60 protein-coding genes and 1 riboswitch (2 of these 61 only partly in view) are annotated in these 56591 nt (G+C 38.6%); of the genes, 17 read left to right on the top strand and 43 right to left on the bottom strand.

Features of this window, described 5'->3' with window-relative positions:
- The 3 genes from ABS766_RS02975 to ABS766_RS02965 all read right to left on the bottom strand — a co-directional run.
- On the bottom strand, positions 1 to 3 hold the beginning of the coding sequence (locus tag ABS766_RS02975) for a hypothetical protein (protein WP_408083623.1). 522 nt of this gene lie to the left of the window's left edge; the window shows 3 of its 525 coding nt (coding positions 1–3); its start codon is at positions 1 to 3; its stop codon lies beyond the left edge, outside the window.
- A 55-nt stretch (positions 4 to 58) separates the two neighbouring features.
- Positions 59 to 1336, bottom strand: a complete 1278-nt coding sequence (locus ABS766_RS02970) for a DEAD/DEAH box helicase (RefSeq protein ID WP_408083622.1) — start codon at positions 1334 to 1336, stop codon at positions 59 to 61.
- A gap of 69 nt (positions 1337 to 1405) precedes the next feature.
- Positions 1406 to 2440, bottom strand: coding sequence for a formimidoylglutamase (locus ABS766_RS02965; protein ID WP_408083621.1), 1035 nt, complete (start codon positions 2438 to 2440; stop codon positions 1406 to 1408).
- Between the two features lie 102 nt (positions 2441 to 2542).
- Here ABS766_RS02965 and ABS766_RS02960 point away from each other — a divergent pair, with 102 nt between their 5' ends.
- Positions 2543 to 3415 (top strand): hypothetical protein, encoded by an 873-nt coding sequence (locus tag ABS766_RS02960; protein ID WP_408083620.1) that lies wholly within the window; start codon positions 2543 to 2545, stop codon positions 3413 to 3415.
- Between the two features lie 52 nt (positions 3416 to 3467).
- Here the strand turns inward: ABS766_RS02960 and hutI are convergent, their stop codons facing one another.
- The gene (hutI, locus tag ABS766_RS02955) at positions 3468 to 4703 is read right to left on the bottom strand and encodes an imidazolonepropionase (RefSeq protein WP_408083618.1); all 1236 of its coding nucleotides are present in this window, start codon (positions 4701 to 4703) and stop codon (positions 3468 to 3470) included.
- Between the two features lie 73 nt (positions 4704 to 4776).
- Between hutI and corA the strand changes: the two genes are divergently transcribed.
- Together corA and ABS766_RS02945 are read left to right on the top strand one after the other, a co-directional pair.
- The gene (gene corA / locus ABS766_RS02950; protein WP_408083617.1) at positions 4777 to 5865 is read left to right on the top strand and encodes a magnesium/cobalt transporter CorA; all 1089 of its coding nucleotides are present in this window, start codon (positions 4777 to 4779) and stop codon (positions 5863 to 5865) included.
- Positions 5865 to 6572 (top strand): DUF1003 domain-containing protein, encoded by a 708-nt coding sequence (locus ABS766_RS02945; protein ID WP_408083616.1) that lies wholly within the window; start codon positions 5865 to 5867, stop codon positions 6570 to 6572. Before corA ends, ABS766_RS02945 begins: the two co-directional genes overlap by 1 nt.
- Here ABS766_RS02945 and ABS766_RS02940 read toward each other — a convergent pair.
- The 4 genes from ABS766_RS02940 to fumC all read right to left on the bottom strand — a co-directional run bounded on the left by ABS766_RS02940 (position 6569) and on the right by fumC (position 10154).
- On the bottom strand, positions 6569 to 7528 hold the full coding sequence (locus ABS766_RS02940) for a hypothetical protein (protein WP_408083615.1): 960 nt from the start codon (positions 7526 to 7528) through the stop codon (positions 6569 to 6571). The two genes, ABS766_RS02945 and ABS766_RS02940, sit on opposite strands and share 4 nt — an antisense overlap.
- On the bottom strand, positions 7528 to 8019 hold the full coding sequence (locus tag ABS766_RS02935; RefSeq protein ID WP_408083614.1) for a GNAT family N-acetyltransferase: 492 nt from the start codon (positions 8017 to 8019) through the stop codon (positions 7528 to 7530). Before ABS766_RS02935 ends, ABS766_RS02940 begins: the two co-directional genes overlap by 1 nt.
- Positions 8012 to 8665: a hypothetical protein gene (locus tag ABS766_RS02930; protein WP_408083613.1), complete on the bottom strand. Its 654-nt coding sequence runs from the start codon at positions 8663 to 8665 to the stop codon at positions 8012 to 8014. The genes ABS766_RS02935 and ABS766_RS02930 overlap by 8 nt, the downstream gene beginning before the upstream one ends.
- 91 nt (positions 8666 to 8756) lie before the next feature.
- A complete protein-coding gene (fumC, locus tag ABS766_RS02925) occupies positions 8757 to 10154 on the bottom strand; it encodes a class II fumarate hydratase (RefSeq protein WP_408083612.1) in 1398 nt (465 codons plus the stop codon).
- 215 nt (positions 10155 to 10369) lie between these two features.
- On the opposite strand from fumC, the gene ABS766_RS02920 reads away from it, so the two are divergent.
- Positions 10370 to 10534, top strand: a complete 165-nt coding sequence (locus ABS766_RS02920; protein ID WP_408083611.1) for a hypothetical protein — start codon at positions 10370 to 10372, stop codon at positions 10532 to 10534.
- 55 nt (positions 10535 to 10589) lie between these two features.
- Positions 10590 to 10652: riboswitch (Fluoride riboswitch) on the top strand.
- 47 nt (positions 10653 to 10699) lie between these two features.
- Entirely contained in the window at positions 10700 to 12028 is a 1329-nt protein-coding gene (locus ABS766_RS02915; RefSeq protein ID WP_408083610.1) for a voltage-gated chloride channel family protein, read from the top strand.
- Positions 12029 to 12032: 4 nt separating this feature from the next.
- Here the strand turns inward: ABS766_RS02915 and ABS766_RS02910 are convergent, their stop codons facing one another.
- From ABS766_RS02910 to ABS766_RS02890, 5 genes are all read right to left on the bottom strand, one after another.
- Entirely contained in the window at positions 12033 to 14294 is a 2262-nt protein-coding gene (locus tag ABS766_RS02910) for an ATP-binding protein (protein WP_408083609.1), read from the bottom strand.
- A 20-nt stretch (positions 14295 to 14314) separates the two neighbouring features.
- Positions 14315 to 14905 (bottom strand): biliverdin-producing heme oxygenase, encoded by a 591-nt coding sequence (locus tag ABS766_RS02905; protein WP_408083608.1) that lies wholly within the window; start codon positions 14903 to 14905, stop codon positions 14315 to 14317.
- 3 nt (positions 14906 to 14908) lie between these two features.
- Positions 14909 to 15346: a response regulator gene (locus ABS766_RS02900; protein ID WP_408083607.1), complete on the bottom strand. Its 438-nt coding sequence runs from the start codon at positions 15344 to 15346 to the stop codon at positions 14909 to 14911.
- A 141-nt stretch (positions 15347 to 15487) separates the two neighbouring features.
- Complete coding sequence (locus tag ABS766_RS02895; protein WP_408083606.1) at positions 15488 to 15934, bottom strand: response regulator; 447 nt, start codon at positions 15932 to 15934, stop codon at positions 15488 to 15490.
- A gap of 29 nt (positions 15935 to 15963) precedes the next feature.
- Positions 15964 to 16521: a helix-turn-helix domain-containing protein gene (locus tag ABS766_RS02890; protein ID WP_408083605.1), complete on the bottom strand. Its 558-nt coding sequence runs from the start codon at positions 16519 to 16521 to the stop codon at positions 15964 to 15966.
- Between the two features lie 230 nt (positions 16522 to 16751).
- Here ABS766_RS02890 and ABS766_RS02885 point away from each other — a divergent pair, with 230 nt between their 5' ends.
- Positions 16752 to 17426: a hypothetical protein gene (locus tag ABS766_RS02885; protein WP_408083604.1), complete on the top strand. Its 675-nt coding sequence runs from the start codon at positions 16752 to 16754 to the stop codon at positions 17424 to 17426.
- Between the two features lie 38 nt (positions 17427 to 17464).
- Here the strand turns inward: ABS766_RS02885 and ABS766_RS02880 are convergent, their stop codons facing one another.
- From ABS766_RS02880 to ABS766_RS02865, 4 genes are read right to left on the bottom strand one after another with little or no spacing between them, the layout of a single operon-like run.
- Complete coding sequence (locus ABS766_RS02880; protein ID WP_408083603.1) at positions 17465 to 17848, bottom strand: DUF3037 domain-containing protein; 384 nt, start codon at positions 17846 to 17848, stop codon at positions 17465 to 17467.
- Positions 17826 to 18620 carry a HipA family kinase gene (locus ABS766_RS02875; RefSeq protein WP_408083602.1) on the bottom strand — a complete coding sequence of 265 codons (795 nt, stop codon included), beginning with the start codon at positions 18618 to 18620 and terminating at the stop codon, positions 17826 to 17828. The genes ABS766_RS02880 and ABS766_RS02875 overlap by 23 nt, the downstream gene beginning before the upstream one ends.
- Before the next feature lie 43 nt (positions 18621 to 18663).
- Positions 18664 to 19782 carry an exosortase/archaeosortase family protein gene (locus ABS766_RS02870; RefSeq protein ID WP_408083601.1) on the bottom strand — a complete coding sequence of 373 codons (1119 nt, stop codon included), beginning with the start codon at positions 19780 to 19782 and terminating at the stop codon, positions 18664 to 18666.
- A 31-nt stretch (positions 19783 to 19813) separates the two neighbouring features.
- Positions 19814 to 20338 (bottom strand): DUF7935 family protein, encoded by a 525-nt coding sequence (locus ABS766_RS02865; RefSeq protein WP_408083600.1) that lies wholly within the window; start codon positions 20336 to 20338, stop codon positions 19814 to 19816.
- Positions 20339 to 20606: 268 nt separating this feature from the next.
- Between ABS766_RS02865 and ABS766_RS02860 the strand changes: the two genes are divergently transcribed.
- Positions 20607 to 22943, top strand: coding sequence for an ATP-dependent helicase (locus ABS766_RS02860; RefSeq protein ID WP_457809841.1), 2337 nt, complete (start codon positions 20607 to 20609; stop codon positions 22941 to 22943).
- 13 nt (positions 22944 to 22956) lie between these two features.
- Here the strand turns inward: ABS766_RS02860 and ABS766_RS02855 are convergent, their stop codons facing one another.
- From ABS766_RS02855 to ABS766_RS02845, 3 genes are all read right to left on the bottom strand, one after another.
- Positions 22957 to 23556: a DUF4240 domain-containing protein gene (locus ABS766_RS02855; protein WP_408083598.1), complete on the bottom strand. Its 600-nt coding sequence runs from the start codon at positions 23554 to 23556 to the stop codon at positions 22957 to 22959.
- A gap of 194 nt (positions 23557 to 23750) precedes the next feature.
- The gene (locus tag ABS766_RS02850) at positions 23751 to 24254 is read right to left on the bottom strand and encodes a PRC-barrel domain-containing protein (RefSeq protein WP_408083597.1); all 504 of its coding nucleotides are present in this window, start codon (positions 24252 to 24254) and stop codon (positions 23751 to 23753) included.
- Positions 24255 to 24274: 20 nt separating this feature from the next.
- Positions 24275 to 24877, bottom strand: coding sequence for a hypothetical protein (locus ABS766_RS02845; protein WP_408083596.1), 603 nt, complete (start codon positions 24875 to 24877; stop codon positions 24275 to 24277).
- Between the two features lie 275 nt (positions 24878 to 25152).
- Here ABS766_RS02845 and ABS766_RS02840 point away from each other — a divergent pair, with 275 nt between their 5' ends.
- Positions 25153 to 25773, top strand: coding sequence for an L-threonylcarbamoyladenylate synthase (locus ABS766_RS02840; RefSeq protein WP_408083595.1), 621 nt, complete (start codon positions 25153 to 25155; stop codon positions 25771 to 25773).
- On the opposite strand, the gene ABS766_RS02835 is transcribed toward ABS766_RS02840, so the two are convergent.
- The 4 genes from ABS766_RS02835 to ABS766_RS02820 form a co-directional block, all read right to left on the bottom strand.
- Positions 25770 to 26507: a hypothetical protein gene (locus ABS766_RS02835; RefSeq protein WP_408083594.1), complete on the bottom strand. Its 738-nt coding sequence runs from the start codon at positions 26505 to 26507 to the stop codon at positions 25770 to 25772. The two genes, ABS766_RS02840 and ABS766_RS02835, sit on opposite strands and share 4 nt — an antisense overlap.
- An 11-nt stretch (positions 26508 to 26518) precedes the next feature.
- Entirely contained in the window at positions 26519 to 27475 is a 957-nt protein-coding gene (locus tag ABS766_RS02830; protein ID WP_408083593.1) for a D-2-hydroxyacid dehydrogenase, read from the bottom strand.
- 56 nt (positions 27476 to 27531) lie between these two features.
- Positions 27532 to 28602 (bottom strand): 3-phosphoserine/phosphohydroxythreonine transaminase, encoded by a 1071-nt coding sequence (gene serC / locus ABS766_RS02825; protein WP_408083592.1) that lies wholly within the window; start codon positions 28600 to 28602, stop codon positions 27532 to 27534.
- Positions 28603 to 28684: 82 nt separating this feature from the next.
- A complete protein-coding gene (locus tag ABS766_RS02820; protein WP_408083591.1) occupies positions 28685 to 29743 on the bottom strand; it encodes an acyl-CoA reductase in 1059 nt (352 codons plus the stop codon).
- Between the two features lie 70 nt (positions 29744 to 29813).
- Between ABS766_RS02820 and ABS766_RS02815 the strand changes: the two genes are divergently transcribed.
- Positions 29814 to 30167: a 4Fe-4S dicluster domain-containing protein gene (locus ABS766_RS02815; RefSeq protein WP_408083590.1), complete on the top strand. Its 354-nt coding sequence runs from the start codon at positions 29814 to 29816 to the stop codon at positions 30165 to 30167.
- A gap of 155 nt (positions 30168 to 30322) precedes the next feature.
- Here the strand turns inward: ABS766_RS02815 and ABS766_RS02810 are convergent, their stop codons facing one another.
- The 5 genes from ABS766_RS02810 to ABS766_RS02790 all read right to left on the bottom strand — a co-directional run bounded on the left by ABS766_RS02810 (position 30323) and on the right by ABS766_RS02790 (position 33549).
- Complete coding sequence (locus ABS766_RS02810) at positions 30323 to 30835, bottom strand: hypothetical protein (RefSeq protein WP_408083589.1); 513 nt, start codon at positions 30833 to 30835, stop codon at positions 30323 to 30325.
- Between the two features lie 95 nt (positions 30836 to 30930).
- Positions 30931 to 31437 (bottom strand): hypothetical protein, encoded by a 507-nt coding sequence (locus ABS766_RS02805; protein ID WP_408083588.1) that lies wholly within the window; start codon positions 31435 to 31437, stop codon positions 30931 to 30933.
- Between the two features lie 11 nt (positions 31438 to 31448).
- A complete protein-coding gene (locus ABS766_RS02800; protein WP_408083587.1) occupies positions 31449 to 32141 on the bottom strand; it encodes an SIR2 family NAD-dependent protein deacylase in 693 nt (230 codons plus the stop codon).
- A 98-nt stretch (positions 32142 to 32239) separates the two neighbouring features.
- Positions 32240 to 33019 carry an anti-sigma factor gene (locus ABS766_RS02795; protein WP_408083586.1) on the bottom strand — a complete coding sequence of 260 codons (780 nt, stop codon included), beginning with the start codon at positions 33017 to 33019 and terminating at the stop codon, positions 32240 to 32242.
- A complete protein-coding gene (locus ABS766_RS02790) occupies positions 33019 to 33549 on the bottom strand; it encodes an RNA polymerase sigma factor (RefSeq protein ID WP_408083585.1) in 531 nt (176 codons plus the stop codon). The genes ABS766_RS02795 and ABS766_RS02790 overlap by 1 nt, the downstream gene beginning before the upstream one ends.
- A gap of 57 nt (positions 33550 to 33606) precedes the next feature.
- Here ABS766_RS02790 and ABS766_RS02785 point away from each other — a divergent pair, with 57 nt between their 5' ends.
- On the top strand, positions 33607 to 34278 hold the full coding sequence (locus ABS766_RS02785) for a TrmH family RNA methyltransferase (RefSeq protein WP_408083584.1): 672 nt from the start codon (positions 33607 to 33609) through the stop codon (positions 34276 to 34278).
- 7 nt (positions 34279 to 34285) lie between these two features.
- Here ABS766_RS02785 and ABS766_RS02780 read toward each other — a convergent pair whose 3' ends face one another.
- The 6 genes from ABS766_RS02780 to ABS766_RS02755 form a co-directional block, all read right to left on the bottom strand.
- Positions 34286 to 35077 (bottom strand): carboxypeptidase-like regulatory domain-containing protein, encoded by a 792-nt coding sequence (locus ABS766_RS02780; protein WP_408083583.1) that lies wholly within the window; start codon positions 35075 to 35077, stop codon positions 34286 to 34288.
- Between the two features lie 95 nt (positions 35078 to 35172).
- On the bottom strand, positions 35173 to 36927 hold the full coding sequence (locus tag ABS766_RS02775; RefSeq protein ID WP_408083582.1) for a DEAD/DEAH box helicase: 1755 nt from the start codon (positions 36925 to 36927) through the stop codon (positions 35173 to 35175).
- Between the two features lie 98 nt (positions 36928 to 37025).
- Complete coding sequence (locus ABS766_RS02770; RefSeq protein WP_408083581.1) at positions 37026 to 37598, bottom strand: non-canonical purine NTP diphosphatase; 573 nt, start codon at positions 37596 to 37598, stop codon at positions 37026 to 37028.
- Positions 37595 to 38122, bottom strand: coding sequence for a hypothetical protein (locus ABS766_RS02765; RefSeq protein ID WP_408083580.1), 528 nt, complete (start codon positions 38120 to 38122; stop codon positions 37595 to 37597). The genes ABS766_RS02770 and ABS766_RS02765 overlap by 4 nt, the downstream gene beginning before the upstream one ends.
- Complete coding sequence (locus ABS766_RS02760) at positions 38119 to 38529, bottom strand: DUF2752 domain-containing protein (RefSeq protein WP_408083579.1); 411 nt, start codon at positions 38527 to 38529, stop codon at positions 38119 to 38121. Before ABS766_RS02760 ends, ABS766_RS02765 begins: the two co-directional genes overlap by 4 nt.
- Positions 38529 to 38867, bottom strand: coding sequence for a TM2 domain-containing protein (locus tag ABS766_RS02755; RefSeq protein WP_408083578.1), 339 nt, complete (start codon positions 38865 to 38867; stop codon positions 38529 to 38531). Before ABS766_RS02755 ends, ABS766_RS02760 begins: the two co-directional genes overlap by 1 nt.
- A 228-nt stretch (positions 38868 to 39095) precedes the next feature.
- On the opposite strand from ABS766_RS02755, the gene ABS766_RS02750 reads away from it, so the two are divergent.
- Positions 39096 to 40358, top strand: coding sequence for an aminotransferase class I/II-fold pyridoxal phosphate-dependent enzyme (locus ABS766_RS02750; protein WP_408083577.1), 1263 nt, complete (start codon positions 39096 to 39098; stop codon positions 40356 to 40358).
- Positions 40359 to 40448: 90 nt separating this feature from the next.
- On the opposite strand, the gene ABS766_RS02745 is transcribed toward ABS766_RS02750, so the two are convergent.
- The gene (locus ABS766_RS02745) at positions 40449 to 41567 is read right to left on the bottom strand and encodes a GTP cyclohydrolase (RefSeq protein WP_408083576.1); all 1119 of its coding nucleotides are present in this window, start codon (positions 41565 to 41567) and stop codon (positions 40449 to 40451) included.
- A gap of 5 nt (positions 41568 to 41572) precedes the next feature.
- On the bottom strand, positions 41573 to 42547 hold the full coding sequence (locus tag ABS766_RS02740) for a transporter (RefSeq protein ID WP_408083575.1): 975 nt from the start codon (positions 42545 to 42547) through the stop codon (positions 41573 to 41575).
- Positions 42548 to 42675: 128 nt separating this feature from the next.
- Between ABS766_RS02740 and ABS766_RS02735 the strand changes: the two genes are divergently transcribed.
- From ABS766_RS02735 to ABS766_RS02725, 3 genes are all read left to right on the top strand, one after another.
- The gene (locus tag ABS766_RS02735; RefSeq protein WP_408083574.1) at positions 42676 to 42927 is read left to right on the top strand and encodes a DUF4834 domain-containing protein; all 252 of its coding nucleotides are present in this window, start codon (positions 42676 to 42678) and stop codon (positions 42925 to 42927) included.
- A 119-nt stretch (positions 42928 to 43046) separates the two neighbouring features.
- Positions 43047 to 45533, top strand: a complete 2487-nt coding sequence (locus ABS766_RS02730) for a YfhO family protein (protein WP_408083573.1) — start codon at positions 43047 to 43049, stop codon at positions 45531 to 45533.
- A gap of 9 nt (positions 45534 to 45542) precedes the next feature.
- Positions 45543 to 46859, top strand: a complete 1317-nt coding sequence (locus ABS766_RS02725; RefSeq protein ID WP_408083572.1) for a glycosyltransferase family 4 protein — start codon at positions 45543 to 45545, stop codon at positions 46857 to 46859.
- 308 nt (positions 46860 to 47167) lie between these two features.
- Here ABS766_RS02725 and ABS766_RS02720 read toward each other — a convergent pair whose 3' ends face one another.
- From ABS766_RS02720 to uvrA, 5 genes are all read right to left on the bottom strand, one after another.
- Complete coding sequence (locus tag ABS766_RS02720; RefSeq protein ID WP_408083571.1) at positions 47168 to 47932, bottom strand: SDR family NAD(P)-dependent oxidoreductase; 765 nt, start codon at positions 47930 to 47932, stop codon at positions 47168 to 47170.
- A gap of 104 nt (positions 47933 to 48036) precedes the next feature.
- A complete protein-coding gene (locus tag ABS766_RS02715) occupies positions 48037 to 48972 on the bottom strand; it encodes a helix-turn-helix domain-containing protein (RefSeq protein WP_408083570.1) in 936 nt (311 codons plus the stop codon).
- Between the two features lie 222 nt (positions 48973 to 49194).
- Positions 49195 to 49857 carry a DnaJ domain-containing protein gene (locus tag ABS766_RS02710; RefSeq protein ID WP_408083569.1) on the bottom strand — a complete coding sequence of 221 codons (663 nt, stop codon included), beginning with the start codon at positions 49855 to 49857 and terminating at the stop codon, positions 49195 to 49197.
- Between the two features lie 197 nt (positions 49858 to 50054).
- Positions 50055 to 50981 (bottom strand): restriction endonuclease, encoded by a 927-nt coding sequence (locus ABS766_RS02705; RefSeq protein ID WP_408083568.1) that lies wholly within the window; start codon positions 50979 to 50981, stop codon positions 50055 to 50057.
- Positions 50982 to 51174: 193 nt separating this feature from the next.
- The gene (uvrA, locus tag ABS766_RS02700; protein WP_408083567.1) at positions 51175 to 53964 is read right to left on the bottom strand and encodes an excinuclease ABC subunit UvrA; all 2790 of its coding nucleotides are present in this window, start codon (positions 53962 to 53964) and stop codon (positions 51175 to 51177) included.
- 199 nt (positions 53965 to 54163) lie between these two features.
- On the opposite strand from uvrA, the gene ABS766_RS02695 reads away from it, so the two are divergent.
- The 3 genes from ABS766_RS02695 to ABS766_RS02685 all read left to right on the top strand — a co-directional run bounded on the left by ABS766_RS02695 (position 54164) and on the right by ABS766_RS02685 (position 56047).
- A complete protein-coding gene (locus ABS766_RS02695) occupies positions 54164 to 54988 on the top strand; it encodes a helix-turn-helix domain-containing protein (protein WP_408083566.1) in 825 nt (274 codons plus the stop codon).
- 273 nt (positions 54989 to 55261) lie between these two features.
- The gene (locus tag ABS766_RS02690; RefSeq protein WP_408083565.1) at positions 55262 to 55846 is read left to right on the top strand and encodes an RNA polymerase sigma factor; all 585 of its coding nucleotides are present in this window, start codon (positions 55262 to 55264) and stop codon (positions 55844 to 55846) included.
- A gap of 54 nt (positions 55847 to 55900) precedes the next feature.
- A complete protein-coding gene (locus ABS766_RS02685) occupies positions 55901 to 56047 on the top strand; it encodes a hypothetical protein (protein ID WP_408083564.1) in 147 nt (48 codons plus the stop codon).
- 14 nt (positions 56048 to 56061) lie between these two features.
- On the opposite strand, the gene ABS766_RS02680 is transcribed toward ABS766_RS02685, so the two are convergent.
- Positions 56062 to 56591, bottom strand: the 3' portion of a protein-coding gene (locus ABS766_RS02680; protein WP_408083563.1) for an endonuclease III domain-containing protein. Its footprint extends 136 nt past the window's final position; 530 of the gene's 666 nt are visible here — the last part of the coding sequence; the start codon falls outside the window, past its right edge — the gene reads right to left on this strand; it ends in the stop codon at positions 56062 to 56064.

Genomic DNA, 56591 nt, shown 5'->3' with positions numbered 1-56591 from the left:
CATTTAAATGATGGTTTTTCAGGCGAAAGTTACATTTTTTTCAAAATATAAGCAGTGTTTAATACCAACGGCGTTTATTTTTTTTAGAAGCCTCAGATTTTCTGGAATTAGTATTTGCTTTTTTTGTTTTTCCCGAACGGCCATTGCTATTATTTGTACCCTGAGATTTTTGTGCCGGTGCTTTTGTTTCTTCTGCCTCACCATACGGGTAAGGATGCCCGTCTATAACCTTAATTTTTATACGTATAAGCTTTTCAATGTCTTTGAGGTAAGCAATTTCGTCCCTTCCGCAAAAAGAAATGGCAAGGCCGCTGTTTCCTGCGCGCCCGGTACGCCCAATGCGGTGCACATAAGTTTCGGGTATGTTGGGTAAGTCAAAATTTATAACATACGGCAGGCTTTCAATATCAATACCGCGGGCGGCTATATCGGTAGCCACCATAACAGGCATTTCTTTATTTTTAAATGCCTCCAACACACGCTGCCGTGCATTTTGTGATTTATCGCCATGTATGGCACCCGCTTCAACACCGTTTTTTTTCAGGGCCTTAACTACATTATCTGCGCCATGCTTCGTACGGGTAAATACCAATACATTATCAAGGTTTTCATTACGTATTAAGTGGTACAGCAATTTGCGTTTATCCCCTTTATCAACATAATACAGGTGCTGTTTTACTTTCTCTGCAGTAGATGATACCGGGGCTACGGTTATATATTTAGGTTTTGTTAAAAACGTATCGGCCAGTTCACGTATCGGCACGGGCATAGTAGCCGAAAAAAGCAGGGTTTGCCTGTTATCGGGGGTAAGCTTTATAATCTTTTTTACATCGTTTATAAAACCCATATCCAGCATTTGGTCAGCTTCATCTAAAACCAGCGTATGCAAATGGTCCAGGTTGATAAAGCCTTGTTTATGCAGGTCTAATAACCTTCCCGGTGTTGCTACTAATATATCAACTCCTTTTTTTAGCTGGTCTACCTGAGAAACCTGGTTTACACCGCCAAAAATAGTAAGCTGGCGTATGTTGGTATATTTACCATAAGTATCAAAACTCTGGCCTATCTGCAGGGCAAGTTCGCGTGTTGGTGTTATAATAAGGGCACGTATGTATTTTACTTTTTTGGCAGATCCTACAATGCGATGCTGTAAATTAAGTATGGGTATGGCAAATGCCGCGGTTTTTCCTGTTCCGGTCTGTGCGCAGCCTACCAAATCATTACCTGCAAGTATTTCAGGTATAGCTTGTTCCTGTATTGGTGTAGGGGCCTCATAACCTTCTTCTGTAATTGCCTGCTGTATATTACGCAGTAAATCTAAATCTTCAAACTTCATTAAAACTATATTAAGTGCTTAGCAATAAGCGCTAAACAGCCACAAAGGTAGTGTAAATTAAATTAATGTTCAGGAGAGGCTTTTAGCCTTCATAAAATCGGTAACAAAGCAGGCAATAAGTTTGCCCACCAGGTTGGTATCGGCTACATCATCGTTATTTGGGGCACCTTCGCAAATGTGCAGGTATAACGCATTGGGTGATTTGCCAAAATAGTGTATAAACTGCCTGGCTTTTTCTACACTAAACCCGCTGGGTGTTATAGCACTGGAGGCAATGTTGGGTAAGGCATCCATATCCATTTCAATACCAAACACATCATCGGCAATAAAATATTGTGCCAGCGCCATTTCTTCGCTAAAGCTTTTTTGTTTTCTTACCGCAATCTGCTCGTAAGTATTATATTTTATCCTTTCGGCATTTTTTTTAATATTTTCCATTACCACTTTACTGGTATACCCTTCGTGCAGGCCAAAAATAAAGTAGTTTTTTAAAAACCCCTCGTTAAAGGCATAGGTAAAGCCATTGCCGCTATGGCGCCCTTCAGGTATCCTGAAGTTGGCATGGGCATCAAAATTTATAGCATTTACCGGCCTGCCCTTAGCCAGTGCAGCGCCTTTAATGTTACCATAGGCATTGTTATGCCCGCCACCAATAATAACAGGTATTTTACCGGCAAGCAATATCTGGCTTACCACGTGCGAAACATCTTTATCCAGTTTATCTACCAGTGCCGAAAGCTTTTGTCGGTCCTCTTTGTCAGCCACATTAAGCGCTTTTGCCTCCTGCATAGCATCTACACTATTTATATGGCCAAGCATGAGCAGGTTATTGGCCTTGCAGAATTTGTTGTGCTGAAGGTTTACTATGCTTTTAACGGCGGCATCCCATGAGGTATATGCTCCGGGGCGGCCAAAATTAGCTCTTACGCCTATATCTTCGGGTATACCGAAAACCACAAATGTTGCAGCACAGCTTTTAATAAACCCAATAATATCTTCGCCGTCGGGTACGGTAAGCAGGCGTTCGCCAAACTTAATTTCACCGCTACGGTGCTTTGTATATTTAGTAACATCGGCCTTTGTGAGCCTTGTGAAGTTTTCCATGCAGCTTTTATTCAGTTCAAAAATACTATTTTTCTGTAATTTTCCGTTAAAGGAGATAGGACATATTAAAAAATTAATAAATTTGGAAAAATTTATCAAAACATGGAGCAACAGAAAAACAATTCAAGCTTAAAAGCCATTATAATTGTACTGGCTATTTTACTGGTGGGGAGCCTGGCCTATATGTATAAAATGAGTACAGACAGCGAAAAAGCCGAACGTACTTTTACTACAGAAAAGACTACACTGGAAAATGAGCTTAAAGCGGCTATTGCAAATTATGATGCTGCCATTGCAGAAAATTCCGGATTGAAGGAAGAACTGGAAGCCAAACGTGCGGAAGCCGAACAGCTTTTAGCTAAAGTAGAGAAGGCAGAAGGAGATGCAGCAGCCCTTAAACGCTATAAAAATGATTATTTTAAGCTGAAAAAGCAAATGGATAAGCTTATTGCTGAAAATAATGCACTGAAACAGCAAAATTCGGCACTTACTGCTGTAAATGATAGTATTAATGGTGAGCTTACTGAAACAAGGAGTTATAATGATACCCTTATTTCGCGCAACGATAACCTGAGCAGGAAACTGGATAAAGCGGCTAAGCTTACTATTACCAACCTTGAAACAGAATCATTTAAACAAAAAAGGTCTGGCAGGCTGGTTGAAACCGAGAAAGCCAGAAGGGTAGATGTAATTAAAATTAAATTTACCATAGCGGCTAATGAAGTAGCACAGGCCGGTAATAAAACATATTATGTTCAGGTAATAGACAGCAAAAATAATGTAGTAGGTGTGAAGAAAACCGAACAGTTTGGAGAATATTCCCTTACGTACAGTTTTATAACCAATGCTGTATATGAAAATAAAACAATTCAGGTTAATGAAACTTTATCGGGCGATTTTGAAAAAGGGCTTTACCATGTAAACATTTTTGATAAAGACCAATTAGTAGCCGATACAACATTTACGCTAAAATAAATAACAGGTATTATACCATAAAGTAAAGCTCCCAATTTGGGAGCTTTACTTTTTATAGGGTTTTACCGTTTAGGATAACAGTATCAATTATGTTACTGCCAAAAGCATAAGGCAGCTGATAATATGAGGGTATGGATTTAGTAATAATAACGTTTGCCTTTTTACCCACTGTTATACTGCCGTGTGTATGGCTAAGGCCCATGGCATAAGCACCGTTAAGTGTTGCGGCGTTTATGGCTTCTTCGGCAGTCATTTTCATTTTAATGCAGGCCATGGCAACAACCAAATTCATATTGCCCGATGGCGTAGTACCCGGGTTAAAATCGGTAGCGAGGGCGAGGGGAAGGCCGGCCTGCAGTAAATGCCTTGCCGGTGTATACGGAATACTGATAAAAAAAGAGCAGCCGGGTAAGGCCACAGGCATGGTATTACTGTTTTTTAATGCTTCAATATCTCGGTCTTCTACAATTTCAAGGTGGTCTACAGTAAGGGCGTTATGTTTTACGCAGGCCGCTATGCCATCAATTGCAGTAAACTGGTTTACATGTATTTTAGGCTGTAGCCCGGCCTTATTTCCGGCTTCCATTATCCGCTCTGTTTCCGCTACCGAAAAGTAATTCGTTTCGCAAAATGCATCAATGTAATCGGCCAGTTTTTCTTCGGCAATCTGCGGTAACATCTCGTTTATAATCAGGTCAATATAACCGGAATGATTTTGTTTGTACTCAGCAGGAAAAGCATGTGCACCTAAAAATGTAGCTTTTATGGCTATGGGGTATGCTTGTTTCAGGCGCTTTATTACCCGTAGCATCTTCAGTTCCCCCGCTACACTAAGTCCATATCCTGATTTTATTTCTATGGCACCAGTACCCAGTTGCATTACTTCCTCCAAGCGTAAGCATGACTGGTTGTATAAATCATCTTCGCTGGTTTCATTCAGCTTTTTGGCAGAATTGAGTATGCCGCCGCCGCGGGCTGCAATTTCTTCATAAGAAAGCCCGTTAATACGGTCTTCAAATTCCTGAACACGGTTGCCCGCATATACCAGGTGGGTATGGCTGTCGCACCAGGCGGGTAGCACCATTTTTCCGGTGGCATCTATATGCTCATTACTGCCTATGGGCGGGCAGCTATCCATAGTGCCAAAATCTTTTATTACATCGTCCTCAATAAGCAGCCATGCATTTTTGCATGTGGGGAGTTCTGCCATTTCTTTACCGCTTACTTTTTGTATAGTACTTTCGCGTATTTGTATTAATTCTTTAATATTAGTGATTAATAGTGCCATCAATTAAACTTTTTTGTAAAAATAGGGTGCATTTAAAAAAACTCCTATATTTATTATTGAAAATACAACGTGCATGAAAAAAATTAAATACAGGAAAGTAAGGGCTGTACAAACAAATTATCTGGAATATACCGGAAAATATACCCAAGAGCCAGTGCAAATGCAGCTTTTTGTGTATAATGAAAACGGTTTTAAAGAGTACAACAACATTCCTGTTGAAAATGCGGTGAAAATTTGTAAGGATGAAAAACTGGCTACCGATATAAAATGGTTTAACATTCATGGCCTGCACGATATTAATTTAATAAAACAGATTGGCGACCTGTTTGGCCTGGAAAATTTTGTAGTTGGCGATATTTTAAATACTTCCCGGCGTACCCGTGTAGAGGAAATGGAAGATGTACTTTTTTTTAGTGTTAAATCGGTTTTGCCAGAGGAGGAGGAAGGGATAATGGCTACAGAGCAGATTAGCTTTGTGCTTAAAGATGAAATTATTATTTCGTTTCAGGAAAAGAAAAGCGATTATTTTACCCACATACGCGAGCGTATACGCACCGGGGTAGGTATGCTGCGTAAAAAACAAAACGATTACCTGCTGTATATGATGCTTGATGCCATAATGGAGAATTTTTTTGTAACTATTGAAAAGTATGAGCTAAAGATAGAGCACCTTAATAATGAAGCAAAAATCAATTATAAGGCTGATTTTTTAAATGAGGTAGAATCAACAAAAGATAATATTATTTTTTTGAAGAGGGCGATAATACCTTTAAAAGATGCCCTTTATAATATTAAAACAGAAAATGAACAGGGTAACGATGATTATGAAACCATAAATAATTCCACGCATACCTATTTTTCCCGCCTGCACCATAAATGCCTTGAACTGCTGGATCAGATAGAATATGACCTGGCATCGTTGGATAGCGCTTCTAATTTCCATTTTTCGGCACAAAGCCAGCGTATGAACCAGATAATGAAAACTCTTACCATAGTATCGGTTGTATTTATACCGCTTACTTTTATTGTGGGGGTATATGGGATGAATTTTGATAATATGCCGGAGTTGCATACCCAGAACGGTTATTATGTTACCTTAGTAGTTATGATTGTGCTCACAGCATTTATGGTATATTATTTTAAAAGAAAAGACTGGTTTTAATGATACAAAAATTTAAAAGTGATATTTCGGGAAAAGAATTCCCGATTAGGGAACGGGTTTCCGCTAAACTTATACGCCCTGCTATTTTTGATACCATACAAAATGAATACCCTCATTTTGATGATACCTGCAGCCTTGCAATGGCAGAGCTTAACCATTTCAGGGAAAAATATATTTCAGATTTTCTGGTAAAAGAAATGGGGGACTTATCGCAAATGGAAGAAAAGGTAGTAGAATCGCTCAGAAATAAAACCATATTAACCGACGAGCTGGAAGACGAACCGCAAAAGCTTACCCTTGGCCAGCGCGTGGCCGATAAAGTAGCTACTTTTGGCGGTAGCTGGACGTTTATACTCTCTTTTTTGTTTTTTTTGCTGGCATGGATAGCTATAAATGCTTTTTTACTGCTGGATAAAGGTTTTGACCCCTATCCGTTTATATTGCTTAACCTCATACTCTCCTGTATTGCTGCCATACAGGCCCCGGTTATTATGATGAGCCAGAACCGGCAGGGTGAAAAAGACCGTGAACGTGCAAAAAATGATTATATGGTTAACCTGAAATCTGAACTTGAGATACGTATGCTACACGAAAAATTAGACCACCTGATACTTAACCAGGAGCAGTCTTTAATAGAAATACAGCAGGTACAGGTGGATATGATGAAAGATATACTGGAGCGTATGGAGAAAAAAAGTAAAGATTAAAATTGTTTACTGCACCTTTTTTCTATAACATCCAATAAACGGTCTTGGAAATCTTTTATCATTATGTCTGCCCAAAATTTACCATAAAAATTTACATTACCTTTAAGTTGGTATTGGGATGATAATGTAAGTTTTATTTTTCCGTCAGGTAATGTCGTTAATTCATATTCGGCAGTTTTAAATTTAAAATAATTACCATTTAATACATGTTTATGAAAAACTGTGTTTTGTGCTGAATATGCATCTACAGAAATAGAAAAGGATATTGAATTACAGTAATTATATTTTGTGATGAGCTCTTTAAATTTTAGGCCTCCTTCAAAATACCCGGTACGAATACCCCCTATATCTTTTTTTGTTACTGTTGCTTTTAACGGACGTGGCAATCCCATGTAGTTAAATATACCGGCATTATATTCATCATCCACTATTTGTGGTACACTAACAATATTATTCCAGATTATTTGTTTTGGGGCATCTACTATTTTCTCACTGGTTACTATATTGGTTTCTGCAGGTATATTCAAATCTTTTTCAAAACAAAAAAATATAAAAGGTAATACTGCAAGGCATAATAAGGTATTGTTTTTAAGTTTTTTATTAAGATTGCGGTTTTTAATAAACGCAACAAGAAAGATTATTAAAGTAGCGAAAGCAAAAAAAGGAATAAGAAGCAGAAATATACATAAAAAATCTTCTACTCTTAATATCAGCAGTATGCCAAACAAAGCAATAATGCTTAGCCAGGGAATAAAAAGAATTTTTTTGAAAGAATTTAACTGGTTTTCCTGTACAAATAGAAGAGTAACAGCTCCTAACCCTGTGGGTACCAAAATTAAGAAACTTATTGTAGCTATTGAGGAGTCAAATAAAAAACGTGCTCCCACGCCATAGAGTACACCTACGGCAATACCAATAAATAAAAGTATCTTTTGTTTTTTTAAAACTTTTTTCATTACAAATATAATTGCATTATTACCACATCTAACCAACGGTCAAACTTGTACCCCGCTTCTTTTAAAAACCCGGCTTCTGTAAACCCGAATTTTTTGTGGAAAGCTATGCTTCCGGCATTATCAGCATCTATAAGGCCAATAAGGCTATGGATATTGTTTTTCTTTGCTATAGCGATTAGCTGTGCTAACAACAGTTTGCCTATGCCTTTGCCTTCTTGTCCCGGCGCTACATAAACCGAATGTTCCATTGTGAATTTATAACCGTCCTTTGCTTTTAGCTGTGCATAAGAGGCATACCCGCTAACTTCACCCTTATATTCAGCTACCAGCACCGGGTAATTATTTTCCTGTTTTTCCTGAAACCAGTGCTTTATAAAAGCTTCTGTTTTTGGTTCGTAATCATACACTGCAGTACTGTGCTGTATGTTGTGATTAACTATTTCCAGGATTTTAGGTAAATCCTCATCGGTAGCTATTCTGATATTAATCATTGTTTTGTGAGACTAATTCTTTTAAACCTTCCTTAATCTGGTCAGGGCCATGCTCACCATAATATGTAAATGTTTTTCCGTCGGGCATAATAACAATGGTATTGTTGTAATTGAAATGAATTGGAAAAAAAGCATATTCTATAAGCCTGTTTTTATCATAAACCCAGCCCCATTTTTTTGCCCCGCTATCTTCCGGGCTAAAATCGTGATGATATATATAATATGCTTTAACCTGTTTTTTAATAGATTTAGGGAGCCCTCTTACATAATCTTTATCTTTTTTTTTCCAATATGGTTGATCGAGGTCAGAGATCCTATTGCGTAAACCGCTATAAAATTGAATTATTATTATATCAGAATCTTCAGGCTTATTCCCCGTAAGCATACTTACATATTCTCTTATTTTCTGATTATTACCAGGTGATATACTGTCAAAAAAACTTCTTGTGTACAATTTGGCAACAAATGTGGTATCGGTTTCATAGTACCCTTCTATATTAACCGCATGATGTAACTGTTTATCAAAATCTTTTTGAGAAATAATACTGTCGTTCTCATTAAGGTAAACAATCGGTTTGTCAATAACGGTTGATGTTTGAGAAAATACCGATAAGGGCAGTAATAAAATAATTAAAAATAATTTCATGGCTTTCTTGTTGGTTACAGCTAATATACAAAACAGGCATAAAAAAACCTGCACTTTTGTGCAGGTTCCTGTAATATATAATGTAAGATTCTTATTTAAGAGTACCTACCATGTCTTCCGGTTTTACCCAGGCATCAAAATCTTCAGGAGAAACATAGCCTAAGCGTACTGCTTCTTCTTTGAGGGTAGTACCATTTTTATGGGCCGTCTGCGCAATTTCGGCAGCTTTATAGTAGCCAATTTTAGTATTAAGCGCCGTAACCAGCATTAATGAATTATCAACAAGTTGCTTAATACGGGTGTAGTTAGGCTCTATACCGCTGGCACAATGCTCTTCAAAAGATACACAGGCATCACCAATTAACCGTGCAGACTGTAAAAAGTTAGCCGCCATAACCGGCTTAAACACATTAAGCTCATAATGCCCCTGTGCGCCACCAAATGTAATGGCAACATCATTACCTATAACCTGTGCGCACACCATGGTTAAAGCTTCGCACTGGGTTGGGTTTACCTTACCCGGCATTATAGAAGACCCCGGCTCATTTTCAGGAATCATTATTTCGCCAATACCCGAACGTGGCCCTGAAGCCAGTAAGCGTATATCATTAGCTATTTTATTTAGCGATACTGCAAGTTGTTTGAGCGCACCGTGGCTTTCTACAATAGCATCGTGTGCGGCAAGGGCTTCAAATTTATTTTCGGCAGTTACAAAGGGGTGCCCTGTAAATTTGGCAATATATTCGGCAACTTTTACATCATACCCTTCAGGGGTGTTTAGGCCTGTGCCTACAGCAGTGCCGCCAAGAGCCAGTTCGCTAAGGTGGCTAAGGGTGTTTTTAAGCGCTTTAATGCCATAGGTTAGCTGCGCCACATAGCCGCTTAGTTCCTGCCCAAGGGTTAGGGGAGTGGCATCCATAAGGTGGGTACGCCCAATTTTTACTACATCCATAAATTCCTGGCTTTTTGCTTTAAGGGTATCCCTTAATTTTTCAACGCCGGGTATGGTAACCTCTACAACAGCCTTATAGGCCGCGATGTGCATGCCTGTAGGAAAAGTATCGTTGCTTGATTGCGATTTATTTACATCATCATTGGCTTTTAGAACGGGTTCGCCTTCGCCAATTTTTTTTCCGGCAAGTACCTGGGCACGGTTGGCAACAACTTCATTTACATTCATGTTGCTTTGAGTACCAGACCCTGTTTGCCATATTACCAGCGGAAACTGGTCATCTAATTTACCCTCAAGTATTTCATCGCATACCTGTGCTATGGCATCGCGTTTTTCTACAGAAAGTACACCCAGGTCGTGGTTAGCATAGGCCGCTGCTTTTTTTAGGTAAGCAAAGCCTTCAACAATTTCTTTTGGCATTGTGGCCGCAGGCCCTATTTTAAAATTGTTGCGAGAACGCTCGGTTTGTGCACCCCAAAATTTATCAGCAGGCACTTTTACTTCACCCATGGTGTCTTTTTCTATCCTGTATTCCATTTTTGTTTAAATTGAATTATGGTTGAAATTATTTTACTATTACAGCTTAAGTGCCTGTAAGTGTGCAGGCATTACTAAAAGCCAGCCAAAATTACGCATAAATGCGAGGGATATAAAAAGATTTGGATAATTATTTTGAGCAATTTTCGGGCAGGATGTGTTGGCAAAGTAAAATTTTACAGTATATTTGAAGCTGAATTGAAAAAATTTCAAACATGTTTGAATTTGACCAGTACTTAGGTTTCTTAGCTTTTTTAACTATTGCAACTATCGGCTTCTGGCTAATGATGTTCCTTGTGAGCTTTGTTGGTTATTGGTTAGGCGGCGCTACAATAGAACTTATTAAAGAAAAAAGAAACGAGAGGAGAAACGGGGAGTAACCTGTTTTTCTACCCATAAAAAAACTGCCTCAGGCAGTTTTTTTATGCTGAATATTACCTAAATGGCAATGATGTCTGCCCTGAACCGCCCTATAAGGCTGATGACGTCTGGTTTATACGGCAATAGCTGTAAACAGATGTATTAATTGAGTTTAAGGTTTACTTATGGACAGATTGAAATTTAAAAAACGCATTGTTGCCATAGAGCAAATTCCCCTTTTGGCTTATCTTTTAAAATGGCTGGTTATCTCTTTGGTAATTGGTGTTTTATGTGGTTCTGCCTCTGCATTTTTCCTGATATCTTTAGAGTGGGCAACAAACTGGCGCGAGGCCCACATCTGGATAATTGCCCTGCTGCCGCTGGGAGGCCTTTTAATAGGGCTTATGTACCATTACTATGGTAACAGTGTGGTAAAAGGCAACAATTTACTTTTGGAAGAATTTCACAGTCCCAAACAAATAATACCTTTTAAAATGGCACCGCTGGTACTGGCGGGAACTGTATTGACACACTTTTTTGGCGGTTCTGCCGGGCGTGAGGGTACAGCAGTGCAAATGGGTGGCGCTATTGCTGACCAGTTTACTAAATTTTTGAGCCTGCGCCCACGGGACAGGAAAGTTATACTTACTATTGGTATTAGTGCAGGGTTTGCTTCTGTATTTGGTACACCACTTGCCGGCGCTGTATTTGCTTTAGAAGTTTTAATTATTGGGCGTATGCGTTATGAATCTATACTGCCTTCTTTTATGGCGGCTATAATAGCCGACCAAACATGCCGCATGTGGAATGTGCACCATACACATTATGTTATACCTGATGTACCCGAGATGACCCTTATAAACTTTTTATGTGCTATTGGGGCAGGTATATTATTTGGCCTTGCGGCTATGCTTTTTTCTAAACTGGTGCATTACTTTGGTGCGCTGTTTAAAAATAAAATAAACTATCCGCCATTGCGGCCTGTATTGGGTGGTGCAATTATAGCCCTTGCTGTGTGGAGTATGGATACCACACGTTATATAGGATTGGGGGTGCCTGTTATACAGGAAGCTTTTTTATATAATGTAAACAGCTATGATTTTTTATTAAAAATACTTTTTACCACATTTACACTGGGGGCTGGTTTTAAAGGGGGAGAAGTAACCCCGTTATTTTATATTGGGGCAACCCTTGGCAATGTATTAATATGGTTTTTACCGCTACCTATGCCATTACTAGCCGGTATGGGCTTTGTGGCTGTTTTTGCAGGGGCTACCAATACACCACTTGCCTGTACTTTAATGGGTATTGAACTTTTTGGTGCCGGGTGTGGGGTTTTTGTTGGTATAGCCTGCGTGGTGGCCTATTTATTTTCGGGGCATACCGGTATATATTCTTCTCAAATAGTGGGTAGTGCCAAGCACCTTATATATGGCAGGCAGCAAAACAAAACCCTTACTATGATTACTGCTTTACGAAATAGAGATAAAGCCGGTAACGGTTACAAAAAATAATTACCTATACCCTTTTTACAGGAAAGTAAAGGCTCATAACTGTACCTTTACCCGGTGTGCTGTTGGCTGTAATATATCCGTTATGGTTTTGCATAATCTTTTTGCATAATGCCAGGCCAACGCCAGAACCTTTATATTCTGTAATGGAGTGTAAGCGCGTAAAAATATTAAAAATAGACTCGGCATACTTTTGGTCAAAGCCAATACCATTATCTGAAATATTGATTACGTTGTAAAGGGTATCTGTTTCATTATTAAAAGTGAGAGGAGCATCCGGAGATGAAATGTTAATTTTTGGTTGCACCCCAGGAGCAATATATTTTATAGAATTGGAAATAAGGTTTGAAAACAATTGCTTTAATAAAAACGGAATGCCATGCACATCAGGCAGTTGTTCAGTAATTATTTCGGTATGATCTGTAAGAGAGTCATCCATTCCCTGTGTAATTTCTTCTATAAGCAGGTTAAGGTTCACTTTTTCAAATGAATCATCTGTATGCCTGAGACGGGTATATTTAAGTATATCAATAAGCAATGTTTGCATCCTGGCTGCAGAGGCATTCATACGCTGAATGGTATCCTGAACACTTTCGGGTATTTCTTCATCGCGGGTAAGTATGCGTGAAGAGAGTAACTGTATTTTACGCAAAGGTTCCTGCAGGTCATGCGTGCTAATCCAGTTAATGTTTTCCAGTTCAGAATTAGTTTGTTTTAAAAGTTCACTCAGTTTTCGGTATTTTTCTTCTTCCTGTGTAATAAGTATAAGGTTTATCTGGCGTTGCATACTGTAAGCAAAAGCGGCAGCAGTATCAGTTTCAGGTTTTAGCCAGGGTTTGCTCATACAGTCTACAATCTCTCTCCACAATTTAAAAGAATTTCGGGGAGACATCCCTTTTTCATCTTTTATAATAGATTTTGTGGGGTCGCCTGCCCAATTTATCTCAGTTAATGTTTCGGGCCTGTACCAGATAATACAATTGTTGTTTTCAATACTAAGAGAATGGTAAATTATTCCCGATGCCATTTTACAGTCTTTATATTCAGGAATATAATCTACAAGCTTATTAGTTACAAAACTACCGTGCCTGCTATATTCTGCCAGCCATTTGGTAATAAAAAGTATTTCGTCATCATGGGGGCATAAACCGTTTTTATAAATTTCGCCGTTAAAAAACACCGATACCCCAAAAGCATTACAAAGTTTAAGTAGGTCAGGTTTTTTAACCAGTTCCTTAAACGTATCAGGTTTGGCAGATAACGTTTCTATATTCAGCGCTTCAAAAGCAAGGTTGGTTTTACGGGCTATTTCATACTCTTCGTTTGACTGGCGCAGGTCTATTTGAGAGGTAATAAAGTGCCCCTGCAACTGTGCCGCCAGCTTAATTTCCGGGCTAAGGTTTTTTGGGGAATAATGGTGGCAGGCAATAAGGCCCCAAAGTTTATTTTTATAAATAAGGGAAATAGTTAATGTAGCGCCAACCCCCATATTTTGAAGATACTGTACGTGTATGGGTGATACACTCCTGAGTGTTGACAGGCTTAAATCAAGGGTTTTATCCTGGTCATCATCGAGTGTGTATATGGGTACCGGGGTGTAATCAATATCTGTAATAAGGCGCAGAAGGTTTTGTGTATACAATTTACGCGCCTGTGCCGGTATATCGGTGTGTGGGTAGTGCAGGCCCAGGAAAGGCTCCAGGTCATCCCGAACGCTTTCGGCAAATACTTCCCCATTATAATCTTTATCAAAACGGTACACCATTACACGGTCATATCCGGTAATTTCGCGTGTTCCTTTGGCAACAAGCTGGCAAAGTTCCTTGAAGGATTGTGTGCCTGATAGGTATGATAAAAACTGTTTGGTATGATTATATACATCACTAACCGCTTTTTGCTCTATACTTACCGGCTCTGCTTCTAAAATATAATTAGTACCGCTTAAATGTACGGTGCACAAAAAATCTACACCTTCAAGAGTGATGTTTAAAAGGCTTGAAGACAGCATTTTGCCGTCATCAATATAATCCGTAAGGGTTTGTAGAGCAGTTTCACCAAAAATTTCGCTAAAACTTTTCCCTAAAAGCTGGCTATAAAAAAGGTTTATGTATTCTGCTGAATTAGCACTACAAAAATCTATTACAAAATTATCTTTTTTAATGCCTAATAAAAAACCATGAGGCTGTATACTGCCTGGTATGTGTATGGGTTCCTGTTCGCAATTGGTAAGATTAACTATATCGCGGTTTACAATATCTCTTATCTTCATACGGTCCTTTTCAGGTTTTGCTAACTATGTGTAGCTAAATGTTTTTTAATGGCATCAAAGGCATAATAGGCTCCTTTTATGATTTCTTCGCCGTCATTATTTTCTTTTTCATATTCAGAAAGCTTATTTATAAAAGCTTTCCAGTAGGTGCCGGTTTTATCTCCATATCCCGAAAAATATGTAGCGCCGTTACTACTGTTGTAGCCTAATGTTTTCTCAATATTTTTTAAAATTACCCTTCCGCCCAATGATGATCCTTCAATAACATACAATACGCCCATTGCAAAGCCTGTAGAAAACGTATTGCCATTACTCACGGGTTTACTGTTAGTAGTATATGTTGCACCCAAAAAACGCAAATCTGCCTGTATCAACAACGTTTTATTGCGCTGCTCAAGATCCGGAATTACAGTATTTAGTATAGGAAAAATATTTTCTTCTGCATCTTTAACTATATCATGCATGAGTGTAAGATACTTTATATAGGTATCTTTATCAATATCAGGGCTTATAATTGCTTTTGATATGGGTAATGCCTCAAGTTGCTGATGTGGCAGGGCAGTAGATTCTTTTAGTTTTTTTGAGAATTCTGCAATATGTATATCATTCATATCCTAACTACTGTAAAGAAAATTATCTTTGGTGGGTATAAAATCAGGCCAGTTAATTCTCAGAACATCTTCTATTGATTTTTTTAGCTGATTAAACATACCGGGTTTAGGTACATATAAATTAGCGCCCAGTTTTCGGCTTTCTTCTATAGTTAAGTCATCTTTAGAAGTGGAAAACATTATAACAGGCAGGTATTTGTTATTAATAGTAGTACGCACTTTTTTTAATGTTTCCAAACCATTCATACCGGGCATATTTATATCCAGAAAAACTATATATGGGTGTGGTGGCGGGTTTTGTAATGCGTGAAGCAACTGCTCCCCATTATTTTGTGCTACTACTATATATTTTTTTGAATCTATTATCTGAACAACTTCCCTGAAAAACTCTACATCTTCCTGGTCATCATCTGTATAAAATATCGTTAATTCCTTTGCCATGACCAAAATTATTTGAAGTTAAAACATAACCAAAACAACAAATATAACCAATTTAAAGGCAAACAGATAAGTTCACATTAATTTTAACTGTTAAAAAAAAGTAAATAATAACGAATGAAAATTATTTAAATGCCTCATAAATTATAAGCTTAATATAAAGCTGTCTTTATTTAGCCCATCCATTATATATTGCCAGTTAATATGTACTACATCGCTGAGAATTTTTTTCAGCATATTAAAATCGTTGGGCTTTTTGATGTATACGTTCGCACCCGAAACAAAAGTATCTTCTATATCCTGTTCTGAAGATGAAGTTGAATATATGGCAACCGAAATACGTTTAAGCCTGTCATTATCCCTGATTTCCCTAAGGCAGTCCATGCCAGATTTACGGGGCATATTAAGATCTAGAAAAATAATATCCGGTAATGGGTTTTCGGGTTTGTTAAGATAATTCATCAATTGTTCACCATCGTTAAACATTGATATATCATATTTTATCTTGACTTCTTCAAATGCTTCCTTAAAAAAAAGGCGGTCATCTTCATCGTCATCAGCAAGCATAATATGTAAAGAGGTAGGACGCATTTGTTTACTGTAGTTAAGTTCTGTTTATATTATTTGGTTTCTATGTAACGTTTTTGTTTCATGATTTTCTGGAATGCAGTTGGGGTAACGCCGGTAATGTTTTTAAATTGCTGCGATAAATAGGCAACACTGCTGTAGTTCATCATGAAAGAAATTTCGGTAAGCGACAAATTTTCGGTAAGCAGCAACTGTTTTACCCGTTCAATTTTGTGCAAAATAATGAAATTTTCAATTGAAATAAAAGTGACTTCAGAAAATACCTGAGATAAAGTACGATAGTTTTCCCCAAGTTTTTCTGAAAGATAAGATGATACTTTGAGTGACTGCATCCCTTTATCTGAATAGAGCATTTCTATAATAACATTTTTAATTTTTTGTACTAATATACTTTTTTGGTTATCAACTATTTCAATTCCAAACCCCTTTAGCGACTCAATTAATTTGTTATATGTTTCCATGGGTATATTTTCCCTGAATTTTACATACCCCGGCTCTGTTACCGTACAATTTATGTTAAACTTATCAAGCTGTTGCTGAAGGAGTACTTTACACATCATGTCTATGTTGTATTTTATGTAAAGTTCCATTCTTTCTTTATTCCTGTTTCACAATTAGTAAAATTAGTAAAATTTATGTAAGATGATATAGTGTGTGTTTAATTTGTATAATGTTGTAAGATAAACACTATTTTTTTATGAACAAGGTTTAATGCCAGTGTTTTATAACATAATATTAACTGAATCAAACTATAAAAAACAATGGGTTTAGAAAACAGGTGAGGTATTATTTTAATATTTTTACTTACAAAAAGTCTAATATGCCTATCTATCAGAGTCCGCCCGACGGTGGTATACTATATGCCGAGACCAATCTTGAGCATTTTTTTCCGGAGCCTTTAAATATGATTACTTCTTTTCTGTTTTTAGGTGTTGCATTATACTGGACATTTAAGTTGTGGGGCAAAGGCAAGGAGCACACTTTTCTTTCAGTTGCACTTGTGTTGCTTTATGTTGGAGGTATTGGCGGTACTATTTACCATGGCCTGCGGCGATGGAATATTTTTATTATGATGGACTGGCTGCCTATAATGTTATTGTGTGTTGCAGCGGGGGTATATTTTATTTGGAGGCTTACCCGCTGGTATTATGCTGTAGTATTAGTGTTGTTTTATGCCTGCTTTATGTTTATTGGCCGCACTTACATAGCTAACGCCACAAATGTACACCTTTTTATTAATATAAATTATGCAGTGTTGGCTGCTATTGTACTGGTGCCTGTTGTGGCCTACCTTATTAAAACCCGTTTTAAAAACGGCATGTGGGTTGGGTTTGCTTTACTGGCTTTTATTTTTGCGCTTACCTTTCGGGTGTCAGATATGTGGGGGTGGCTGCAATGGGGCACGCATTTTTTATGGCATACTTTTGGGGCAGTAGCGGCTTTTTGCATGTTTGAGTATCTGTACCTTATAAACAAAACCAAAACTGTGGTGTAGCTCCAGAGGTTTAAAATTCTTAACCAGCAATTATAATATTATAATACCATTTCCTCAAAAAGTTGCTGTGCTGCCTCCGCAGGATTGGTACAAAAGCCGGGGTGGGGCCTTGATGTTTGTATAACCGAGCTGCGCACCGCTGTTAGCCAACGGAAACGCTCGGGTACTTCGAGCAGGGCAATAGGCCCACTATTTCTTGCCCCTTCTGCAATACGCTGAAACGATTCCAAGTTTTGTTGTATCTGTTTTGTATCAGCCTCGTTGTAAAGTGTTTTTATTTTGGTTTCGTTTACGGTATACAGCATTTTTATAAACCTGAGCCTTTTGCAAAACAGCACTATGCCTACGTTTATAAATTCTTCCCGCTCCACACGGGGAACCACACGTACTATTGCATATTCATATAAGTGCCTCTCTTGCATGTTGTGCCTGTTTTATAAAAATATCACTATTAGCTAAACGGGTTGTCAAAAAAGTAAAGTATACTTGTTTTATCTCTTCTGGCGTTTGTTCTGCCCCGTCCCATTGCAGCCATTCATCCGGTATAAGGTTTACAATGCCCCTTAATGTATCTTCGGTTAACAATGCCCTGTACTCTTGGTCAATTTCTTGTAAAAGCGATGCCTGTGGCAGCAACACATGGTCTTTAATAAGGGCAAAGGGACTTTTGGCATGACCTTCAGGATCTGTAAATGAGTGGTGAAAATAAAGGCATGCCCCGTGGTCTATCAGCCACAATTCTTTATGCCATATCAACATATTAGTATTGCGGAATGTTCTGTCAACATTTGTTATGTAAGCATCAAGCCATACAATTTTAGAGGCAAGCTCAGGTGCTACGGTAGTAACAACAGGGTCAAAATTTATGGCGCCCTGCAAATAATGCAGTGCCAGGTTTAGCCCCTGGCTGGCCTGCAGCAGATCTTGTATTTCCTCATCGGCTTCGGTGCGGCCAAAGGCCTCGTCAAGATTAGCAAAAACCAGTTCCGGTACAGGCAACCCAAGGGTGCGTGCAATTTCGCCACCTAGCAGTTCGGCTATAAGGGCTTTGGTACCATGGCCGGCACCTTTAAATTTTAAAACATAATTAAAGCCATCATCTGCCGCAGCCAGTGCGGGTAAAGACCCGCCTTCGCGCAAGGGGGTTATATAGCGCATCACATCTACCGTGCGCAATTGAGGTGTTTTTGCCATAGGAGTTACACTTGCAATGGTAAAAGTAATGAATTTGGCACATTTATTTATTTACTAGCTTCAATCTCTTTTTCAGGAGCCAGTCTAATAACCACATTACCAGCCAATAAATAACCACTAAGAAAGGATAAAAAATAAATATTAAAAAGATATAACCGTGATAGTGGCTGGCATAGGCCTCTCCAATAAAATAATCTATCACAGAGTACATTACAAGATATAGATAAAGGCAGATAAACGGCAAAATAACGCTGCCAGCAATCACCACAGTCGAATATTTTTTGCTGATATGCCTGCGCCTGTATTTTTTGATAAAGATGATATGCAGGGTAACTAGTATAACAGAAAGCGCAAACGCCATTAACCCGGGGCCTATTGTAATGAGGGACTCTGCTACTACCGATATTTTAGGTTTATCTTCTATTATTATATACGCAGCAGGCAGGGTATCAAACTTCCATACGGCTGTAGTTTTCAGGTTACCGCTTTCAGGCACGCCTAAATTGGTTGTTATTGCCTTATGAGCAGCTGTATTATCAAGTGTAACTTCCAACCCGCCATATGAGCGCCAGTATTTGGCAGGAGAGAGTGCATAGCGGAAACTGTACGTATTAAGCCAGTGGTCCCTCACAATCCAGTGATCAGCAGTATAGTTCACTTCAATTATATGGCTGCCTTTGGGAATATCAACATAAAAAAACTGAAGTTCATTAAACAATACGTTTGTATTAAATTCCCCGTCCTCAAGTTCTGCTTCAAAAACGCCGTCATAATTCTGCCATGGTTTACGCTGATAAAACTGCATAAATTCATAATAAGGCACCCCCCCATGCGGGTTGTAATTTTGTGGCACTTGTTGTAACGCTACATTTTTACCATCTATCTTTACTTCAAATCCGTTTCTCAGCCCGGCAGCATAAAAAAGAAGGGGAATCTGTAATCCGCTTTTTTTAGCTTCAATATAATATTCGACTACAAACTTTGCAGTTTTAAATCCCCTATCCGGGATAATATGTATTTTTTCATAAGTAATATCAACATAGTTACCAATAAAAGGAGAGGAAGAAAAACTACCTTCAAGAACCGGCGAAGCCATGTTAGCATCTGTAGCAAAAGGTATAAGCAATAACAGCAATAATATATTTTTTCTAAACTTAGCCATTGCCGTATGCTTTAAAACAACGCTTATACTATTATTCCCAAAGGCCAGCTACTTCATTTTTAAGGTAGGCTACGGCTATACTGCTGGGGCTTTGCTTTTCAAAAAGATCGGTAAGCATTACCTCCCGCAATTTATTTGCGGTATCTACCTTATCGCTCATATTGGTTTTGCGTATAATTTGTATGGTAGTGTTTTTTGCGGTTGTAATAATATCCCAGCTTTCGGCAGATATATAAATTTGCTGTGTAAGGTTATGCTCATATTCCTGCTCTATCTGGCCTATAACATAATTTTCATAATCGTGTTTGTTAGATGACTGAGGGGTAATGCGTATTAATAGTTTGGCCGGGTCTATACGCTCCAGAAACAATACCAGCCTTTCATACGCCTGAAGGCGTATTGGCAAAGCCGCCTTTTGGGCTTCTTTGTGTATTGCATAGCGCCTGCGGCCTGCTTCATTATCCACGTGCATTTTAAAAAAGTGATATGATACCAGCCCGGTAATTAGGGCAGGCAATATGTAAAAGATAATTTGCAGAAAATCGCTGAATTCCATAATAAAGGTATAAGTTAAGTTTTTAATAGTAACGCAGGGCTGCTGCACATAATTGTAAAAGGCTAAAATAATAATTATGTTTATAAGTAAAACCGGTTTATGGCTAAAAATACCCCAATAGTATCTAAAAATAATAAGTAATATTAAAATTTATTTATAAAATGCAGCTATTGGTTTTATAACCTTGTATCCTATAAATCTCAATACAGTTAAAGGAAGCGTATCTCACATAAAATAATTATTTTTGCTGTAAAGTTGTATGATGGAAATTGAAAAGTATATAAGCCAGCTTAATGATGCCCAGCGCGCCCCCGTATTGCAGAAAGACGGGCCGATGATAGTGATAGCCGGTGCAGGGTCTGGCAAAACAAGGGTGTTAACCATGCGGATTGCCTACCTGATGAGCCAGGGGGTAGATGCGTTTAATATATTATCGCTTACGTTTACCAATAAAGCAGCCCGTGAGATGAAACAGCGTATTGCAGGCATTGTGGGTAACAGCGAAGCCAAAAACCTGTGGATGGGTACATTTCACTCGGTATTTGCCAAAATATTGCGTTTTGAAGCCGATAAGCTGGGGTTCCCTTCCAACTTTACCATTTACGACACTCAGGACAGTGTGCGGCTTATAAGTGCCATTATTAAGGAAATGCAGCTTGATAAAGATGTTTATAAGCCAAAGCAGGTGCTTAACCGTATATCATCTTATAAAAACAGCCTGATTACGGTACGTGCCTACTTTAATGATCAGGAATTGCAGGAAGCCGATGCCATGTCTAAAAAGCCACGCATGGGCGATATTTACCAGAATTATGTAGACCGTTGCTTTAAGGCCGGGGCTATGGATTTTGATGACCTGCTATTGCGTACCAACGAGCTGCTGAACCGTTTTCCTGAAGTATTGGCTAAATACCAGGAGCGTTTTAAATATATACTGGTAGATGAGTACCAGGATACCAACCATAGCCAGTACCTTATTGTACGGGCACTGAGTGACCGTTACCAGAATATTTGCGTGGTGGGTGATGATGCTCAGAGTATTTATGCTTTTCGTGGAGCGAATATTAGCAATATACTTAACTTTCAAAAAGATTACGATGATGTGCAGATGTACCGCCTGGAGCAGAATTACCGCTCTACCAAAAATATAGTAGAGGCAGCAAACTCCATTATTGAAAAAAATAAAACAAGGCTGGAAAAGGTAGTTTGGACGGCTAATGACGAAGGACATAAAATAAAGGTGCACCGCAGCCTTACCGATAGTGAAGAGGGGCGTTTTGTAGCCAGTACTATTTTTGAAGAAAAAATGCATAACCAGTTGCTCAACGGGCAGTTTGCCGTGTTGTACCGTACCAATGCCCAAAGCCGTGCTATAGAAGATGCTTTGCGCAAACGTGATATACCGTACCGTATATATGGTGGTCTCTCTTTTTACCAGCGTAAAGAGATTAAAGATGTTCTGGCTTACCTCCGCCTGGTGATAAACCCAAAAGATGAAGAAGCGCTGATGCGGGTCATTAACTATCCGGCCAGGGGGATAGGGGGTACTACCGTAGAAAAGCTTACCGTTGCGGCAAACCATTATGGGCGGTCTGCCTTTGAGGTAATGGAAAACCTTGACCGCATAGACCTGAAGCTTAACAGTGGCACCAAAAATAAGTTACAGGATTTTGTTACCATGATAAAAAGTTTTCAGGTACTTAACGAAACCCATGATGCTTTTTACCTTGCGGAACACGTTACCAAAAAAACCGGATTGGTGCAGGAACTGAAAAAAGATGCCACACCTGAAGGCATTGCGCGTATTGAAAATATTGAAGAGTTGCTTAACGGTATAAAAGATTTTACCGAAGGGCAGATAGAGGTTGACGGCGCACGGGGTGCATTATCAGAATTTCTGGAAGATGTGGCACTGGCTACTGACCTGGATAAAGAAACCGGCGACGATGACCGTGTGGCGCTAATGACCATTCACCTGGCAAAAGGGCTGGAGTTTCCGTATGTATTTGTAGTGGGTATGGAAGAGGATTTGTTTCCCAGCGCTATGAGCATGAACACCCGCAGCGAACTTGAAGAGGAGCGGAGGCTGTTTTATGTGGCGCTTACCCGTGCCGAAAAGCAGGCGTACCTAACCTATGCACAGTCACGCTACCGTTGGGGTAAGCTGGTAGACAGTGAGCCATCTCGTTTCATTGAAGAAATAGAAGGCACTTTTTTAGAACATCTTACACCGGCTGATAGCGGCTATCGTTACAAGCCTATGATTAACGCCGATATTTTTGGTGATGTAGACAAATCTAAACTACGCCAAACCAAGCCGGTAAGTGGCACACCACCCAAATGGGTTACCGATAATGAGCCAAAACCGGACCTGAACATCCGCAGGCTGAAACCGCTTACAGGCAAAGCCCCGCAAAGCAGTACACCTGCTATGCCCGACAGCAAGCTGGCACAGGGCAATGTAGTAATGCATGAGCGTTTTGGCAGGGGTAAAGTGCTTAATATTGAAGGTATTGGTGCCGACAAAAAAGCAGAGATACATTTTGAGGTTGGCGGGGTTAAAAAGCTGCTGTTGCGGTTTGCAAAGCTTGATGTGATTGGGTAATAAAATAATTAGTTTAAATATACTCAGGAAATTTAGCAGCAACATTAGGAAATTTTTCCTTTAAAACATCGCTGTCTTCTTCCCATTTTTCACCTTTAATTTCAAAATTTTCTTTAAAGGCGTTTGGAATATCCTGACCGGTAATTTCATTAAATGCATCGTTAGGTATATAACCAAAGCCTTCCCAATCTTCATCAATTTCCTCCCTATTTAGTTCAGCAAGTGTTTCAGGGTTTTTAATAGTTTTATAGTAAAAATCCTTTCCCTGTGCAATAACCCATTCGCGGAAATCATTAAAGCTATCATCCCCACAGCCTCCATTAATTATGTAAATAGCACCCCATAAATCCCAATGGTAAGATTCTCCACGAAAATATCTAAACCTGTTATTAAATAAAATAATTTCTTCAGGACTTAATTTTAGTAATTCAGTTTTTAATAGCCCTTGTTGTTTTTGATAATCATTATCAGCCTTATCCTTAGTGCTTTGTATAATTAACCAAAAGGTATCTTCGTCCATAAGGGCTTCAGTATTATCAAAGTGCCTTGCAGGAGTCAGACTGTCATGTTGTACTTTTTTATCTTTTGCGAAAAGTTTTCTGAATAGGTTCATAATTTATGGTTTAGTTTGTAACTTTTAACAAAAGTAAATTATTTCAAAAAAAATCATCCACGCCCCTGCGTTATTTTTTAGCACTTTCGTGAATGATTTTAGACTTTTTTTTCCAAAACTCTTCTACATAAAAATTATAAAAGCCAAAGAGAAAATTATCCCTTTGGCTCTAACTGTAATAGAGTAATTAAAAATTACCTGTTATGCTTAAAGTATCTTCTGTCGTAAAAATCGTCCTCATCAACAACAGTATAATCTTCTTCAGGGTAGTAAACTGAAAGCAGTTTCACTTCATACTCCCTTTCAATTTCGTTGTTTTTACCAAACCTGTCGGTATTGGCAAAAGTTTCGTAGCGTATAACATTACTTACAACCTTTTTATTATCTTCATCTAATGATACAGAACCTATTGGTAAAATGAGATGATCTTCACCCTCTTTATTAATAAATTCGTGCGCACCTTTATTTGATGGTATGGCATACGCCTCATGTCCTTCTTTAATCAAGTCTTCATTAACTTCAACATCAAGGTAAACAACCCTTTCGGTAGTTTTGTTCACAATTAAGTTATCTATTTTTCCAATAGTTTTATTGTCAGCATCAATTAAGTTCCAGCCTCTTACATCTGGATAGTCAGAAGCTACTTTATAATCAGATAACTCATCAAGGCGGTATAAATTTCTTTCCTTACGTTCCATGTTTTAAATATTTTAGTGGTTTATTGATTGATTTTTTCTAAAAGGTCAGCCGCCTTGTCAAAAAATGATTTTACTTCACTTTTCTGGTCAAGTGTTAGTTTTTGAGAGTCTATAGAAGCTGCGGCATCTTTAACGGCAGTGCCTTCACTGTCAAACTCCGAATTGGCTTTTTCCTGTATATTTTTTAGTGTAACGGATAAAGTCTCAGCTGCTTTTTTAATATTATCTGCATGAGAGGTTTCGTAAGGGTCGTTTGTTATTTTTTCGGCATATTGCTTAACCTGCCCCATATCGTTAGTAATATCATAATCTATAGCATCAGCTGCAGATTGGGTTGCGGCAATCAATTTCATGAAAGCTTCGTTGGTAAACTCATGGTCAAGTCCCATTTCATTCCGGTTTTCGGATATAAAGTTTACATAGGTAGCAATTTCAATATTGTTACTAATATTATCAGCATCGTTTGTGTAATCATTATCTGATACCACAGTGGTTTGCTGCACTTCCTGATCATTGTTTTTGTCATCCCTGAAAAATATAAAGTATACAATTGCCGCTATTACAAGCACAAGTAATATCCAGGGCCATACCGGTTTTTTCTTTTCAATTTTAATTTCAGCCATAATTTTTGTTTTTAGTTATAAATTGTATTCGAAGTTACCAATTTAATAATGAGATTGGTTTTCAATTAACACTACTTAACAGGCAAAGACTCAAAAGCTTAAAATTGACATAATTTTTGCATATAAGTAAAAAATGTAATCAATAATTGATACTATAAATTCAATGAGTATTCATAGAAGCTTTCAAAAGTTTTGAAAGCCAATTTTGATATAAATATGTTTGTGCTATAAATAGCATTTATTAATTTTAACAATTACTACCCAAAACAAAAATTATGGCCCAGTTTATAAAAATATATCCCGAAAACCCTAACGAGCGAGAAATTGCCAAAGTGATAAAAATACTGCGTGACGGCGGCCTTATTATTTATCCTACCGATACTGTATATGGCCTGGGCTGTGATATTACAAACAGTAAAGCCCTGGAGCGTGTGGCTAAAATAAAAGGTATAAAACTGGATAAGGCAAATTTTTCTTTTATTTGTTACGACCTGAGTAACCTTTCTGATTATGTGAAACAGATTGATACCCCTACGTTTAAGATTTTAAAAAATTCACTACCCGGGCCTTATACGTTTATTTTGCCGGGTAATAATAACCTGCCTAAAGAGTTTAAAAAGAAAAATACGGTTGGTATACGCGTGCCGGATAATAATATAGCCCGTGAAATTGTAAAGCAATTGGGCAACCCGATAATTTCTACCTCTATTCATGATGAGGATGAGGTACTGGAATATTCAACCGATCCGGAACTTATTTTTGAGAAATGGCAGAATTTGGTTGATGCGGTAATAGATGGGGGATATGGCGACAACGTGGCTTCAACGATTATAGACCTTTCAGGGGCGGAACCGGAACTGGTGCGTGAAGGCAAAGGTGACCCGGATATTTTTTAAAGCCTGATTACTATAAATACCAGTTGTAGCACTATATTTATAAGCAACAGCAGCCATAACCATTTTAGGTTATTAGCATTAAATATATTTTGATATATAAAATCATCTGCTTTTGTATATAAAAGTTCTGTGGCCTTTTCTTTATTACCGCGTAAAATGGTATCGGTAACTTCAGTATTTATGAATTTTACAAAAGGAATCCTCTTAATAACAAACCAAAATATCTTTCTTACAAAGCATGGCAGTATACTAAGCTTATCATTGTAAATGGTATAAATATTCAGCGCCTGTGCGTTAAAAGAAGCAGCCGCTTTTCTTTTATTCAGCTCATCGGCAACTTTATTTATAATGCTGCTGCATAATTTTTTAAAAAGCGGCCTGATACCCTGGTATATGATCTCGACCGCTTTTACTATTGCATAACTATATACTTTCTTTATAATTATAAGAGAAAACACTATTCCTGTTACCAGCACAAGCCCCAAGGATATCAGGCCTTTTTGAAACACCGTGACAGCCGTAACTATTAATGCGGTAACCAGGAACAAAACGTTTAAAGCAATTACCAATATGGATATACCAAAAAAAGCCTTAGCCCCCTTACTACCCAGTTTACCCGAAGCTTTTAATAGCTGTAACGGGCTGTTAAAGTTAGCAAGAAGCTTTTGTGCTTTTTCATCTAATACAAATTCCTTTTCATCACCGTTACCTGTGGTATCTCCTATAGTTTGCATAGCACTAAAGATTAGTTCTTAAGCAAACTAGTAATCTGTTCTGCCAGCTCTGTACCAATGCGGTCCTGTGCTTCGTTAGTGGCAGCGCCAATATGCGGCGTTAATGAAATTTTTGGGTGCATAAGTACCTGTACTGCAGGGGTTGGCTCATTTTCAAAAACATCAAGGCCTGCAAAGGCAACTTTTCCGCTGTCTAAAGCTTCCAGTAAAGCTACTTCATCAAGCACCCCCCCACGCGAAGCATTTACAATGCCTATACCGTTTTTCATAGCCTCAAATTCCGGCTTGCCTATTACATAACCATTATCCTGTGCGGGCACATGCAGGGTTATAAAATCAGCCTCCTTAAGTATCTTTTCCATTGGCTCTGTAGGTATATCTACATTAATAAACTGGCCGTTGTAAAAATCAACCCTTATACCTACTTCGCCTTCGTATTTATCAGAAGCAATTACGCGCATACCCAATCCAAGCGCAATACGCGCTACAGAGCGGCCAATACGGCCAAAACCTATTATACCCAGTGTTTTACCCCTAAGCTCGGTACCTGCACCGTAATTTTTTTTAAGCGTATTAAAATTTAAATCACCTTCAAGGGGCATTAAACGGTTAGCATCGTGCAAAAAACGCACCCCGGTAAACAGGTGTGCAAAAACCAGCTCGGCAACAGAATCTGACGACGAAGCCGGGGTATTAATTACATGCATGCCTTTTTGGCGCGCATACTCCACATCAATATTATCCATACCTACACCGCCACGGCCAATAATTTTAAGCCCCGGGCAGGCATCAATAATATCTTTGCGTACTTTGGTTGCGCTGCGTACCAACAGTACCGAAATATCATTACTATTTATATAATTAGCCACCTGCTCCTGGGCTACTTTTGTAGTTATTACTTCAAATCCGGCATCTTCAAGCTCTATAATACCACTTTTAGAAATGCCATCGTTGGCTAATATTTTCATCCTTTATTATTTAAAGATTTATGATTTAATGAGTGCAGTAATTTTGTACGGCTGGCTTATGCCTGTTTTTCCAATTCTTTCATAACATCAACCAATACCTGAACGCTTTCTACAGGCATGGCATTGTAAACAGATGCCCTGTAACCACCAACCGACCTGTGGCCGTTAAGGCCGCTAATTCCGGCTACCTTCCACATTTTATCAAATGTTTCGGTATGCGCTTCGTTATTCAGTAAAAAGGTAATATTCATTTTAGAACGGTCTTCTGTTTTTGCAGAGCCTTTAAACAGCGGGTTACGGTCTATCTCACCATATAATAGGGCTGCTTTTTGGTTATTTTTAGCATCAATAGCCTTAATACCACCTTGGTTTTTTAACCATTGCAGGGTAAGGTATGAGGCATATACAGGAAACACTGCAGGGGTGTTGTACATGCTTTCTTTAGCTATATGCTGCTGGTAATCTAATAATGAAGGGATGTTTCTGCCTGTTTTGCCCAGCAACTCTTCTTTAATAACTACCAGTGCCGTACCGGCAGGCCCCATATTTTTTTGTGCCCCGGCATAGATGATACCGAATTTTGAAAAGTCAAGTTCCCTTGAAAAAATATCTGAACTCATATCGCACACCACAGGTACATTGGTTTCAGGAAAATCATGCATTTGCGTACCGAAAATAGTGTTGTTGCTTGTGCAGTGAAAATAATCAGCATCAGCAGGTATGGTATATCCTTCTGGGATGTAAGTATAGTTTTCATCTTTAGAAGAAGCCACAACATCAACAGTACCAAATTTTTTGGCTTCTTTTATAGCGCCTGAGGCCCATGTGCCTGAATCTAAATAGGCGGCTTTTCCGTTTTCCTGCATAAGGTTGTAGGGAACACGTATAAACTCAAGGCTTGCCCCACCCGAAATAAAGAGTGCCTGGTAACCTTTGCCGGTTAACCCTAAAAGCTCCAGTGCCAGTGCACGGGCTTCGTCCATAACGGCTACAAAATCTTTACTGCGGTGCGAAATTTCCAGTATGGAAAGCCCGGAGCCGTTAAAATCTAAAATTGCCTGTGCTGATTTTTCAAAAACTTCCTGTGGCAGGATAGAAGGCCCTGCGCTAAAATTATGTTTTTTCATGAAACGTGGTATCTGGGTTTAGAGTTTACAAATTTCCTAATTCTGTAGGTAAAAACCATGAAAAATATTATAAATAATGCGACTATAATGTTGATAAAAATGCAATGGTATCTACATTATCTGCATAATCTGATAATGCGGGTTTCTGGGTTTGCCCAAATGCTACTGTGTTTCCAATTTCTTTCCGGCTTACAACACACTGTATTAGTTCATTTTCTGCCTGTAAACGCTGCTTTACAGTTTCCAGATCAGTATAATATTCATAAAAAACACTCGAAATAGGGGAGGCATAGCCTGTATCCTCCTTAAGAGTAAGAAAACCGTTATCCAGTATTTTAAAATTACTCATAAGAAACACCGCCTTATTATAATCGTAATTATTGGCATATTTTTCATATTCAATTACATCGGCATACGCAAATATGGCTTCAAAAAAATCTTTAAAGTCATATCCTTCAGGCACAAATAATTTAGAAACATTACGGCACCCGAGCCCATAGTAACGAAAAATATCTTCGCCAAGCGCGGTTAGTTCTTCTTTAGTTTCATTACCCGAAAGTACCGCTACACTGTTACGGTTTTTGCGTATAATGTTGGGCTTTTGCTTAAAGTAATATTCAAAATACCGGGCTGTATTGTTGCTGCCGGTTGCTATAACTGCATCAAAGCCTTCTAATTTACCGTCTGTAAAAGTAATGCGTTTAGCAAACCCCGGTTGTACTGAAATAAGGTAATTTGCCAGAAACGGTAACAGATAATTATCATTAGAAGACAATTTTACCAATACATTGTGCCCCGTAATTAAAACCGATAAAAAATCATGAAAGCCCACCAGGGGTATATTACCGGCCAGTACCAAGGCTACTGTTTTTGGCTCTACTGTTTCAATGTTATAGGGCGCCAGCCATGCATCAAGATTTCGATCAGTTAGCGCTTCGGCCCACTGTTCCACCGCAAAATATACCTGATCTGGAGTAAACCAGCCATTGTGAGATTGCGATTGTGTTATAAGTTCGCTAAAACGGGTAAAATATTCACTATTATTGAGTACATTTTCATCCTGAAACGTATGCCCATTTTTAAACTGGTGTAAAAATTTTCCTAATTGAGTAAGTGCTTTTTTTGTTTCTGTTAACGTCATTGTACTTGCTTATGAATGTAATTGGGTGTAATTTTGTTGCAAATTTACATATTAATACGAAGATAAAGCTATGGCTATCATAATAACAGATGAATGTATAAACTGCGGGGCCTGTGAGCCTGAATGCCCAAATACCGCAATTTATGAGGGAGCAGACGACTGGCGTTATAAAGACGGTACCAGCCTGCATGGTAAAATTGTATTACCCAGCGGTGAAGAAGTTGATGCAGATACCCCGCAAACCCCTATTAGCGACGATGTATATTATATAGTTCCCGGTAAATGTACTGAATGTAAAGGTTTTCATGATGAACCGCAGTGTGCTGCCGTTTGCCCTGTAGACTGCTGTGTGCCTGACGACAATCACGTTGAAAGTGAAGAGGTGCTTTTGAGCCGCCAGGCGTTTTTGCATGGTGGGGAATAAAAATAATACAGCATTTTTATGATGATATCAGGAGTTATTTATTAACTCCTTTTTTTATTTATAAGAGAAACATTATAAGAATACTGAAAAATAAAAAATCCTGAAGACTTATTACTTCAGGATTTTTTTCATAGCAGCTTTTTTATTCTCCAACTTTAATCATCCAGTTTTTTATATGTTTCTACCATTACATTGCCTGATTTGTCGTTATATGTTTCAATAACAAAGTTTCCTTCATCATCAAAATCACCAACAGAGGTGGCTTCTTTGGTTACATAAATATATTTTCCACTTGGAGTTTTGCGTATAATGGCATAGTCTTTATCATCTGAACTAGATACTTTATAACCTGTTTTTTGGGCTATAAAACTGTACTTTTTACCATTCATGCCATAATACTTCGGTATACCATCAGTTTCTATAACAGTGGTTTTGGTAACTTTTACAGGGGTAGGTTTTATATCCTTATTCAGCTTATTACTGTTGGCATCCTGTAATTCTATATCCTGGTTGGCCTCTGTTTTTTCAACCTTAGTTATTGTTTTAGGTTTTCCAGTACCATCATTAACGGTTACCTTGGTAGTGGTTGTTTCGTCAACAACATTTTTATTTTGTGCATAAAGCGAAACGCTTAACCCAAACAATATCATTAATGCAATACGTTTCATAATTTTCTTCTTTTAGGTTACTGGAACAAAGGTAGTTTTGTAATGTTAAACCCTGTTTTAAGAAAAATATAAAGTAGTGCTAAAGTTGTCGAATATCATTTTGAATTTAAAATACTGTTATGCGCTTTTCTAACAGCTTTATTATAATTAGATTGATAATTTCTAACTACTTCTAGATCTCCTTTAAAACCCTTAAAAATATCATCAATTTGAGATATTAGAGTTGATTGTATTTTTATCACATCATTGCCATTTTCAGCAAATTGTGTATAATTGCGAATATTCCAATCAATTACAGACACCTTAAATTTAATAATTTCAATATCATTTAAAATCTCATCCTTTTTGTTTTTATCAGATTGCATCTGTAGATAGTAGAAATTACTTATTACAAGAGATATATTATCATTAAAATCTGTTGCATGCTTTAAAAATGTTTCAGCCCATTTTACTTGCCATTCTTTTTCCTTTAATGCACTAAGTTTAGAGTTTTCTATTTTTTTATTAATTGCTACCCCAAAAATAAATACTAGTAAGGGGGTAACACAAGAGATGATTAATCCAATTATCTCTAATGTTGTATCTAAAGTTATTCGTAGCATAATATTGAAATTTAAATTTTAATAAACTTTTCCCTCAAAACCTTCATTCCTTGGCTGGCTGTCATTGCTATTACTTCTACTTTGTTACCCAGATAAGGCAGGGTAGCAGGCTTAGGGTCTATATAAAACATTTTAGCACCGGGTTTGGCATAATCTACCAGGCCTGCCGCAGGATATACCTGCATACTGGTACCAATTACAATAATATAATCGGCTGCTTCCACATGGGGTATGGCCTGCATAATAGCAGGCACAGCCTCTCCAAACCAAACAATGTGCGGGCGTAATTGTTTGCCGGTTTGCGGGTGTAGGGTGCCTAATACAATATCTTCTTTCCAGTCTATAATGGCGGTTTCGCTTTGGGTGCACCTGGCTTTCATCAATTCGCCGTGAAGGTGAATTACATTAGTACTGCCTGCACGTTCGTGCAGGTCGTCTACATTTTGAGTAATAACGATAACCTCAAAATGGTTTTCCAGTGCTGCAATAATTTTATGGGCAGCATTAGGTTCAACTTCAAAAAGCTGCTGGCGGCGTTTATTATAAAAATCCAGCACCAGGGCAGGATTAGCACGGAAACCTTCCGGCGAGGCTACATCCATAACATCGTGGCCTTCCCAAAGTCCGCCTGCATCCCGAAAGGTTGCTACGCCACTTTCGGCACTTACGCCTGCCCCGGATAATACTGCAATTTTTTGTTTCATACCCAAATGTAATAAATATGCTATAATGTGAATGATTTTAATGTGCGCACAATAAAAAGGGAAGCAAAATGCTTCCCTTAGAAATAGTTTAAACGTTATTACACTTTACCCAGTGTATACAGTTGGTCCAGCGTAGGGGTGGGGCTTCCGCCTGTTGGCTCCAGAGTTATACCAAATGCTTGTGGGCCCTCATAATATTCCATTTTAAATACACCGCTATGCGCTGTTTTATTATCTATAATACCTATACTTGTTGGGGTAAACGGATCCAGCTGTAAAGCCCATACCTGATATACTTTTCCTTCCGGTGGTTCCGGAAGTCCGGCCACATCCACATAAATTTCGTTTTGGGCTTTGTTTATGTATACACTTGCATAGGCCTGTGGTGCCGCATCCTGCCCCTGTAACGGTATTTTTGTATTTAACGTATCGCGTAATATGCCCAACGCTTCATTTTTTTCTGTATTCTCTTTTTCGGCATTAACCAGCAATTGTTCAAATTTAGAACGTTGTGCTGTAACGGTTTGTATTTCGTCCTGTGCCTCATTATATTGGTAATACTGGTAAGCAATACCAAACATAAGTACTACTGAAGCCACCCAGCCAAGGTATGATGCCGTATTTCTTCTGGGTTGTAGTTGTACCACCTTTTGCCTTTCGAGTAACTTTTCTCGTATTGCCTCGTAGTTAGCTGATGATAAATTTGGAGAAATGCTATATGACAGATTTATGACTGCTTTTTCTATTGAAAGGATTTCTTCTGCTATGGCAGTATGCTGCTGAGATAGGCTATAAATTTCTGTATTTTCAGCTTCGCTCAAAAGCCCGAAAACATAAAGCTCTAATATGCCTGATTCTATATATTCTTCTATATTCATTATACTTCTAATATCGTTCTAAGTTCTTTAATACAATTACGGTTTTGTGTTTTTACCGTACCAAGTGGAATTTCAAGCTCTTCTGAGGCTTCCTGCTGGGTATACCCTTTAAAAAATAGCAGGTCTATCAGTTTAATGCATTTAGGTTTCAGTTTTTGTATAAAAGTTTTGATACCTATTGCATCTATTTTGCTGGTTACACTAGTGTTGTAATCAAGTAGATGTACGAAATTATCAGAAGATAGGTTTTTTCGGCTGTTATTATGGCTCTTAGAACGTAGCCTGTCTATAGTGGCGTTTCGTGCTATATTGAGTATCCACGTAAAAAAACGGCCTTTACTTTCGTTGTAGCTGTCCAGGTTTTTCCATATTTTTACAAATACTTCCTGTAGTACGTCTTCACTTTCCTCTTTATCGTTTAACATGTTGAATATTACCCCATAAAGGTTTTTGGAGTACATATCATAAAGAGCGGTAAAGGCTTTGGTGTCTTTTTTATAAATTTGCTCCAGTAATTCTTCCTGTGTCATGCATGGTAAGTTTGCTTACCCGAATATACAATTTTTTTAATAAGCCACTACATATATATGCGAAATACATTTGACGAACACTACCTTACCTACCTTGAAAATTTTATAACAGAGAGCCGTCGCGATAATTTTTTACGCATACTTGCACAGCGTACCAAGCACTTTACGGTTGCCATACAGGATGTGTACCAGCTGCATAATACAAGCGCCGTTTTGCGTACCTGTGAGGTTTTTGGAGTACAGGAACTTAACGTGATTGAAGAAAAATACGGTAAAAAAATAGATAAGGAAATTGCCCTTGGCGCCCAAAAGTGGGTAGATGTGTACCGCTTTAATGATACGCCCGGATGTATAGATAGCCTGAAACAAAAGGGGTACCGCATTATTGCCACATCGCCGCATAACGAATCGTGCCTGTTGGATGATTTTGATATATCGCAGCCTGCGGCTATTTTTTTTGGGACAGAGAAGAAAGGGCTAACGCAGGAGGTGCTTGATAATGCCGACGGTTATTTAAAAATACCGATGGCGGGTTTTACTGAAAGCCTTAATATATCATCTTCGGCAGCTATTGTAATACAAAACTTAACTAACAGGTTGCGCAATTCTGATCTTGCATGGCAGCTTAGCGATAAAGAAATATTGGAAAAACGTATTGACTGGGCACAAAAATCTATTAAGGATATTGATTTTATTACCCGGAAATATCTTGAAGAAGCTGTATCCTGACGTTATGTTAATTATGGTTTACCGCTTTGTAATTTTCATAACAGCCGCTTATGGCGTCCATAATCTGCAAATCGTTAGCGGTGGAAATAAAATCAGCCGAATAGCTGCATTCTTCTAATATTTTAGCAATTTCCTCTTTGGTAATGCCAAGCAATGCAGCAAGTGTTTCACGATCATATTTTGAGGCAAGCGCATTGCGTACCGCATCATCTTTTTTCATTTCGCGCAGCCTGCGCATTTCGGCCGGTTTTTTACCAAATATATTGTGCAGCATATCAGCAGGGTTCATTACAGAGCTTACTATCTTTTTAAAAGCGTTTGGTGAGTGTTCTCCGCCTTCATAACCTATGCCAAGGCCTGAAATATCATACCGGTAATTTTCTTTTACAGGGGCCAGTTTAGAGTCAATTTGCAAATATCCTGTTAAATGGTATTTGTCAATTACAACTTCATCCAGGGTATAGGCACGCTCTGTAAGCGGAATTTTTGTAGTGGTGGCATTGTTAATCCAGTCATTGGTTACCTTTACTTTTAAAGACTGATACCCAATAAACGAAATATGCAGTGTATCATTAACCGATGCTTCTATGGTAAAATTACCTTTGGTATCTGTAACGGTTCCCTTTACTTTATTAATATTTATAACGCTTACTCCCACTACCGGCAATAGTGTAATATCTGACACTATTGTGCCTGATATTGTTTGCTGGCTGCCTTCCTGCTGTTTACCGGATTGTTTTTCCTGGCTGTAGGCAGTTAGGGTAAAAAGGGATAATAAAAAAACTACAAAATATCTCATCGGTTTATTTTATGTTGTAAAAGTAATAAACAAACGCGATATTTTGTAGTTAGTATGTGGTATATTAAAAATTTTTAACGGCTAAGTACAGCCTGTTAACCTCTTTTAGGCTTTTTTTCCCTGAAAGGGGCATCACTACGGCGTGGCGGTTTTCTGTCGCGGGTATTTCTTCCGGCAAAGTCGCTACGCCTGTCATTTTTTGAATTGCTGCGGCCGTTGTGGTCCCTGCGGCGGTCTCTGGTGTTGTCATTTTTAGACACTTCAACATTAATACGGCGGCCTTCAAGGTGCATGCTGTTAAGCACACTCATCACTTCTTCTGCATGGGCTGCATCGGTGTTAAAGAAAGAGAATCCTTCTTTTACATCCACTTTAAAAATATCATCTCGGCCCAGGCCAAGGGTATCACGTAAAAAGTCTTTCAGGGTCATCCAGTCAAAATCATCACGCGAGCCTATATTTATAAAAAAGCGTACGGCACCACCGGCAGATGAAAAATCTTCGGCACTGCGGTCGTTTCCAGATCTGCTGCTGGAAATATCTTTATTCTTTTTATAGTAATTAAGAAAACGGTTAAACTCCACAGAAACCATTTTTTTAATCAGTTCTTCTTTGCTAAGGTCTTTCATTACCTCATATATAGCCGGAAGATACGAGTCTATTTCGTGGTCTACTTCTACATCATGAATTTTGTTAGCAAGGTGTAGTAACTGTATTTCACAAATTTCCATACCAGATGGTATGCTCTTTTCCTCAAACTTTTGCTTAATAGTCCTTTCTATGGCAGAAATTTTGCGCATTTCGCTCTTAGTAGTAATCACTATAGAGGTACCCAGTTTACCGGCACGGCCTGTACGGCCACTACGGTGGTTATAGGTTTCTATATCATCAGGCAGCTGGTAGTTTATTACATGCGTTATATTGTCTACATCTATACCGCGTGCAGCAACATCGGTTGCCACAAGCATTTGTATCTGCCTGCTACGGAACGATTTCATTACGCTGTCGCGCTGTGCCTGGCTTAGGTCGCCATGCAGGGCTGCAGCATTATATCCGTTATCAATAAGTTTTTCGGCAACTGCCTGGGTATCGCGCTTAGTACGGCAAAACACTACCGAAAATATATCGGGGTTGGCATCGGCAAGGCGTTTTAAAGCTTCATAACGGTCGCGTGCATTCACAAGGTAAAACTCATGCGATACAGTTGAAGAACCGGAGTTTTTGTGGCCTACTGTTATTTCAAGCGGCTTGCGCATAAACTCCCTTGCTATACGGGCAACTTCCTGCGGCATGGTAGCACTAAACAACCATGTACTTTTATCTTCGGGGGTGTTAGAGAGTATAGATACTATATCATCATAAAAGCCCATGTTAAGCATTTCATCAGCTTCATCAAGAATGCAGTAATCTATTTGGGTAATGTTAACAAGCCCACGGTTTATCATATCCTGCATACGGCCGGGCGTTGCCACAATAATCTGTGCGCCGCGTTTTACATCGCGTGCCTGGTCATTAATACTCGCGCCGCCGTAAACGGCAACGGTATTAAGGCCGTGTATGTATTTTGAATATAATTTTATCTCGTTTGTAATCTGCAGGCAAAGTTCGCGTGTGGGAGAAAGGATAAGCGCCTGCGTGCTCCTGTTCTCCGGGTCTATTTTCTGGATTAGCGGGAAACCGAAAGCTGCAGTTTTTCCTGTTCCGGTTTGCGCCAGTGCAACTATATCAGTATCTTTTTCAAGTAATAAGGGAATTGCTTTTTCCTGTACTTCAGATGGGGTTTCAAATCCAAGGTCATTAATCGCTTTCAAAAGCGCTTCATTAAGCCCTAATTGTTCAAATTTGTTCATATATGCTTTAAATAAGCCGCAAAGGTACGTTTTATTAAGCATATTAGCTAATGCGCTACGCAGAATTATTTTTACCCTAATTACTGAATGTCAATATGTTATTTGTTGAGGAAATCTATAAGCTTTTTTACCGCCCTGCCACGGTGGCTCATTGCTGTTTTTTCCTGTAAAGAAATTTGCGCAAAAGTAAGGTTTTTGCCTTCCGGCTTAAATACAGGGTCATAACCAAAACCTTTATCGCCTGTTTTCTCTTCTGTAATTATTCCGTTTACTATACCTGTAAACAGATATTGACTACCGTTTAGGTTAAGCGCTATAACTGTTTTAAAATTGGCAGACCTGTCTTTTGCGGTTTTTAATTCGGCCAGCAGTTTATCCATATTGGCGTTGGCATCTTTAGCCTCTCCTGCATATCGTGCGCTGTATACCCCGGGTGCGCCATTTAGTGCAGTAACCTCCAGCCCGGTATCATCGGCAAAGCAGTTATAGCCGTAGTTTTTGGTTACATAATCGGCTTTTAAAATAGCATTTCCTTCAATAGTAGTGGCAGTTTCGGGTATCTCCTCAAAACAGCCTATGTCTTCAAGGCTTAAAAGTTCTATATCACCTGGTAACTGGTGCTTTATTTCTTCTATTTTGTTCTTATTGTTTGAGGCAAAAACTAATTTCATACGGTATATGGGTCGCGGTTTTGTTTACTGCAAAGTAAATCGGTAATTCCCGAAATTACAAACCAACGCACTTTTTTGCCTTTGCGTACCCCGGCTGCTGTTGAAATTACAGCAATAAACTCAAAAATGTTTAAAAATAATACAAAAGCCAGGTAGGCCCAATATAGTGCTGACGGTGTTGTTAGTGCACCTTCCGGTATTGAAATATTAGTGTAATACCGCTTTGGCAGGCCAAAAGGGTTACCGTTTAATATTACCCTTGATGAAATTATGTTGATTGTCCATAACAGGGCTATGCTGTTAAATGGTATTACAATGCATTGGGCTAACAGTGCCTGTAGTGAGTGCCAGCGTACAAAATATGATGCTTTTCTTTTTGCCAGGTAATAAATAAGGGCAGCAATAATATTAATAACGGGCAGGGGAACCCCCGCAATAACGGTTACAACTGCCATGAGATAAGCATTGCCAGCCTCTTCATACTCATAAAGTTGTTGTGCTTTATTAGGGGAATTGTCTGTCATAAGCCTTTATGTATATTCCACAACCAGTTGGCTGCCGTTGCTATAACAAAAAATGCGATTACCCATTTTGTTTTTAAAACTTCTTCAGTTTTGTGATACGCTTTGTGATAGGTGTTTTTGTTAGTAAACAGGTCATAACCTAACCATAGTGGGGCTATAAGCATAAAAAGGGCAATAAATATGCCCAGGGGATTTATTAAAACAGCTTTAATTACATGACCCTGAGCCAGTGTTAGTACTGCACGTGTGCTGCCGCAGCCGGGGCAGGGCAGGCCTGTAGTGTTTTTAAACAGGCATAAGGTGGTTGTACTGTGGGTATGGTTATTAAATAAAAAAGCCCAACACAAATAGCCATAACCTGCCACAAGTAAAAGCCCCGTGAGCAGGTATAGCCTTTTTTTTGTCATTAGCCTAAAAGCATTTGCATTTTTTCCATGTTCTTTTCGCGGGCAGCATCCTGTATCAGGAACCAGTCTACAATGGCCCAGATGCCACAGCCGCCTGCTGTTAAAAGCTTACCCACACCAAGGCCGGTATCGCCAATGTAAAAGCGGTCAATACCTAAACCACCTGCAAAAATAGAAATTAACAATGTGGTATCCGGTGCTTTTAACTCAATGCTTTGTACGGCAAACCACTTAGATTCGTCAAGAATTAAAAGGCGGTCGCGAAGGTATTGAAGATGTGCAGGCTTAAAATACTTGCTGTTTACCATAAGGTAATTTTCAACTTTAGATTGTTCCATTATAATGTATGTTTATTGGTTTTGCGTAAATATAATAAAAAAGTTATTCTGTAATAATAAAAATAAGGATATAGTAATAATTTATGATAAATTATGTTTAGGAGTTACAGTTTTTAAATGCCTAACTTAACCTGTGCTTAATGAATTGTAAATATATTATGAGAGTTGCAATTTAATAACTAATTTTGGTGCGTTTTTTTAAACAAACAATAATATATATTTGAATGTATGGTTAAAGATTTATTCGAAAGGATTCAAAAAAATAAAGGCCCGTTAGGTAAATGGGCTTCCCAAGCCGAAGGCTATTACGTATTTCCTAAGCTTGAAGGCGACCTGAGCAACAGGATGATGTTTCATGGTAAGGAGGTAATTAACTGGAGTATAAATGATTATCTTGGGCTTGGCAATCATCCGGAGGTGCGTAAAGCGGATGCTGAAGCGGCTGCTGAATTTGGTGCGGCATACCCTATGGGGGCACGTATGATGAGCGGTCACACCAGCTGGCATGAAAAACTGGAGCAGGAATTAGCCTCTTTTGTAAAGAAAGAATCGGCCTACCTTTTAAATTTTGGTTATCAGGGTATGGTAAGCACCATAGACGCCCTGGTATCTAAAAATGATATTATTGTATATGATGTAGATTCTCATGCCTGTATTATAGATGGCGTACGCCTGCATATGGGTAAGCGTTTTACTTACATGCATAACGACGTGGAGAGCCTTGAGAAAAATCTTGAAAGGGCTACTAACATGGCCGAGCAAACCGGCGGCGGTATTTTGGTAATTACCGAAGGTGTGTTTGGTATGCGCGGGCAGCAGGGTAAAATTAAAGAGATAGTTGCCCTTAAAGAAAAATACAACTTCAGGCTGCTGGTAGATGATGCCCATGGCTTTGGTACGCTTGGCGCTACTGGCGCAGGTGCAGGTGAGGAACAGGGATGCCAGGATGGTATAGATGTATACTTTTCTACCTTTGCAAAATCTATGGCTGGTATAGGTGCATTTCTTGCCGCGGATAAAGACGTTATAGACTTTTTAAAGTATAACCTTCGCTCTCAGATGTTTGCTAAGGCACTGCCTATGATATTTGTGAAAGGAGCCCTTAAACGCCTTGAAATGCTGCGTACTATGCCAGAGCTTAAAGCAAAGTTGTGGGAGAACGTAAACGCGTTGCAAAACGGCTTAAAACAAAAAGGATTTAACATAGGCGATACTAATACCTGCGTTACACCAGTATATCTTGAAGGTAGCATACCAGAGGCTATGGCACTGGTAAATGACCTGAGGGAAAATTATAATATATTCCTGTCTATCGTAGTATATCCGGTAATACCTAAGGGTATTATATTATTAAGGATGATACCTACAGCTTCTCACAACATGGATGATATTGAACAGACACTGAATGCCTATGAGGCCATACGCGAAAAGCTTGAAAACGGTACTTATAAGCAATTAGCAGAACGTAATACCGTAGATGTTTCTGAATAACTGAAATTCAGTTCTATATAACAAAACAAGCTGCCAAAAGGCAGCCTGTTTTGTTATAACTATATAATTTTTATTTATACTTCTTTTAAGTTATAAATCTTTGCGATATGTCCTGCGGCGCTTATGGATTCTTGCATTAAAGGCTTTCCATAAATTATGCACAGCATGGTTTTCTTCCAACTCAGGTGTACGGATGCACATCTCTACCTTATTTTTTGTAAAAGATTCATAATTTTCTTCAAATATAATAGCAGTAAGCCCTTTATTCTGGTATTTTTCATCAATACCAATAAGGTAAAAGGCCACACTTTTACTGCGTTTTTTTGCCCGTAACAGGTGTATGAACCCAAAGGGGAACAACCTGCCGTTTGCTTTTTTTAGCGCATCGGCAAAATCAGGCATCACAATGCTAAAAGCAACCATTTTGCCTTCTTTATCAACAATAAACTTAATATATTCCGGGTTTATGAGGCCAATGTATTTCTTTTTGAAATAATCACGCTGGGCATCGGTAACAGCCACAAAAGAAGAAAGTTTTTCATATGTTTTATTAAACAATGCAAACATTTCATCTACATAAGGCATTACATCTTTAGTTTTGGTAAGGCGCAGCGGGGTTAGCCCATAGCGCTTTTTAACCATTTCACTAGCGCGCCTAAAATCATCAGGGTTAATATTAGAAAACGGAAATTCGCTTTCAATCCATTCTTTTTCCATAACATAGCCCAGTTGCTCTAAATGTTCTTTATAATACTCGGGGCTATACCAGCTTATGGCAGTACCTTTTTCTTTAAAGCCTTCGGTAAGTACACCCACCTTGTCCAGATTGTTAAAGCCCATAGGGCCCTCGGTATATTCAAGGTTGTGCTGCCGGCCATATTCATATACTTTTTCCAGCAAGGCTTTGGTTACCTCAATGTCATCTATTACATCAAACCAGCCAAAGCGTATTTTGCGTATTTGCTGTTCTTTTATCTCCTGCCAGTTTATTATAGCGGCAATTTTTCCTACGGGCTTATTGTTTTTATAAGCCATATAAAATTTTGCTTCTGCATTTTCAAACGCCGGATTTTTTGTTTTATCAAAGGTTTCCAGCTCATCGCTTATAAGAGGGGGTATCCAGTAAGGGTTATCTTTAAATAATGTAAAAGAAAATTTAATAAACTCCTTAAGTTCTTTTTTTGTTGTAACTTCTTTTATCGAGATCATAAAAATTAATTTCCGTCCGGGTCAGTATCAAATTCACGCTTTGCTTCGCGCTTTTTCTTCTTTCTGTCACGTTCTTTTTTTTCTTTCGCCTTGTCTTCTTCCAACAGGTCTTCACGGTTGCCTTTACCGGGCAGCAAAATGTCATTGTAATCGGCATCAAAACGCCATGAAAAGCCAATGCCGCCATATAGTATAGAAGGTGTGTTTTTAAAGTTGGTACTAATAGAGGCATCAATCTGCATAGTATCGCTAAGCAGGTGTGCAGCCCCAATACGGGTAATGCCATCGGCATAATAATCACTGCTATAGCCCTGTACTTCAAAAAAGCCAGACCATTTTTCATTAAACCCACGGGTTAATGTAGTAATGAATCCGTAGCTGGGATAATCAGTAGTAATTTTATCGGCTATAATATTGTTTACCCAAACCCATTTGCCAAAATGATTTTGTAATAAAATCATGGCCTTGGGGCTAAAACCGTCTTCCGGAAAGCTGTATGGCGTTTTTCCCTGTAGGTTTACCCCGGCATAAACGGCAACGGCGGGTATAATACTATGCCATTTAAATTTATGGTTGGCTTTCCAGCTTTTAAGGTTTACTTCGGGCTTATAATTTTTATCAGGGTCAAACACCAGGTATTTGGCGCCAATTACGGCCTGCCTGAAATCATTACGGGTATAGGTATATAAAGCATCACTATACTGGTCTACCTCATACTGAATATTGGTTACAATTTCTAATTCCTCAAAAAATACACCATAGCGCAGGCTCAGGTCAAATACCCCGCCATAGCTTTCATAATTAAGTATGTTATGCTTTTCCATACGGGCGTTAACGCCTGTCTCTATCTGAAAAACAGTTTTACCTACCGCAAATGCCATCATAGACTGGCCGGGGCGGTTGCTGTTAATCTGGTCTGTATATTGTGCATGGGAAACCACTGAAAAAAGGACTGCCGTAAAAAGTAAAATCTTCTTCATAAAATACTGTTTGGCTCGTTTATTGTAATACTGTAAACAATTCCAAAAGTACTATATTTATTATTATTTTGGATGTTTTAATTTATATTTAAGTAGTATTTTACGTATTTTTGACAAAATTTTGTGACATGGATTTAGCTTATTTTTCATCCTTTATAAGAACCGTTTTAATTATAATAGTAGCTTTTTATGCATTGAGGTTTATAATGAAACTGCTTGCACCTGTAATTGTGCAGCAGGTAGTTAAGAAAGCCGAACAACATATGTATGAAAGCCATACCAAACAGGATGATTACCGGCAGCCCCGGCAAAAAGCCGCTGAAAAACCACAGGAAAAGAAAAAAGTAGGCGAGTATATAGATTTTGAAGAGATAGAATAACATTATAAATAAAACCTGTTAGTGCGCTGACAGGTTTTTATTTTTTAAGGCCACAGCCTGCTTTATTTTTTAGGAAAATAAGTATCTTCACACCGTTTTTACAGACTTATTTTCTTCACATGAAAAATTTAAACAGGTTTTACCCTCACTTTCTGGCCATCATTGGTTTTGTAATTGTATCATTGGTTTATTTTTATCCGGTACTGCAAAAAAAACAGATATACCAGTCAGATATTGTACAATACACGGGTATGGCCCGCGAACAAAATGATTTTCGCCAGCAAACCGGCGATGAGCCTTACTGGGCCAATAATGCCTTTGGCGGTATGCCAACCTACCAATTGGGTGCAAAATATCCCCACAATTACATTAAACAGTTAGACAGTGTGCTGCGCTTTTTGCCCCGCCCTGCTGATTATGTTTTTATATATTTCCTTGGCTTTTATATTCTTTTATGCGCTTTGCGTATAGATCCACTAAAAGCTTTTTTTGGCGCACTTGCCTTTGGATTAAGTACTTACCTTATTATAATACTGGGTGTTGGGCATAATGCCAAGGCTCATGCCATTGCCTATATGCCTATGGTTGTGGCAGGTGTGTTGTTGGTTTTCAGGCGGCGCTATGTTATTGGGGGGCTGCTCACTATGCTGGCAACGGCTTTAGAAATTAATGCCAACCACTTCCAGATGACATATTACCTGCTGTTGCTATTGCTGGTTATAGGGATATGGTTTACAGTGAAATTTATAAAGAATAAAGAGTATAAGCACCTGTTTGCTTCTATAGTCATATTGCTATTTGGCGCCATATTGTCAGTAGGGGCTAATGCTTCTAACCTTATGGCAACGGCAGAATATACCAAATTCAGCATACGCAGTAAAAGTGACCTTACCATTAAACCCGATGGCAGTACCGACACTAATACTGCTGCTATGGACTATGACTATATTACTGAATATAGTTATGGTGTGACCGAAAGCCTTGACCTTATTGTGCCACGTATGTTTGGTGGCGGAAACAGGGAAGATGTTGGCGAAAACAGTGTGATGTATGATTTTTTACTGGCCCAGGGAGCATCTGCCGCTGATGCTAAAAACTTTGCTGCCAATGTACCCACCTATTGGGGAGACCAGCCCATTGTAGAAGCCCCGGCTTATATTGGGGCTATAGTATTTTTTCTGGCGGTACTGGCGCTGTTTATTGACAGGCGTAAAGTAAAATATGCTTTTCTTATTGGGGCTATAGTTTCTTTATTGCTCTCCTGGGGTAAAAACTTTCCGGTACTCACTAACTTTTTTATAGATTTTGTGCCCCTGTATGATAAATTCAGGGCGGTTTCATCTATACAGGTTATACTGGAATTGTGTATGCCTGTGCTGGCTTTTATGGGATTACAGTCGTTTTTTACCACCGATAAAAAAGACCAATGGCAGGCATTATGGAAATCGGCTTCGGTGTGCCTGGGGCTGTTGGCGCTGATTTTTGTTTTTAAAGGCAGTTTTGACTTTGCCGGAATGAATGACCAGATGTATATGCAAATGTACGGGCAATTAGGTCCTGCGTTTGTAGAGGCACTACAGGAACAACGCATGGAAATGTATACGGCTGATGTACTCCGTTCGTTTTTGTTTATTGCCTTTGCTACGGGGTGCCTTTATGCGGCATATAAAGAAAAATTATCTGCCACCGTAACCGTGGTGCTTATTGGCAGTGCTTTGGTAATTGACTTATTTGCTTTTGATAAAAACTATGTAAATACAGCCGATTTTGTAAGTGCCCGCACAATGGAGCAGCCTTTTACCGCTTCGCAGGCTGATAATTATATTTTGCAGGACACCAGCTATTACCGTGTGTATGATGTGGGCGGAAGGTTAAACGGCCGTGCTTCGTACTTTTATAATTCTGTTGGTGGCTACAGTGCTGTGCGCCCGCAAAAAATGGATGAACTATTTACCTATAGGGTTGAGCCGGAGCTGCAGGGGCTTATTAGTACTATTGACCAGCAAAATATGGCATTAGGCAAGAGCCTTCCGGTGCTTGATATGCTTAATATAAAATACATGCTTTTGCAGGCAGGCGGTGACCAGACTGTACCCATTGCCAACCCGCATGCCAATGGCGCTGCCTGGTTTGTAAAAAATGTAGAAAAAGTAACCACTGCCAATCAAGAAATTGAGGCGTTAAAAACACTTGATACTAAAAACACGGCACTGGTAAATACAGCGGCCAATAAAGGTATTTCACTTTCTGCTGATTATGCTGCTGACAGTACTGCCACAATACAATTGCTTACCCATAAGCCCAATTATCTTAAATACCGGTCTGAAAATAAAGGTAAAAGGCTCGCTGTGTTTTCTGAGGTGTATTACCCCAAAGGCTGGCAGGCGTATATTGACGGTAAACCTGCCACGCATTTTGTGGCAGACTATACCTTACGGGCTATGGAGGTACCTGCGGGAACACATACCATAGAGTTTAAATTTGATCCACAGGTTATAAAAACCGGCGGCACCATTTCTCTTATAAGCTGTATACTAATGCTTTTACTTATTGCCGGGGGGCTGTATTACTATTTCCGTATACAGAAAGCCCCGCAGGCAGCCTAAACTATTTATATGCAAACTACAGGCGAACCATCTGCTAAGCTGAAGGTTTTAATAATTACATATTACTGGCCACCAGCCGGGGGGCCGGGAGTACAGCGATGGCTTAAATTTGTGAAATATTTACCCGGTTACGGTGTGGAACCTGTGGTGTACATTCCACAAAATCCCTCATATCCGTTGCAGGATGAACGCCTGATAGAAGAAATTCCCGATGGCGTTACTATTATTAAACAAAAAATTACAGAGCCTTATGCGTGGGCCTCGGTACTTTCTAAAGGCAGCGCGAAAAAAATAAGCAGTGGCATAATACCTGACAAGAAAAAACAAAGCATTGTACAAAGGCTTATGCTGTGGGTTAGGGGTAATGTTTTTATACCTGATGCACGGGTGCTGTGGGTTAAGCCATCTATACGCTATTTAACCGATTACCTTAAAAACAACCCTGTAGATGTGGTAATAACCACAGGGCCGCCACACAGCCTGCACCTTATTGGCCTGGGACTAAAAAAGAGAAATAATATAAAATGGATTGCCGATTTTAGAGATCCATGGACAAGTATTGGTTACCATAAAGAACTTAAACTTTCTAACCGGGCGGCAAAAAAACATAAATTTCTTGAAAAACATGTGCTTACCTCGGCAGATCATATTGTAGTTACCAGCCCAACCACAAAAAAAGAATTTGAGGGACTGACAAATGTGCAGGTGTCAGTTATTACAAACGGATATGACACCGAAAAAATTTCGCATCAACCCCTTGATGAAAAATTTTCTATAGCCCACATAGGCTCATTACTGTCAGAACGTAACCCACAGGTGTTATGGCAGGTGTTGGCAGAACTGACAAAACAGCAGCCAGATTTTGGCAAATTTCTTGAAATTAAGCTTATAGGGGCTGTCAGCAAGGAAGTATTGCATGCTATGCATGAGCACGGGCTTGGCAGTTATATTACTACTATGGGATATGTGCCCCATGCCGAAGCGATTACCCAACAAAGAAAGTCGCAACTATTACTTTTAATTGAAATAGACCGCGAAGAAACCAAAGGAATTATACCCGGAAAACTATTTGAATATATGGTTTCTGAAAGGCCATTACTGGCTATTGGCCCCAAGGGAGCAGATATAGAATCTATAATAAAATCTACCAATACCGGGGTTTTTGCTACTTATCAGCAAAAAGCATTAATAAAGCAGGCCATTCTACAGTATTTTGAGCACTATAAAAAGGGTGAGTTATTTTCTCATGCTATTGGTTTACAGCAATATTCGCGTAAAAAACTTACCGAAAGCCTTGCCGACTTAATTAAACAGTGTAGTACATAACAACTATAAATATAGTTAGGGTAGGTATAAAAAGTAAGCCCCGCTATCTTGAGAAGATAACGGGACTTAACAAACCAACCAACCAATTATTAATAAACCTCAAAAAGAATTTTGAGATTCTCTTTAAATATATCAATTAACGTGCCAAACATTTTATATTGATATATTATATATTTTGTCAAAATTTTCTGTAAATATAAATAATTATTTTTGAATTTAATACCAGTTAATAAATAAATATTTTCTGCTTTTTAAAATCGCTGTAATAATCATATATACGCATATATCAGTAAGTTGGTTTTAAAATATTACAACATCATACCTCCTGATACTTCTATACGCTGCCCGTTAACCCAACGCCCTTCTTCGCTACATAAAAAGGCCAAAACGCCACCAATATCTTCGGGTAATCCTACACGGCCCAAGGCTGTTGCGCCGGCAACCTGTTTGTTAACTTCAGCATTATCCCTTACATGGCCATTGCCAAAATCAGTTTCAATAGCACCGGGGGCAACTACGTTGGCAGCTATACCGCGTGGGCCGAGTTCTTTTGCCAGATAGCGCGTCAACACCTCTACAGCGCCCTTGGTTGCGCCGTATGCTGATGACCCGGGAAAAGAAAAACGTGCCAAGCCAGATGAGATATTGATAATACGGCCGCCGTCATTCATAAAATTTAATGCTTTTTGGGTAAGAAAAAATACACCTTTATAATGAATATCTATTATATCATCAAACTGCTGCTCTGTAGTTTCCATAAAAGGGGCATACAGTGCCGTACCGGCATTATTTATAAGGAAGTCAAAATTTTTGCTGCCTGTTTCTTCTTTAAGGTGCGATGTTACTTTTTCTAAAAAGCCATCAAATTCTGCCACATTTGCAGTGTTGAGTTGTAGGGCAAGTGCTTTTTGGCCTATGGCTTCTATCTCTGCCACTACTTCGTCGGCTTTTTGTTTGTTACTGTTATAGGTAAATACTATATCTATACCTTTTTTAGCTATGTTAAGGGCCATATCCCTGCCAAGTCCGCGGCTTCCGCCTGTTACTAATGCAATTTTGTTTTTTGCTGCCATCTTTATTATTTTTTAGTTATTAATTTTGATATAACAAAGGTAAGTCAGCAGGGCAGGGCAGTGTTTGCAAAGTTCAATCGGTTATTTGTAAAATTCAAATATTATCATGACCTGAAAGTAAGCGGCGCAAGTTCAGTTTGTTTTTTAAAAAAGTTTGAAAAATGTGCCACTTCATCAAAACCCAGGCTGTAGGCAATTTGCGAAATATTCCAATCGGTTTGTTTAAGTAGTATTTTAGCCTCCTGTACCATGCGGCGGCTGATAAACTCTGTGGTTGTTTTGCCTGTTTTCTCCTTTAAAACTTTATTAAGGTGGTTTACATGTATGGCAAGCCTTTCTGCAAACTCTTTAGCAGACCGCAATTTTAGTTTCTGGTTTGGCGATTCTATAGGGAACTGCCGCTCCAGCAACTCTATAAATAGGGAAATAATACGCTCTGAAGCATTTTGTGAAGAGTGCAAAGTTGAGGCCGGCTGTAACTTTTGCCCGTGGTGTATAAGTTCCAGCACGTAGTTGCGGAGCAGATCATACTTATATTCATAATCAGAATTAATTTCTTTTTTCATCTTATTGAAAATGAAGTGTAAGTCATCTGCCTCTTCATCCGATAGTTCAAATACCGGATACCCCCCAGATCTAAAAATTGGTAATTCATCAAGCACAACACCGCTTTTATTTTTCAGCAAAAAATCATCTGTAAAAACACAAAAAGCGCCTGCCTGGTTTTCGTCCTGAGGCACCCAATGGTAAGGCACTTTAGGTGTAGCAAATAACAAAGCATTTTTTTCTACCTGTATAATTTTATCAGCGTATTCGGCCCTGTTTTTACCGCGTATCAGGCTTATTTTATAGTAGGCCCTTCGGTTATATGGCATAGTATTTTTGAGCTTAACCTCTTTCATGGTTTCGGCAATATCAAATATATTAAAGTGGCCTATATCCTTATTTATGCCGGGAGGTAGGAGTGTGGCAATATCTTTTCCCGTAAATTCGGCAGCCTCTTTATAAAACTCATCGAGTGATTTATTTTGTATGTCCATAGCAACAAAAATTTGTAAAAATCAAAGATATTAAATAATTTGACAGTTACGGTCATAAATTCTATGATATAAAAAACCCAGGTTTTAGTATTGTTGGAGGTGTGAAATATCCTGTCCTGTAATTGTGAAATACCTTAAAAAAATAAAATGTTGAAAAGGATTTTTTATGGGTTAATGTATTGGTTATAAATGCATAACGTAAAAATAGCTTTTCTTTTACTCTTACACAGCCAATGCAACAATTATTGCCAAAATGAGAAAGAAAAACAGTATTGTGTATATAGTTATGTGAGGTTTTTCTTCTTTTTGAGGTTCTGGGTCGATGTGGGTTTGGCTTTTGTGCTCTTCCAGAACGGCTATACGCTTTATGTAGCGGGTATTGCCATCGGCCAGTTTAATGAGCTTGGCATGGATGACGGGTTTATGCTCATTGTTAAGGAAAATTCCTGCAACCAAAACCTCGTCCATAATAAGGTTATTGGTGGCTACATCTCCGGTATATATCAGAAAATCAATAGTTTCATCTGAAAGCGTATTGCTTATAACTGTAAAAAGAGCATTGCGGTCTATATTTCCCCCGGCATTAAAAATACGTTCCTTAATATTTTTAAAGAGCAGCAGGTAAGAGGTAGGTGAGGTTTGCCCTTCCCGGTTTCGGTAGGTATAACTTTTGCGGTACCCTTGTGCATAATCATATTCATTACGTTTTATACTGTTATTCAGTACTATATATGATTCTGATATCTCTTTAAAACGCTCTTCGCTGGCGGCATCACCAGCATTTTTATCGGGGTGGTATTTCAGTGCCAGCAACCTATACGCTTTTTTAATATCCTCCTGAGATGCACCCGGTTTTACCCCCAATATTTTATAGTAGTCTTTCATTTAGAAAAGACAAGTTACTAAAATTTTTTAGAAAATTTATATACAATTAGGCCTGTATTTCCTGCTGTGAGGCTTCTTTTTCCGTAACAATTAATGTAGAATATCATGAAGGACACCCAGAAAATTAGCAGTATGATTAGCATGGCTTGGTGTTTAAACAATAACTACTTATATCTAAGTTTTATCAATACATAATTCTATTGATCAGCCATAGAATCCCAAAAATCCGTATCCATTTTTTTTATTTCGATAGTTTGTTCTACCTGCATTCCTAAACCGTAATCATAAATATAAGCAGCTAATTCTTTTCCGTCAATCAGTACCACAGTTGTATTTCCATAAAGATTTTCAACATATTCTAAAGCTCCTTTCGAAAAATATGATGTAGTAATAAATACTCCTTTATTTGATTGTGCAACAGCCAAAGCGCCAACAAAACGTTGTATTTCTTCACGGCTAACCGCAATATCTAGACGATAGCGTTTTGCCTGAATGTTAATTCTTCCAAATCCTAATATATCTTCCTTTATAATACCATCTATCCCACCATCGTTTGACTGTTTGGTTACCAAACCAGAGTTCTTAACCTCTCCACCATAGCCCATTTTTTGCAACAGCAATACCACTAATTTTTCAAATGCTGCCGGAGTTTTGCCTAAAATAGTACTAAGTATCTCATCATAAATAGAGCTTCTTATATTATTAAACGATGTGTAAAGTTTTTCTTGTGGTGTTGACCTTTCGTTTATATCAAGTATTTTAATTTCAGGATTTTTATTTACCTTCTTTATCTTATCTCTTTTGGCAACTTCATGGTCAACAAATTGATTAATGTATTCAGGGGTTTTATTTTTTAGCATTTCCAGGCCCTTTGAGTTTATTGTATAAAGACCTCTTCCAGGTTTATCTAAAAGTGAAGCCATATTTAAATAGCTCAACGCCCATGAAATTCTATCGTAAAAAATATGTCCGTTTCCCGAAGGATACATTTCGTTTACTTCTTCATCTGTTAATTTGAATTCCTGAGCCAAAGGATCAAGAAAATCTTTCAGTTTCATAGTGCGACCGTCAGCAAGCAATTTTAAAGCTGACATTCTTAACTCATCATATTTAGGTATTGACATTTATAAGGTTTGATAGGTTTAACGTTTAAATGATTTATACATTAATCATAAAAATATAAAATATTTTTTATGCTTAAGAAAAATACACATCTCCTAACCCCTGTAAAGAGGGGAACAGCACATACTTATTTTCGTAATGCATGTAATAACTTGAATTTGAAACCTTTAACTTTAAACCCTAAACTTGAAACAATTACAACTTCTCCCTCAAATACTCCCCCGTAATACTTTTAGGGTTTTTAGCTACTTCTTCCGGGGTGCCAAAGGCTACTAAATGCCCGCCGTTTTCACCACCTTCGGGGCCTATATCTATAATATAGTCTGCACATTTAATCAGGTCAAGGTTATGTTCTATAACAATTATAGAATGCCCTTTGTCTATCAGCGCATCAAAGCTTGCCAGTAATTTTTTAATATCGTGAAAGTGCAGCCCTGTGGTGGGTTCATCAAACACAAAAAGGGCTTTGTCTTTAGTAACACCCTTTACAAGAAATGACGCCAGTTTAATACGCTGCACCTCGCCACCCGAAAGGGTAGAGGAGCTTTGCCCCAACTGCACATAACCTAAGCCTACATCCTGTAACGGTTGTAGCTTAGTCATGATCTTGGTTTGTTTATACTCACTGAAAAATGCCACGGCATCATCAATGGTCATGGTCAGTATGTCGTCTATGTTTTTACCTTCAAAGGTTACCTCCAGTATTTCCTTTTTAAAGCGTTTGCCATGGCAGGTTTCGCACTCCAAATGCACATCTGCCATAAACTGCATTTCTATGGTAACCTCGCCTTCACCTTTACAGGTTTCGCAGCGGCCGCCATCTACGTTAAACGAAAAATGCTTGGCCTGGTAGCCGTGTATTTTAGACAGTTTTTGTTTTGAGAATAAATCTCGGATGTCATCATACGCCTTAATGTAAGTAACCGGATTGGAGCGTGAGCTGCGCCCAATAGGGTTCTGGTCTACATATTCAATATGCTTAACATGCTTGTAATTGCCCCGTAGCTCAGTAAACTGCCCGGCTTTTTCACCCACGCCTTCCAACTCTTTCTGCAGGGCAGGGAAGAGTATTTTTTTAACCAATGTACTTTTTCCACTACCCGAAACCCCGGTGATTACCGTAAGGCAATCTAACGGAAAAGTAACATCTATATTTTTAAGGTTGTTTTCGCGGGCACCCACCGCCTCTACATGGTGCTTAAACTTGCGGCGTTTTTTAGGTACACTTATTTCAAGGTCGCCATTAAGGTATTTTGCAGTTAGCGAATCGCTTTTAAGGATTTCGTCAAAAGTACCCTGCGCAACTAACTCCCCACCATGCGTACCCGCTTCGGGGCCAATATCTATTATCATGTCGGCCTGCTTCATAATATCTTCATCGTGTTCAACCACTATAACAGTATTACCAAGGTCTCGCAGGCCTTCCAGCACTTTTATAAGGCGCTCAGTATCCTTTGGGTGCAGCCCTATTGATGGCTCATCCAGAATGTACATACTGCCCACAAGGCTGCTGCCCAGCGAAGTAGCCAGGTTAATGCGCTGGCTCTCACCGCCTGATAGTGTGTTAGAACGGCGGTTGAGTGTTAGGTAATCCAAACCTACTTCCTGCAAAAAGCTCAGGCGGTTGTTTATCTCTACCAAAAGCCTTTTGGCAATCTTTGCATCATAATCATTAAGTTGCATTTCTGCAAAAAATGTGATCAGGTGTTTAATAGGCTGGTCTACCAGGTCAGTAATCGTCCTGTCGGCTATTTTTACGTAATTAGCTTCCGGGCGCAGGCGTTTGCCTTTACACTCCGGGCATTTGGTTTTACCGCGGTAACGGCTCAGCATTACACGGTTTTGTATCTTATAGTTTTTTTCTTCAAGCTCCGCAAAAAAGTCGTTCAGCCCTGTAAAATATTTATTGCCGGTCCAAATCAAATGCCGGTCTTTTTCACTCAGTTCATAATACGGTTTATGGATGGGAAAATCAAATTTATGTCCGTTATTAACCAGTTGGTCGCGGTACCAGCCCATGCTCTCACCACGCCAGGGGTAAATGGCATTTTCATAAACCGAAAGCCCCGTGTTGGGTACTACCAAATCTTCGTCTATGCCAATAATGCTGCCGTAACCTTCGCAGGCAGGGCAGGCACCATAGGGGTTATTAAAACTAAAAAGGTGTACGTTGGGTTCTAAAAACGTCATCCCGTCAATTTCAAAATTATTGCTGAACGGCAGGCGGTTGCCCGTACTTACCTCCTGTAAAAAAGATTCGCCTTTACCTTCGTAAAAAGCGGTTTGTACAGCATCGGCAAGGCGGTTATAAAATTCTTCCTCATCCTTAACCACAATACGGTCTACCACCAATAGCACCTCTTTATTGGTAAAATCTACACCGCTAAGCTCATCCAGGCGCAGGGTTTCGTTATCCACCAAAATACGGGCAAAGCCCTGTTGCAGCAGTACACCCAGTTTTTCTTCTATGCTACGGCCTTTTTCAGTATGCACAGGGGCGAGCAGTAGCCAGCGGCTACCCTGTTCAAAACCTTTAACGGTATTTACTACATCGGTAACGGTATCTTTTTTTACCTCACGTCCCGAAACAGGGGAGTAGGTGCGCCCCACACGGGCAAACAGCAGTTTAAGGTAGTCGTATATTTCGGTACTGGTGCCCACGGTACTGCGGGCATTGGTAGTATTTACCTTTTGCTCTATGGCAATAGCCGGGGCAATACCCTTAATGTATTCTACCTTTGGTTTATCAAGCCTGCCCAAAAACTGGCGGGCGTAGCTGGATAAACTTTCTACATAACGGCGCTGGCCTTCGGCATACAGGGTATCAAACGCCAGGCTGGACTTGCCTGAACCGGAAAGCCCTGTAACCACTACGAGTTTGTTACGCGGAATGGCAACATCTATATTTTTAAGGTTGTGTAGTTGTGCACCTTTTATAAGTATGTTTTTCTTTGGTTCGAGGGTAGAAAAGTCGGTTTTAATCATAGCAAAAAAATAATGTGCAAAGATACGGTTTTACAGGGAGAATTTTGTTAAGGGAATTAGAATGAAGATTTGTATATGCAGTACTATAAACAATATATTCCCTAATGTTAATTGATTTTTATAAATGCCTTACAACGGTAGTTTTATAGCCTAATATGTTTATATTTAAATCTGAAATACTAAATACAAATTAAAGTGTATGGAAATAGAGTTGAAATATCCTCAAAATGAATTGCTTAAAAAGTATATTAGTTGTTACTATGGCTCTAAAATAGATAACGATAATTATATTGCTTTCCCAAATCACTATTTTCCTACGTGTATTATTAAAAATGCTTCTTTTACAAGTGATGATTATCAGGTATGTATAAAAAAAGAGCCTTCAAAAGGTTTATCATTTTTCGGTACTAATATTTACAAAAAACCTGTTGAAATTAATTTTGAAGGTAAGTTTGAAGCATTTAACATCATATTTGAGCCATATGGCCTGGCACAATTTACTGATAAAGGAATTAATTTTAAAAACAATTTTTCATTAGACTTTACTTCACTCTTACAACCGTTTTTTACTGAGCATCCTTCTTTTGATTCTTATTCCCTCCAAGAAAAAATAAGTACTATAGAAGTGTATTTACTATTTGTTATCAATATAAAAAACCATACTGATGCGGTAAAAAGCAAAATAGATGATTTAGTTATCAATGGTATTACAGAACAACCATTAGCCCAGGAAATTTCCGATAAAACGTTTTACAGGGCTTTTAAAAATATATGCGGAGAATCTCCCGGTACCATATATAATATCATCAGACTGAGAAAAGCGATGGACTATATTGGGCACCGTACAGAAAGTGAAAGGCTAACGGATATTACCTATGCTTTAGATTTTTTTGACCAAGCCCATTTTACTAATTTTTTTAAAAAGCTAACTCAAAAATCACCCAAAAATTTTCCGGTTAATTTAACCTATTTACCCAATGAGATGAATGAGAGTATCTTCTTTGAATTCATAAAAAATGTCTGATACAATTTCCTTTTATAATTTATCTGAAACAATATATGATTTTATAAAAATCATGTCGTGTTATATATTTATATAACTTCTTAACAAATAATATTGCCTGAAATTTGTTAAAATTTTGTCTCAGTATTGTTTTTTAAGATTTAATTATATTATATTTGGCATATCATTAATTCTTAATTAACATTTGCCTATACAAAACAATTACTTTTAGAGCTCCATTAAAACCGGAGGTTTATTGACCAAAAATATCAAAAAACGCTAAAAAGTATTGCTATGGCTAATGTTGTAATCCCAGACGCTGTCTTGGTTAAAAGTTACGTAGGTGGAGATGAAAATGCTCTTGCCACGTTAATCAGGAGGCACCAATCCAAAATTTATGGTTTTATTTATTCAAAAGTAACCGATAGGGATATTGCGGATGATATCTTTCAGGATACTTTTATCAAAGTAATAAAAACCTTAAAAGGAAATTCGTATAACGAAGAAGGCAAGTTTTTACCTTGGGTAATGCGTATTTCGCACAATTTAATTGTTGACCATTTCAGGAAAAACAAAAAAATGCCCATGTTCAGGGAAACAGAAGAGTTTTCTATCTTCTCTATCATGTCAGACAACAGCCCAAATATTGAGAGCATGATTATTACCGAACAGGTAGAAAACGACCTGCAACGTATTATTGAAGAGCTGCCCGATGACCAGCGTGAAGTGCTGCAAATGCGTATATACCAGGATTTAAGCTTTAAAGAAATTGCAGATCTTACTGGCGTAAGCATTAATACTGCCTTAGGGCGTATGCGATATGCATTAATGAATATGAGAAAGGTCATTGAAAAAAATAAAATAATTTTGACAAATTAGGCAATAAGGTGTTTTGTTTTGCGTTCTACTGTGGTAATTTAAACCCAAACGTAAATGGCAAAACTTTACTCTCCAAAAAAAGCAGCAGCAGCGCCTAATATGCAGCCAAAAAAAGAAACAGTAGATTTTTTACTTAATTATTCTAAAGCACTTAAAATAGTTAAAACGGCTCACGGCACTTTTGAAAATGTTGCTAACTAAATAGAAACCTTCCGTTATTTTTTTCGGGAGGTTTTTTTATAGTATTCATCCAGTACAGACTTTCTGCCAATGGTGGCGGTAATAATATCTTTATCAAGATTCCAGCCTCGTGCGGGAGAGTACTCTCTGCCATACCATATAATTTGTAAGTGAAGGTTATTCCATTTATCTTCCGGAAAAAGTTTTTTGGCATCTTTTTCGGTTTGTACTACATTTTTACCATTGCTCAGGCCCCAGCGGTACATAAGCCTGTGAATGTGCGTATCTACCGGAAATGCCGCCACGCCAAAAGCCTGGCTCATAACCACACTGGCTGTTTTATGCCCCACACCGGGTAACGATTCCAAATCCTCAAAAGTTGCGGGTACTTCGCCGTTATATTTGTCAAGTAATATTTCAGAAAGACCGTGTATCGCCTTTGCCTTAGCAGGGGAGAGCCCTACAGGTTTAATAATTTCCCGTATTTCATCAATGCTCAGTTTTACCATCATTTTAGGGTTATCAGCCCGTTCAAATAACAGCGGGGTAATTTGGTTTACCCGTA

Origin of the sequence: Flavobacterium rhizosphaerae (assembly GCF_046000445.1) — a bacterium.
Classification (GTDB): domain Bacteria; phylum Bacteroidota; class Bacteroidia; order Flavobacteriales; family Flavobacteriaceae; genus Flavobacterium; species Flavobacterium rhizosphaerae.
The sequence above is the reverse complement of the archived record's forward strand: the minus strand, read 5'-3'. Positions and strand labels throughout refer to the sequence as shown.

What these genes read in the sequence shown, in the direction of transcription:
- ABS766_RS02970 (WP_408083622.1), bottom strand. Translation starts at nt 1,336, where the DNA reads ATGAAGTTTGAAGATTTAGATTTACTGCGTAATATACAGCAGGCAATT.
- ABS766_RS02965 (WP_408083621.1), bottom strand. Translation starts at nt 2,440, where the DNA reads ATGGAAAACTTCACAAGGCTCACAAAGGCCGATGTTACTAAATATACA.
- ABS766_RS02960 (WP_408083620.1), top strand. Translation starts at nt 2,543, where the DNA reads ATGGAGCAACAGAAAAACAATTCAAGCTTAAAAGCCATTATAATTGTA.
- hutI (WP_408083618.1), bottom strand. Translation starts at nt 4,703, where the DNA reads ATGGCACTATTAATCACTAATATTAAAGAATTAATACAAATACGCGAA.
- corA (WP_408083617.1), top strand. Translation starts at nt 4,777, where the DNA reads ATGAAAAAAATTAAATACAGGAAAGTAAGGGCTGTACAAACAAATTAT.
- ABS766_RS02945 (WP_408083616.1), top strand. Translation starts at nt 5,865, where the DNA reads ATGATACAAAAATTTAAAAGTGATATTTCGGGAAAAGAATTCCCGATT.
- ABS766_RS02940 (WP_408083615.1), bottom strand. Translation starts at nt 7,528, where the DNA reads ATGAAAAAAGTTTTAAAAAAACAAAAGATACTTTTATTTATTGGTATT.
- ABS766_RS02935 (WP_408083614.1), bottom strand. Translation starts at nt 8,019, where the DNA reads ATGATTAATATCAGAATAGCTACCGATGAGGATTTACCTAAAATCCTG.
- ABS766_RS02930 (WP_408083613.1), bottom strand. Translation starts at nt 8,665, where the DNA reads ATGAAATTATTTTTAATTATTTTATTACTGCCCTTATCGGTATTTTCT.
- fumC (WP_408083612.1), bottom strand. Translation starts at nt 10,154, where the DNA reads ATGGAATACAGGATAGAAAAAGACACCATGGGTGAAGTAAAAGTGCCT.
- ABS766_RS02920 (WP_408083611.1), top strand. Translation starts at nt 10,370, where the DNA reads ATGTTTGAATTTGACCAGTACTTAGGTTTCTTAGCTTTTTTAACTATT.
- ABS766_RS02915 (WP_408083610.1), top strand. Translation starts at nt 10,700, where the DNA reads ATGGACAGATTGAAATTTAAAAAACGCATTGTTGCCATAGAGCAAATT.
- ABS766_RS02910 (WP_408083609.1), bottom strand. Translation starts at nt 14,294, where the DNA reads ATGAAGATAAGAGATATTGTAAACCGCGATATAGTTAATCTTACCAAT.
- ABS766_RS02905 (WP_408083608.1), bottom strand. Translation starts at nt 14,905, where the DNA reads ATGAATGATATACATATTGCAGAATTCTCAAAAAAACTAAAAGAATCT.
- ABS766_RS02900 (WP_408083607.1), bottom strand. Translation starts at nt 15,346, where the DNA reads ATGGCAAAGGAATTAACGATATTTTATACAGATGATGACCAGGAAGAT.
- ABS766_RS02895 (WP_408083606.1), bottom strand. Translation starts at nt 15,934, where the DNA reads ATGCGTCCTACCTCTTTACATATTATGCTTGCTGATGACGATGAAGAT.
- ABS766_RS02890 (WP_408083605.1), bottom strand. Translation starts at nt 16,521, where the DNA reads ATGGAACTTTACATAAAATACAACATAGACATGATGTGTAAAGTACTC.
- ABS766_RS02885 (WP_408083604.1), top strand. Translation starts at nt 16,752, where the DNA reads ATGCCTATCTATCAGAGTCCGCCCGACGGTGGTATACTATATGCCGAG.
- ABS766_RS02880 (WP_408083603.1), bottom strand. Translation starts at nt 17,848, where the DNA reads ATGCAAGAGAGGCACTTATATGAATATGCAATAGTACGTGTGGTTCCC.
- ABS766_RS02875 (WP_408083602.1), bottom strand. Translation starts at nt 18,620, where the DNA reads ATGGCAAAAACACCTCAATTGCGCACGGTAGATGTGATGCGCTATATA.
- ABS766_RS02870 (WP_408083601.1), bottom strand. Translation starts at nt 19,782, where the DNA reads ATGGCTAAGTTTAGAAAAAATATATTATTGCTGTTATTGCTTATACCT.
- ABS766_RS02865 (WP_408083600.1), bottom strand. Translation starts at nt 20,338, where the DNA reads ATGGAATTCAGCGATTTTCTGCAAATTATCTTTTACATATTGCCTGCC.
- ABS766_RS02855 (WP_408083598.1), bottom strand. Translation starts at nt 23,556, where the DNA reads ATGAACCTATTCAGAAAACTTTTCGCAAAAGATAAAAAAGTACAACAT.
- ABS766_RS02850 (WP_408083597.1), bottom strand. Translation starts at nt 24,254, where the DNA reads ATGGAACGTAAGGAAAGAAATTTATACCGCCTTGATGAGTTATCTGAT.
- ABS766_RS02845 (WP_408083596.1), bottom strand. Translation starts at nt 24,877, where the DNA reads ATGGCTGAAATTAAAATTGAAAAGAAAAAACCGGTATGGCCCTGGATA.
- ABS766_RS02840 (WP_408083595.1), top strand. Translation starts at nt 25,153, where the DNA reads ATGGCCCAGTTTATAAAAATATATCCCGAAAACCCTAACGAGCGAGAA.
- ABS766_RS02835 (WP_408083594.1), bottom strand. Translation starts at nt 26,507, where the DNA reads ATGCAAACTATAGGAGATACCACAGGTAACGGTGATGAAAAGGAATTT.
- ABS766_RS02830 (WP_408083593.1), bottom strand. Translation starts at nt 27,475, where the DNA reads ATGAAAATATTAGCCAACGATGGCATTTCTAAAAGTGGTATTATAGAG.
- serC (WP_408083592.1), bottom strand. Translation starts at nt 28,602, where the DNA reads ATGAAAAAACATAATTTTAGCGCAGGGCCTTCTATCCTGCCACAGGAA.
- ABS766_RS02820 (WP_408083591.1), bottom strand. Translation starts at nt 29,743, where the DNA reads ATGACGTTAACAGAAACAAAAAAAGCACTTACTCAATTAGGAAAATTT.
- ABS766_RS02815 (WP_408083590.1), top strand. Translation starts at nt 29,814, where the DNA reads ATGGCTATCATAATAACAGATGAATGTATAAACTGCGGGGCCTGTGAG.
- ABS766_RS02810 (WP_408083589.1), bottom strand. Translation starts at nt 30,835, where the DNA reads ATGAAACGTATTGCATTAATGATATTGTTTGGGTTAAGCGTTTCGCTT.
- ABS766_RS02805 (WP_408083588.1), bottom strand. Translation starts at nt 31,437, where the DNA reads ATGCTACGAATAACTTTAGATACAACATTAGAGATAATTGGATTAATC.
- ABS766_RS02800 (WP_408083587.1), bottom strand. Translation starts at nt 32,141, where the DNA reads ATGAAACAAAAAATTGCAGTATTATCCGGGGCAGGCGTAAGTGCCGAA.
- ABS766_RS02795 (WP_408083586.1), bottom strand. Translation starts at nt 33,019, where the DNA reads ATGAATATAGAAGAATATATAGAATCAGGCATATTAGAGCTTTATGTT.
- ABS766_RS02790 (WP_408083585.1), bottom strand. Translation starts at nt 33,549, where the DNA reads ATGACACAGGAAGAATTACTGGAGCAAATTTATAAAAAAGACACCAAA.
- ABS766_RS02785 (WP_408083584.1), top strand. Translation starts at nt 33,607, where the DNA reads ATGCGAAATACATTTGACGAACACTACCTTACCTACCTTGAAAATTTT.
- ABS766_RS02780 (WP_408083583.1), bottom strand. Translation starts at nt 35,077, where the DNA reads ATGAGATATTTTGTAGTTTTTTTATTATCCCTTTTTACCCTAACTGCC.
- ABS766_RS02775 (WP_408083582.1), bottom strand. Translation starts at nt 36,927, where the DNA reads ATGAACAAATTTGAACAATTAGGGCTTAATGAAGCGCTTTTGAAAGCG.
- ABS766_RS02770 (WP_408083581.1), bottom strand. Translation starts at nt 37,598, where the DNA reads ATGAAATTAGTTTTTGCCTCAAACAATAAGAACAAAATAGAAGAAATA.
- ABS766_RS02765 (WP_408083580.1), bottom strand. Translation starts at nt 38,122, where the DNA reads ATGACAGACAATTCCCCTAATAAAGCACAACAACTTTATGAGTATGAA.
- ABS766_RS02760 (WP_408083579.1), bottom strand. Translation starts at nt 38,529, where the DNA reads ATGACAAAAAAAAGGCTATACCTGCTCACGGGGCTTTTACTTGTGGCA.
- ABS766_RS02755 (WP_408083578.1), bottom strand. Translation starts at nt 38,867, where the DNA reads ATGGAACAATCTAAAGTTGAAAATTACCTTATGGTAAACAGCAAGTAT.
- ABS766_RS02750 (WP_408083577.1), top strand. Translation starts at nt 39,096, where the DNA reads ATGGTTAAAGATTTATTCGAAAGGATTCAAAAAAATAAAGGCCCGTTA.
- ABS766_RS02745 (WP_408083576.1), bottom strand. Translation starts at nt 41,567, where the DNA reads ATGATCTCGATAAAAGAAGTTACAACAAAAAAAGAACTTAAGGAGTTT.
- ABS766_RS02740 (WP_408083575.1), bottom strand. Translation starts at nt 42,547, where the DNA reads ATGAAGAAGATTTTACTTTTTACGGCAGTCCTTTTTTCAGTGGTTTCC.
- ABS766_RS02735 (WP_408083574.1), top strand. Translation starts at nt 42,676, where the DNA reads ATGGATTTAGCTTATTTTTCATCCTTTATAAGAACCGTTTTAATTATA.
- ABS766_RS02730 (WP_408083573.1), top strand. Translation starts at nt 43,047, where the DNA reads ATGAAAAATTTAAACAGGTTTTACCCTCACTTTCTGGCCATCATTGGT.
- ABS766_RS02725 (WP_408083572.1), top strand. Translation starts at nt 45,543, where the DNA reads ATGCAAACTACAGGCGAACCATCTGCTAAGCTGAAGGTTTTAATAATT.
- ABS766_RS02720 (WP_408083571.1), bottom strand. Translation starts at nt 47,932, where the DNA reads ATGGCAGCAAAAAACAAAATTGCATTAGTAACAGGCGGAAGCCGCGGA.
- ABS766_RS02715 (WP_408083570.1), bottom strand. Translation starts at nt 48,972, where the DNA reads ATGGACATACAAAATAAATCACTCGATGAGTTTTATAAAGAGGCTGCC.
- ABS766_RS02710 (WP_408083569.1), bottom strand. Translation starts at nt 49,857, where the DNA reads ATGAAAGACTACTATAAAATATTGGGGGTAAAACCGGGTGCATCTCAG.
- ABS766_RS02705 (WP_408083568.1), bottom strand. Translation starts at nt 50,981, where the DNA reads ATGTCAATACCTAAATATGATGAGTTAAGAATGTCAGCTTTAAAATTG.
- uvrA (WP_408083567.1), bottom strand. Translation starts at nt 53,964, where the DNA reads ATGATTAAAACCGACTTTTCTACCCTCGAACCAAAGAAAAACATACTT.
- ABS766_RS02695 (WP_408083566.1), top strand. Translation starts at nt 54,164, where the DNA reads ATGGAAATAGAGTTGAAATATCCTCAAAATGAATTGCTTAAAAAGTAT.
- ABS766_RS02690 (WP_408083565.1), top strand. Translation starts at nt 55,262, where the DNA reads ATGGCTAATGTTGTAATCCCAGACGCTGTCTTGGTTAAAAGTTACGTA.
- ABS766_RS02685 (WP_408083564.1), top strand. Translation starts at nt 55,901, where the DNA reads ATGGCAAAACTTTACTCTCCAAAAAAAGCAGCAGCAGCGCCTAATATG.